The sequence below is a fragment of the Cupriavidus pampae genome (genome assembly GCF_914271485.1).
In the GTDB taxonomy this organism is placed as follows: Bacteria; Pseudomonadota; Gammaproteobacteria; order Burkholderiales; family Burkholderiaceae; genus Cupriavidus; species Cupriavidus pampae.
In genome coordinates, this window is record NZ_CAJZAG010000018.1 from 57672 (window position 1) to 106038 (window position 48367).

The 48367-nt window shown below is 63.5% G+C and carries 39 protein-coding genes and 2 pseudogenes (1 of these 41 running past the window's edge); 12 read left to right on the plus strand and 29 right to left on the minus strand.

Features of this window, described 5'->3' with window-relative positions; translation table 11 throughout:
• From LDO41_RS32325 to LDO41_RS32335, 3 genes are all read right to left on the minus strand, one after another.
• Nucleotides 1–159: the beginning of an amidase gene (locus LDO41_RS32325; protein WP_223995617.1), read on the minus strand. The gene continues 1320 nt to the left of window position 1, outside the view; only the first 159 of its 1479 coding nucleotides appear in the window; it begins with the start codon at nucleotides 157–159; its stop codon lies off the left edge, out of view.
• A 10-nt stretch (nucleotides 160–169) separates the two neighbouring features.
• On the minus strand, nucleotides 170–1498 hold the full coding sequence (locus tag LDO41_RS32330) for an MFS transporter (RefSeq protein ID WP_223995618.1): 1329 nt from the start codon (nucleotides 1496–1498) through the stop codon (nucleotides 170–172).
• 113 nt (nucleotides 1499–1611) lie between these two features.
• On the minus strand, nucleotides 1612–2880 hold the full coding sequence (locus tag LDO41_RS32335; protein WP_223995619.1) for a M20 family metallo-hydrolase: 1269 nt from the start codon (nucleotides 2878–2880) through the stop codon (nucleotides 1612–1614).
• Between the two features lie 194 nt (nucleotides 2881–3074).
• Here LDO41_RS32335 and LDO41_RS32340 point away from each other — a divergent pair, with 194 nt between their 5' ends.
• Nucleotides 3075–3662: a cupin domain-containing protein gene (locus LDO41_RS32340; protein WP_223995620.1), complete on the plus strand. Its 588-nt coding sequence runs from the start codon at nucleotides 3075–3077 to the stop codon at nucleotides 3660–3662.
• Between the two features lie 286 nt (nucleotides 3663–3948).
• A pseudogene (locus LDO41_RS32345) lies at nucleotides 3949–4186 on the plus strand (IS30 family transposase); the annotation flags it as partial.
• A 329-nt stretch (nucleotides 4187–4515) separates the two neighbouring features.
• Here the strand turns inward: LDO41_RS32345 and LDO41_RS32350 are convergent.
• The 6 genes and pseudogenes from LDO41_RS32350 to LDO41_RS32375 all read right to left on the minus strand — a co-directional run.
• Nucleotides 4516–4940, minus strand: a pseudogene (locus LDO41_RS32350) (transposase); the annotation flags it as partial.
• A 36-nt stretch (nucleotides 4941–4976) separates the two neighbouring features.
• Complete coding sequence (locus tag LDO41_RS32355) at nucleotides 4977–5834, minus strand: hypothetical protein (protein WP_223995621.1); 858 nt, start codon at nucleotides 5832–5834, stop codon at nucleotides 4977–4979.
• A complete protein-coding gene (locus tag LDO41_RS32360; protein ID WP_223995622.1) occupies nucleotides 5831–6298 on the minus strand; it encodes a GNAT family N-acetyltransferase in 468 nt (155 codons plus the stop codon). The genes LDO41_RS32355 and LDO41_RS32360 overlap by 4 nt, the downstream gene beginning before the upstream one ends.
• Before the next feature lie 53 nt (nucleotides 6299–6351).
• Nucleotides 6352–6873: a phage tail protein gene (locus LDO41_RS32365; protein ID WP_223995623.1), complete on the minus strand. Its 522-nt coding sequence runs from the start codon at nucleotides 6871–6873 to the stop codon at nucleotides 6352–6354.
• A gap of 18 nt (nucleotides 6874–6891) precedes the next feature.
• Nucleotides 6892–7434: a phage tail protein gene (locus LDO41_RS32370; RefSeq protein ID WP_223995624.1), complete on the minus strand. Its 543-nt coding sequence runs from the start codon at nucleotides 7432–7434 to the stop codon at nucleotides 6892–6894.
• A 10-nt stretch (nucleotides 7435–7444) separates the two neighbouring features.
• Nucleotides 7445–7996 (minus strand): phage tail protein, encoded by a 552-nt coding sequence (locus LDO41_RS32375; protein WP_223995656.1) that lies wholly within the window; start codon nucleotides 7994–7996, stop codon nucleotides 7445–7447.
• Nucleotides 7997–8382: 386 nt separating this feature from the next.
• Here LDO41_RS32375 and LDO41_RS32380 point away from each other — a divergent pair, with 386 nt between their 5' ends.
• Nucleotides 8383–13251 (plus strand): putative Ig domain-containing protein, encoded by a 4869-nt coding sequence (locus LDO41_RS32380; RefSeq protein ID WP_223995625.1) that lies wholly within the window; start codon nucleotides 8383–8385, stop codon nucleotides 13249–13251.
• A 34-nt stretch (nucleotides 13252–13285) separates the two neighbouring features.
• Here the strand turns inward: LDO41_RS32380 and LDO41_RS32385 are convergent, their stop codons facing one another.
• On the minus strand, nucleotides 13286–16138 hold the full coding sequence (locus LDO41_RS32385) for an eCIS core domain-containing protein (RefSeq protein WP_223995626.1): 2853 nt from the start codon (nucleotides 16136–16138) through the stop codon (nucleotides 13286–13288).
• A 264-nt stretch (nucleotides 16139–16402) separates the two neighbouring features.
• Here LDO41_RS32385 and LDO41_RS32390 point away from each other — a divergent pair, with 264 nt between their 5' ends.
• Together LDO41_RS32390 and LDO41_RS32395 are read left to right on the plus strand one after the other, a co-directional pair.
• A complete protein-coding gene (locus LDO41_RS32390; protein ID WP_223995627.1) occupies nucleotides 16403–17179 on the plus strand; it encodes a sensor histidine kinase in 777 nt (258 codons plus the stop codon).
• Entirely contained in the window at nucleotides 17176–17820 is a 645-nt protein-coding gene (locus tag LDO41_RS32395) for a response regulator (RefSeq protein ID WP_223995628.1), read from the plus strand. The genes LDO41_RS32390 and LDO41_RS32395 overlap by 4 nt, the downstream gene beginning before the upstream one ends.
• Nucleotides 17821–17831: 11 nt before the next feature.
• Here LDO41_RS32395 and LDO41_RS32400 read toward each other — a convergent pair whose 3' ends face one another.
• Genes LDO41_RS32400 through LDO41_RS32475 form a run of 16 tightly spaced genes read right to left on the minus strand, consistent with a single transcriptional unit; the run spans nucleotide 17832 to nucleotide 41013 of the window.
• Nucleotides 17832–20561 (minus strand): Ig domain-containing protein, encoded by a 2730-nt coding sequence (locus tag LDO41_RS32400; RefSeq protein WP_223995629.1) that lies wholly within the window; start codon nucleotides 20559–20561, stop codon nucleotides 17832–17834.
• On the minus strand, nucleotides 20558–21937 hold the full coding sequence (locus tag LDO41_RS32405; RefSeq protein ID WP_223995630.1) for an ATP-binding protein: 1380 nt from the start codon (nucleotides 21935–21937) through the stop codon (nucleotides 20558–20560). Before LDO41_RS32405 ends, LDO41_RS32400 begins: the two co-directional genes overlap by 4 nt.
• Complete coding sequence (locus LDO41_RS32410; RefSeq protein ID WP_223995631.1) at nucleotides 21921–25937, minus strand: contractile injection system tape measure protein; 4017 nt, start codon at nucleotides 25935–25937, stop codon at nucleotides 21921–21923. The genes LDO41_RS32405 and LDO41_RS32410 overlap by 17 nt, the downstream gene beginning before the upstream one ends.
• Complete coding sequence (locus LDO41_RS32415) at nucleotides 25934–28612, minus strand: hypothetical protein (protein ID WP_223995632.1); 2679 nt, start codon at nucleotides 28610–28612, stop codon at nucleotides 25934–25936. The genes LDO41_RS32410 and LDO41_RS32415 overlap by 4 nt, the downstream gene beginning before the upstream one ends.
• Complete coding sequence (locus LDO41_RS32420) at nucleotides 28609–29445, minus strand: hypothetical protein (RefSeq protein WP_223995633.1); 837 nt, start codon at nucleotides 29443–29445, stop codon at nucleotides 28609–28611. Before LDO41_RS32420 ends, LDO41_RS32415 begins: the two co-directional genes overlap by 4 nt.
• Nucleotides 29442–33662 carry a baseplate J/gp47 family protein gene (locus LDO41_RS32425; RefSeq protein ID WP_223995634.1) on the minus strand — a complete coding sequence of 1407 codons (4221 nt, stop codon included), beginning with the start codon at nucleotides 33660–33662 and terminating at the stop codon, nucleotides 29442–29444. The genes LDO41_RS32420 and LDO41_RS32425 overlap by 4 nt, the downstream gene beginning before the upstream one ends.
• A 15-nt stretch (nucleotides 33663–33677) precedes the next feature.
• A complete protein-coding gene (locus tag LDO41_RS32430; protein ID WP_223995635.1) occupies nucleotides 33678–34112 on the minus strand; it encodes a GPW/gp25 family protein in 435 nt (144 codons plus the stop codon).
• Between the two features lie 2 nt (nucleotides 34113–34114).
• Nucleotides 34115–34414, minus strand: coding sequence for a PAAR domain-containing protein (locus tag LDO41_RS32435; protein WP_223995636.1), 300 nt, complete (start codon nucleotides 34412–34414; stop codon nucleotides 34115–34117).
• A gap of 32 nt (nucleotides 34415–34446) precedes the next feature.
• Nucleotides 34447–36234 carry a type VI secretion system tip protein VgrG gene (gene vgrG / locus LDO41_RS32440; protein WP_223995637.1) on the minus strand — a complete coding sequence of 596 codons (1788 nt, stop codon included), beginning with the start codon at nucleotides 36232–36234 and terminating at the stop codon, nucleotides 34447–34449.
• A 2-nt stretch (nucleotides 36235–36236) separates the two neighbouring features.
• Nucleotides 36237–36935: a CIS tube protein gene (locus LDO41_RS32445; RefSeq protein ID WP_223995638.1), complete on the minus strand. Its 699-nt coding sequence runs from the start codon at nucleotides 36933–36935 to the stop codon at nucleotides 36237–36239.
• Nucleotides 36936–37136, minus strand: coding sequence for a DUF5908 family protein (locus LDO41_RS32450; protein ID WP_223995639.1), 201 nt, complete (start codon nucleotides 37134–37136; stop codon nucleotides 36936–36938).
• A gap of 3 nt (nucleotides 37137–37139) precedes the next feature.
• Nucleotides 37140–37610, minus strand: a complete 471-nt coding sequence (locus LDO41_RS32455; protein ID WP_223995640.1) for a phage tail protein — start codon at nucleotides 37608–37610, stop codon at nucleotides 37140–37142.
• Between the two features lie 14 nt (nucleotides 37611–37624).
• Nucleotides 37625–38083, minus strand: coding sequence for a phage tail protein (locus LDO41_RS32460; protein WP_223995641.1), 459 nt, complete (start codon nucleotides 38081–38083; stop codon nucleotides 37625–37627).
• 37 nt (nucleotides 38084–38120) lie between these two features.
• Nucleotides 38121–39677 (minus strand): phage tail sheath family protein, encoded by a 1557-nt coding sequence (locus LDO41_RS32465; RefSeq protein ID WP_223995642.1) that lies wholly within the window; start codon nucleotides 39675–39677, stop codon nucleotides 38121–38123.
• A gap of 23 nt (nucleotides 39678–39700) precedes the next feature.
• The gene (locus LDO41_RS32470) at nucleotides 39701–40429 is read right to left on the minus strand and encodes a hypothetical protein (protein WP_223995643.1); all 729 of its coding nucleotides are present in this window, start codon (nucleotides 40427–40429) and stop codon (nucleotides 39701–39703) included.
• Entirely contained in the window at nucleotides 40426–41013 is a 588-nt protein-coding gene (locus LDO41_RS32475; RefSeq protein ID WP_223995644.1) for a DUF4255 domain-containing protein, read from the minus strand. The genes LDO41_RS32470 and LDO41_RS32475 overlap by 4 nt, the downstream gene beginning before the upstream one ends.
• Before the next feature lie 881 nt (nucleotides 41014–41894).
• Between LDO41_RS32475 and LDO41_RS32480 the strand changes: the two genes are divergently transcribed.
• Both LDO41_RS32480 and LDO41_RS32485 read left to right on the plus strand, forming a co-directional pair.
• Entirely contained in the window at nucleotides 41895–43799 is a 1905-nt protein-coding gene (locus LDO41_RS32480) for a PAS domain-containing hybrid sensor histidine kinase/response regulator (RefSeq protein ID WP_223995645.1), read from the plus strand.
• A 321-nt stretch (nucleotides 43800–44120) separates the two neighbouring features.
• Nucleotides 44121–44285, plus strand: coding sequence for a hypothetical protein (locus LDO41_RS32485; protein WP_223995646.1), 165 nt, complete (start codon nucleotides 44121–44123; stop codon nucleotides 44283–44285).
• Between the two features lie 105 nt (nucleotides 44286–44390).
• On the opposite strand, the gene LDO41_RS32490 is transcribed toward LDO41_RS32485, so the two are convergent.
• Nucleotides 44391–44609, minus strand: a complete 219-nt coding sequence (locus tag LDO41_RS32490; protein WP_223995647.1) for a DUF2188 domain-containing protein — start codon at nucleotides 44607–44609, stop codon at nucleotides 44391–44393.
• Between the two features lie 78 nt (nucleotides 44610–44687).
• A complete protein-coding gene (locus LDO41_RS32495) occupies nucleotides 44688–45206 on the minus strand; it encodes a hypothetical protein (RefSeq protein WP_223995648.1) in 519 nt (172 codons plus the stop codon).
• Between the two features lie 265 nt (nucleotides 45207–45471).
• Here LDO41_RS32495 and phaP point away from each other — a divergent pair, with 265 nt between their 5' ends.
• Both phaP and LDO41_RS32505 read left to right on the plus strand, forming a co-directional pair.
• Nucleotides 45472–45906 (plus strand): TIGR01841 family phasin, encoded by a 435-nt coding sequence (gene phaP, locus LDO41_RS32500; protein WP_223995649.1) that lies wholly within the window; start codon nucleotides 45472–45474, stop codon nucleotides 45904–45906.
• Between the two features lie 88 nt (nucleotides 45907–45994).
• Nucleotides 45995–46246 (plus strand): DUF1488 family protein, encoded by a 252-nt coding sequence (locus LDO41_RS32505; protein WP_223995650.1) that lies wholly within the window; start codon nucleotides 45995–45997, stop codon nucleotides 46244–46246.
• 35 nt (nucleotides 46247–46281) lie between these two features.
• On the opposite strand, the gene LDO41_RS32510 is transcribed toward LDO41_RS32505, so the two are convergent.
• On the minus strand, nucleotides 46282–46986 hold the full coding sequence (locus LDO41_RS32510; RefSeq protein ID WP_223995651.1) for a Crp/Fnr family transcriptional regulator: 705 nt from the start codon (nucleotides 46984–46986) through the stop codon (nucleotides 46282–46284).
• Between the two features lie 276 nt (nucleotides 46987–47262).
• On the opposite strand from LDO41_RS32510, the gene LDO41_RS32515 reads away from it, so the two are divergent.
• Genes LDO41_RS32515 through LDO41_RS34435 form a run of 3 tightly spaced genes read left to right on the plus strand, consistent with a single transcriptional unit; the run spans nucleotide 47263 to nucleotide 48360 of the window.
• The gene (locus tag LDO41_RS32515) at nucleotides 47263–47688 is read left to right on the plus strand and encodes a CopG family transcriptional regulator (protein ID WP_223995652.1); all 426 of its coding nucleotides are present in this window, start codon (nucleotides 47263–47265) and stop codon (nucleotides 47686–47688) included.
• A 49-nt stretch (nucleotides 47689–47737) separates the two neighbouring features.
• Nucleotides 47738–47953, plus strand: coding sequence for a hypothetical protein (locus LDO41_RS34430; RefSeq protein ID WP_223995653.1), 216 nt, complete (start codon nucleotides 47738–47740; stop codon nucleotides 47951–47953).
• Nucleotides 47950–48360 carry an alpha/beta hydrolase family esterase gene (locus LDO41_RS34435; RefSeq protein WP_377745328.1) on the plus strand — a complete coding sequence of 137 codons (411 nt, stop codon included), beginning with the start codon at nucleotides 47950–47952 and terminating at the stop codon, nucleotides 48358–48360. The genes LDO41_RS34430 and LDO41_RS34435 overlap by 4 nt, the downstream gene beginning before the upstream one ends.
• Nucleotides 48361–48367: the final 7 nt, after the last annotated feature.

A 48367-nucleotide genomic window follows, 5' to 3' on the forward strand; every position in this document is an offset into this window, starting at 1 on the left:
TTCGTCGGGCCAGTCCTCGAGCACGGCATTGATGCGCGGATTGACGGCATCGATCGCGGCCAACGCGGCTTGCGCGACTTCGACGGCGGTCACTTCGCCGGCTGCAATCAGGGCATGCAGGCCCATGCCATCCAAAACGGTATATTCGGCGAGCTTCATAAGACGCGATCTATTTGGCCGCCCCGGTGCCCGCAGCCTGCGCTGGGCCGTGGCGCGGGGGCATTGGCGCGCCAGATTGCAGACGGATCAGCAGGAAGATGACGCCGCACAAGAGCAATGCCGCCGCCATCAGCATGAAGCCCGGATAGATGCTGCCGGTAGCAGTCTTCGACCAGCCGATGATGCTGGGGCCAAAGAAGCCGCCCGACAGGCCAATGGTATTGATTAGAGCGATAGCGCCGGCACGTGCATCACCTTTGATGTATTCGGCGGGCACGGCCCAAAACACGATGTTGGCCATCCACATCATGCCGGTGGCTATCGTGATGCTCACGAGCATCGGCACCAGATGGCCATCGGACAGATACCAGCCGACGAAACCCAGAAAGCCGATGAAAGCAGGCACCGCGATATGGTAGCGACGCTCACGGCGGCGGTCGGAACTGCGACCACCGAAGTAGATAGCGAGTGCGGCGGCGACCGACGGAATGGCCGCGTACCACCCGAGCATTTGCGTGCTGGTGACGCCGGCCGATTTGATGATAGTTGGCAACCAGAAGCTCAGTGCGTAGGCCGGCGCGATGATGCATAGGTACGCCACGGCCAGGATATAGACCTTGGGGTCGCGCAGGACCGTGAAAAACGATTCGTGCCGCGCGTCGCCGATGCCCGCGGTTTCCGCAGCCAGCAATCGCTTTTCGGCGTCGCTGAGCCATGCCGCGCGAGCGGGGCCGTCATCGAGCGCGAAAAAGACCACAATGCCAAGAAGCACGGTGGGCACGCCTTCGATCAGGAACATCCATTGCCACCCTGCGAGATGGCCGGTGCCGGAGAAGACCGTCATGATCCATGTGGACAGCGGCGCGCCGATGATACCGCTGACGGGACCGGCGAGCCAGACAAGCGAGATGGCACCGGCGATACGCGTGGGACCGTACCAGCGCGACAAATAAAACAGCACGCCCGGCGCGAAGCCCGCCTCGAATGCACCCAGCAGAAAGCGCAACGCATAGAAGGCCGGCACGCTATTGACGAACAGCATGCACATCGATGTGATGCCCCACAGCACCATGATGCGGCTGAAGGTCAGGCGCGCGCCGACCTTCGGCAGCAGCAGGTTGCTCGGCAGCTCGAATAACACGTATCCCACGAAAAAAATGCCGGCCCCCACACCGTATGCGGCATCGGAGAAGCCAAGATCGCTCTGCATCTGCAGCTTGGCGAAGCCCACGTTGACGCGGTCCAGATACGCGAACATGAAGCCGACGAAAAGCAGCGGCAACAGGCGCAGATTGACCTTGCGATACAGGGAGGCGATCGCAGTACCCCTTTCCGACATCTGTTCTCTCCGAGACACGACACTCTCCTTTGATGTCCTTAGCTGCTGTGGCGATGTTCTGCGACGTGATGAGACGTTGTGCGTCGCTATTCGAATGTTTTTTTGGTCGCCTGCTACGCAGACATGATGGCCAGCATGGCGTCACACAATACTTGCGCGCCTGCCGCGACATCGACGGGCCGTGCGCTCTCGGCCTCGTTGTGGCTGATGCCCTTCTCGCACGGCACAAAGACCATGCCGGTAGGCACATGTTGCGCGGTGTATTTGGCGTCATGGGTCGCTCCGGAGACGATGTCGCGGAACTTCATGCCGCGCGCATTCGCGGCATCGCGCACCGCCCCGACCACGCGCGCGTCAAACGACACCGGTGTCGAGCGCAGCAGTACCTTTGCTGAAATCGGGCAGCCTTCAATCTCGCCCTGGCAAAGTTGGAGAATCTTGTCGCCGGCACCGAGCAAATGCGCCGCATCGGGATGACGCAGGTCGATGTTGAACGTGACCTTGCCTGGCACGGTGTTGGGCGAGCCCGGATAGACCTCGAACCTGCCAACGGTGAAGCGCAGCACGTCCAGCGGATCGACGATTGCCGCGCGGATGCGTGCAATCAGCGCGGTGGCTGCGACCAGTGCATCCTTGCGATGCCGTAACGGCGTGGTGCCCGCATGCGCCTCCGCGCCGATCAGTTGGATCTCGTATGCGTGCAAGCCCTGAATACCGGTCACGATGCCCACATCGCAAGTCTCGTTCTCGAGCACCGGCCCTTGTTCGATATGGGCTTCGATGTAGGCGTGCGCGTCAATGCCGAGTTCGCGCTGACCCAGCGGAGGCAGCGCCACGATCTGGGCCTGCAATGCACTGGCGACGTCGGCCCCCTTGACGTCCCGAATCGCCAGCGCTTCCGCCAGGGGCAGCGCGCCAGCCGCGACTGCCGAGCCCATCGTGGGTGGCGGGAAGCGCGAGCCCTCCTCGTTCATCCACACCACGAGTTCCATCGGCCGTTCGGTCGTCACGCCGTAATCGTCGAGGGTTTCAAAAACCTCGAGCCCTGCCAACACGCCATAAACCCCATCGAACTTGCCGCCGGTGGGTTGCGAATCCAGATGCGAGCCGGTCATCACCGGGCTCAGGGCCGGGTTACGGCCCGCGCGACGGATGAACAGATTGCCAATCGGATCGATCGAGGCCTGATAGCCACGCGCGGTGGCCCACTCGAGCAACAGCATCCTGCCGCGCGTGTCTTCGTTGGTCAGGGCCTGACGGTTGACGCCGCCCTTGGCCGTTGCGCCGATCTCCGCCATCGCGCAGAGGCGCTCCCACAGGCGCTGGCCGCTGATGCGGGCGTCGACGGGAGCAAGATCGGAGGATTGGTTCGGTGCGTTCATCTTGGCTGTACCGGTGGTTGCAAGGCGAGCCAGTGTGACAAGTTGATTCCTCATAGTCAAGTTACTTGACTAAAAAGAATCAAACTGTCTTTAATCGTTCATTTTGTGCTTTATGGTTATCTTTTTAGGCGAGGCGCATGATTGGCGCTATACTCCGCGTTTTGGCTAGGCGGACCACAATCGCTGCGCAATTCATGGAAGAAGCCGGACAAAATCGCGAAATCATCATTGGCGGCCGGCTCAAGCACGCGAGGCTGAACCGCAGGCTGAGCCTGCGCCAGTTGGCCGAGAAAGTCGGCTGTACCGAGAGCTTCCTGTCCAAAGTCGAGAACAACAAGGTCAGGCCCTCGCTACCGATGATTCACAAGATTGCCGTGAATCTGGGCATTAGCGTCGCGAGCCTGTTCTCCGAGGAACCTGACTCCGCTGGTGCCGTGACCGTGATGACCGCGGGCAAGCGGCAGATCCTACGGACCGAGCACAGCCGTGCCGGCAGCGGCGTCGCGCTGGAGACGCTGGTACCGAATCATCTGTGCACGCTGCTGGAAGCGAATATCCACCACATTCCGGTAGGCACGTCATCGCAGGGCTTTCTCGAACATCAGGGCGAGGAGATGGGCTACGTGCTGGAAGGCGAGCTCGAGTTGAACGTCGACGGCCAATTGACCATCGTGAAGGCCGGCGACTCGTTCTTCTTCCTCTCTCATCTGGCGCACGGCTACAAAAACATTGGCACCGTGGAAGCCCGCGTGCTGTGGGTCAATACACCGCAGAGCTTTTAGCGTTCGCCCGCACTACAGGAGAGACGGAGCATGAAATAGACGCTCATGCTCGCTCTCCGGAATACATTGCATGCTTTTTCCGTCCAGCCTAGTCCGCTATCTTTCTCGCGCGCGGAAGCGTGTGCCTGGAGGCGACGTTGGCTGCCTCTCCAGGCGCGGCGACTAGCCACCGGACGCTGGCCCTAGCGGAGTGTTCGCCTCTGCGATCGGGCGAGTATGCGAGCCACACTGCAGTGGTGGCGCGACATCAGTCAATGTCCGGTCGTCACGCAATGTCCACAGCCGTGTCTCGACCGACATCAAGGTTTACTTCTGTGACCCACAGAATCCCTGGCAACGCGGCTCCAACGAGAACACCAATGGCCTCCTGAGGCAGTACCTTCCCAAAGGAATTGATCTCTCTGTCTATTCACAGGCAAAGCTCAATGGCATAGCACGCCGCCTCAACGAACGTCCGCGTTAAAACACTAAACTTTGATACACCCGCTGAACGATTCCATCAAACCGTTGCATCGACCCGTTGAATCCACAGTCGTTTTGCGACGGTCGCGACGGGCAACGCCGACGCCCGAGTTTCCGGGCCAGGATCTGGGGGTGGTCCGCTCGCCCTCAAAGGCGGTGCTGCGGAGTCAATCGGCGTGCGCCCCACCCTGCCCATAGACTTGGCCGCGGCCGACCAGCACACCGCCCCACAGAGCCTTCACAGCGAGCCTCAACCCCGCACAAACCGCACGACCGTGCCGACATCTGAATTTAACGCGCGCCCCGACATTTGAGATCGCCCTAGACAAGCGATTGTCAGGGCCAAGTTAGGATGTCCGCTTTGGGGGTGTAGATGTTTTCTTGGATAGTTTTAGGTTGCGATGCCAAGATGGCGTCGGTATTCGACCGGGCTCATAGCACGCAGCGACAACTTGATGCGCCGCTCGTTGTACCGCTGGGTGTAAGCATCCAGCTCGAGCATGAATCCTTCTACCGTGGTACCGGCCCAGTTGCGACAGTAGTACCTCATTCTTCAGGCGGCCAAAGAAGCTTTCGCAGGCAGCGTTGTCGGGTGTGCAGCCTTTCCGTGACCTAGAACGGACAAGACCCGCCGTCTCCATACGTTGTAGCCATCCCGGCTAACGATAGTGCGAACCCCTATCACTGTGTACTACGGGACTGTCGCCACCGGTGAGCGCGGTGATGGCACCATCGAGCATGCTATTGACGCAGTTGTGCGTCGGGCCTCGTGCCGATAGACCAGCTCACGACCTTGCCGTCAAAGCAGTCGATCATGGCGATAGAAGGCATGCGCCGGGAACTCGCGCACGATCACACGACTTCGTAGTTCAGATGGAAATGCGCGAGGATGGCTTGCACCCACTGCGGCGGGTTATTGCTGAATCTATAGATGACTTGCTTGCCAGACTGCGCGTAATCCGAGGCCTGCGATCTGAACTGCTCCTTGACCAGTTGTGGCGGGTTGTAGCTGGTTTGCATTGCCTTGGTTTCTACGTAGATATTTCCGTTGAGTTCAATATCAGCCCGACGATTGCTGCCACTGACGCCCTGATAAGGCATTTCCACGCCAACGATCCCGGGGCCGTTCGGGTTTCCGTGCTCGCTCGCGATTTCTCCCATCTGGAACTTATACCCCTGCAGAAATTGCCACGAGTCCGGCCTTCCATATCGAACGTCTGACACGTCCTGCTCGAAGCGGTCCATGCCTGGAATGTCACCATAGTCTTCTTGTGTCACCTCAGAATGGAACAATATTTCCGATTTCATCAACGATTGATCGACCATCTCCTGATAGCCGGTATGCGCCAAGACCGTATTTGCCGTCTGCTGTAGTCCATTACTGATGAGCCAACCACCGAGGTCGGTCGGATTGACGTTGTCACTCATCGTTTGGTTGAAACGCTGCCTGACCACACCGCCGATCGAAGCATTCGCCCAACCTAGTGCAGCATCCTTCTGTGCCCAGTTGAGTTGCATTCCCTGGTGCGTAAAATAGCCTTGAATCACACCGGGCCCGAGTGACTGCAGGCGCTGGCGCTGCGCGACCATGCGGGGGCTGTCGGCGATCCATGCCGTGGGGCCGGTCGAGTGCTCTTTCGGAGCGCCACCTGCTTGCGTGTTCGACGCAGGAGCATGCTGCGCCAGAGTTCGCGACTTGTATGTCTTCATGATCCCTCGCGTCGCATTTCCAGATAAAAGCCCTTCTGGGCTACCGCCTCGAAGCCGAGCCGCCGATACCACGTGAGCGCCCTGTTGCTCGCTTCGACATGCAACCCCACGCCTTTCCCGCTTGCCTTCCCCGCCGCGATGACCGCACGCATCAGCGCCGTGCCGACCCCTCCCTCGCGCGCGGCAGGCAGCAGGCTGATGTCGACCACGTGCAATCGATCCGCCAGCGTTTGCACATAGAGGCGTCCGATCGGTTCGCCGTCGCGGCGCACCATCAGGAACACGGCATCGGGATACGCTAGGTACGCGTGCTGCTGCGCGGCGAACTGTGATTGCAGGAAGATCGACTGCTGCGCGTCGTCCCATCCCGTCATGCGCATCTCCGCCTCGCGCGTTGAGGCGTACAGCCGCGCGAGGAACGGGCGATCAGCATCGCTGATCGCCCGCAGCGTGATGCCCGGCATCGTGACAGGTAAAACGAGAGATGACGCGGGCGCAGTCACGATAATCGTACCCATTAGCTCCGGGGCGGGAAGTTACCCGTTAGCGCGATGCAAAAGCGCAATGCGAGGTTCGGCTGCCGATTTTCGTGCGACTGCGTGCCACCGGTCGGCGCGATCATCTGCGGCGACAGCGTCGTCATCACCGGGGCTGGCGATGACGCCGTGGGCAGGTACGCCTGGTTGTTGCGCACCTGAAAGCGCGCCGGCAAACGCCCAGCAGGTTCCGGCGTGGAAGGTCGAACGTTATCCGTGTTGGCTGCGTGCGTGTGCACCGGAATCTCGTTGGCCAGCAGCGTCACAGTATCGGCACCGCGCGGGGCATTGAGCTCGTTAGCGACCGGCCCGGAGACCGCGCAGCCGCGCAGGTCCGGCAGCGCGAAGGTCGTGCGGCCGTCACCACCATACGTCGTCCCCAGCAGCGAGAACAGCACCGTGTTCTGCGCGATCGGCATCAATTGCCCATTGCATTCGGCCCAGCCCGCAGGCGGATACGTGCAGGAGAAGATGCGGATTTCCCCATAGTATTGATCGGACATGTCTGTGTCTCCAGCAGGTCAGCTTTGCGAGGGGAAGATCCCGACCGTAGCGATGATGTAGTTCAGCGACACGGTAGGCATTCGATTTTCATGAGGCAGCGATCCGCCCGCCCTGCCGATCGTCACCGGCGCCAGCGCGCCGATGCTCGCCTCCACGGGCTGGCCGTTGTCATAGAACGGAGCCGCCGATGGCGTGGTGGCGAGCATCTGTCCCGCCGCCGGCGTCGGCGACGCGGCAGTCTGCGTAGTCGCGTAGAGCGCGTGGGAGTGCACCGGCAATTGCTGCGGGGTGATTGTGACCGTATCGGTCCCGATCGGCTGCCCCATGATGCGATTGGTCAGCACGGGATTCTGGCCCTGCCCCTGCCCGATCGGCAGCCTGCCGCGCAGGTCCGGCAGCTTGAACGTGGTGATGCCATCGCCGCCATACGTCGTGCCGACTAGCATGAAAAGGGCTTCGTTCTGCGCAATGCTCATGACGCTGCCGTCACAGAGCGCCCAGCCCATGGGCGCGTAGTTGGCGGCGAACAAGCGCAGTTCACCCAGGAATGGTTCTGCCATGTCGTGCTCCTTAGCCGCGCGAGGGATAGATGCCGTTGAGGGCGATGATGTAATTCATCACCAGCGACGACTGCATGTTTTCGTGAGGTTGGCTACCGCCACTCTTCCCGCATGCTTGCTCGTGCAGCGCGAAGATGGTGTTGGCCGCCGTGTTCGCGTACAGCGGCTGGCCGGGGCTCGCACTGCCCGGGTTTGCGGCGTCATAGACGGTGCTCGCCGCCAGCAGCATGTTCTGGTCGGCACCGGCACTCTGCGTCGTAGCTGGGGTGGTCGAAACATTGAACGTATGCGTATGCGCGGGCATCTGCTCCACGGTCAGAGTGACGGACTCAACGCCGCCTTTCGAGCCCTGCACGTACGTTTGGCTGTAATGCACCGGTGTGCGGCCGCGCAGGTCCGGCAGCGCGAACGTCGTACGCCCGTCGCCGCCGTACTGCACGCCCAGCAGTGCGAACAGCGCCTGATTCTGGCTGATGGCTAGTATCGCCCCATTGCAAAACGCCCACCCTCTTGGTGGAAACGGGAAAGAGCAGAGCCTGATTTCCCCCAGGTATGGATCCACAGTCAACCTCCTTTGCTTGTTTCCGACAAAAAGCGCGTCCGCACCGACGGTTCGCGCGTCAACAGATTTTTTTATGATGCACATGAGTTGTATGCCGTTTTTGGCATTTACGGCAAATAGACTGTCGGCTAAACCCCACGGTTTGCATTCCTTTGCCATGCTTTGGTGGGGTAATACCGCGATCGGGCGTGCCTGTGCAGCGTTTTTCGTCTATGTTTGCGACTTGTATGCGGACACAAACAATGCCGCCGCTGCCGCCGAGCAGACGTTTTCAAAAAAATCAGATATGTAATTTTTTTAAATCTGCCCACGAGCAGATTGTCGGGAGAATCGGGTTGGTCACGTCAGTCGCATACGCGAACCGGACGCATAACGTCCGTCGCTTGATGATGGACGCGCTGTGGACGCGCGCAGGGTTCTGGTTCCAGCAGCGCATCGCGCTCGGCATGCTTGCAGTCGTGCTCGCGCTGTTCGCACCGCAAGCCTTCGCCAAGCCATGTACAGTCAATGTCAGCGCACAGGCGTCTCCCACCAAAACGATCTACGAATTCAATTCGTCCGATAACTCCACCTGCGACAACGGGCTCGGGTACGGCAACTACTGGGGGATCGCGGATAGCTCGGCGGGCTTTGCGAACGATGGCGGCGAAGACACCTTCGTCTCTACCGTGCAGGGTGGCCGCCTGTACATCTTCAGTGGCCTGATTCCGGGCAGTTCCAACCCAGGCATCTTGCAGTCAGGCTTCATCTACTACCCGCCTGCCGGCTTCACCGGCACCGATAGCGGCACGTTCTACACGCAAAATACCGCAGGCGGACCGTGGATCCCGAATGGCACCGTCAATTTCCTCGTGCCCGCTGGCGCGAACCAGCCCACGGTGACTGGCGTCTCGCCCAACAACGGCACCACCGGCGGCGGCACGCCGATCACCATCACCGGCACCAACTTCACCGGTGCCAGTGCCGTGACGGTTGGCGGCAACAACGCGAGCGCGGTCACGATTGTCAGCGGCACTACCATTACGGCGTTGACCCCGTCCGGAGTGGCCGGGAGTCAAGACGTGCGCGTCACGACATCGAACGGCACGAGCCCTGTCAACGCGGCCGCCAAGTTCACCTACATCGCGCCAAGTCCACCGATCGCAGCGCCGTCGAACGCCAACATTGCCTATGGCAGCGGCGCCACCGCTATTCCACTCGCGCTTTCCGGTGGCACGGCCACCCAAATCAATCTGATCAGTGCGGCGAGCCATGGAACGGTCATCGTCTCGGGCACGAGTGTCACGTATCAACCAAACACCGGCTACGCCGGCCCTGATTCATTCATCTACAGCGCGCAGAACAGTTCCGGCACGTCCAGCCCTGCCTCCGTGACGATCGATGTTGCCGCGCCGACTGTCGTGTATGTGCCAGGAAATCCGAGCATGGCCACGGCTGGCGTTGCGTACAGCGCCAGCGTCGCCAGCGCAACTGGCGGCACCGGGCCCTATACCTATACCGTTGCTTCGGGTGCAATGCCGCTGGGGCTGACGTTGAGCACCAACGGCACGATCTCCGGTACGCCGCGCGCGGTTGGCAGTTTCACGTTTTCGGTGCGCGTTGCAGATGCAAGCACCGGTTCCGGTCCGTTCTCGGCGATCAGCAGCCAGCTGACGCTCAACGTCGCCGCGCCGACGTTGTCGATGTCGCCAGCCCCCGGGCCACTTTCCGGGTCAGTCAGCGTCGCGTTCAGCCAGTCGTTCACGGCATCTGGGGGCACCTCGCCCTACGCGTACGGATTGAACGTAACCGGTGGCGCGCTGCCATCCGGCCTGACGTTCAATGCCGGGACTGGTGTGCTGTCCGGCACGCCCACATCGGCTGGCACAGTAGCCTTCAATGTATCGGCCACCGACAGCACGAACGGGGGCACTTTCTCGATTACCAACAGCTATTCGCTCACCGTCAGCGCACCGACGGTCACCCTCAATCCCGCGTCGCTGCCGAATCCGACCGCTGGCGCGCTCTACAGCCAGAGCGTCACCGCCAGCGGCGCCACGATGCCTTACACATATGCAGTGGTTGCCGGCTCGTTGCCGGCGGGCCTGTCGCTCAATCCCACGACCGGCCTCGTGTCGGGCACGCCAACCGCGGCTGGCGTCTTCAATCTGACCATCCAGGCGACGGACAACAATGGGTTTAGCGGATCGCGGCCCTACGCGCTGACCGTCGGTGCGCCGACGCTGACGCTGTCGCCAACGACGCTCGGCAACGCTGTAGCAGGCACCGCCTTCAACCAGACCTTCACCACGTCAGGCGGCACCGCGCCTTACACGTACGCGATTACCGGATCGCTGCCAACCGGCTTGACGATGAGCACCGCTGGCGTCTTGTCCGGCACGCCGACCGCTACCGGCTCGTTCCCGATCTCGATCATCTCGACCGATTCCACGAGCGGTATCGGCCCGTTCCAGACCACGCGCAACTACACGCTGATCGCCGTGGCCGGCGGCGTGGTCGTCGCCCCCGGCTCGCTGCCAGCGCCCGTACTGGGCACGGCGTACAGTCAGGCGGTGACGGCATCGGGAGGCATCTCGCCCTACACGTACTCGGTCTCGACGGGTAGCCTGCCCGCCGGCCTCGTGCTTGGCCCTACCGGTGTACTCTCCGGCACGCCGACCGTGGCAGGCACGTTCAACTTTACGGTCCGCGCGGCGGATAGCACGACGGGCAGCGGTCCGGCCATAGGCACGCAGGTCTATACCTTCACCATCGCAGCACCGGCGATCACGCTGACTCCAGCCACGCTGCCCGTGCCGACAATCGGTGCGCCTTACACCCAGTCGGTCTCGGCCAGCGGCGGTGTCGGGCCGTACACGTACTCGGTGTCGGCTGGCAACCTACCGATCGGGCTGGTGCTCAGCCCAGCAGGGATTCTGTCCGGGACCACCACGGCGGCCGGCACGTTCAACTTCACAGTGCGAGCGACAGACAGCAGCGGTGGACCGTACAGCGGCACGCAGGCCTATACCTTCACGATCGGCGCGCCGACGATCACGCTGAATCCGGCCAACCTGCCCGATCCGGCGGTGGGCATCGCCTATAGCCAGACAATGATCGCCACCGGCGGCATCGCACCCTACACGTACTCGATCTCGGCGGGCACGCTACCCGCTGGCCTGGCGCTCAATGCGACCAACGGCGTGCTCAGCGGCACGCCCACCGCCATGGGTGCGAGCAGCTTCACGATTGCCGCGACCGACAGCAGCACCGGCACGGGTGCGCCCTTCCGGGCAACGCGCACGTTCAACGTGAACACGACGCAGACCGTGCCGACTGCACCGCCGGTATCGGCTACGACAGGCTCCAACGCGCCCGTCACAATCAACGCGGCCGCCAATGCGACCAATGGTCCGTTCACGGGCCTGTCGGTCGTGACCCCACCCGCTTCGGGCACGGCGCGCGTCGAAGGCCTGAACATTATCTATACGCCCGCCGCGACGAGCGCGGGCGTGGTGACGTTCGCGTACGCACTGCAGAACTCGGCCGGCGCATCGGCCCCGGTGCAGGTGAGCATCACGGTCACGCCCGTACCAATTCCAGTTGCACAGAAGCAGGCCGTCACGGCCGCGGGCAAAGAAGTGGTAATCGACATCACCGACGGCGCTACCGGCGGCCCGTTTACGGGCGCGGCGATCATTTCGGTGTCGCCGTCCAACGCGGGTTCGGCCGTACTGGCGGCCGCCGCACCGAAACAGACTGCCTCTGCGCAGGGCTCGGCGAAGCAGTCAGCGGCTGGCCAGACCTACACCGTGACCTTTGCTCCCGCCGCGGCATTCGCGGGCACGGCCGTCATCACTTATACGATCAGCAATGCCTTGGCGACTTCCGCGCCGGCCGCGCTGCAGATCTCGGTCACTCCACGCCGCGATCCCTCGACCGATCCGGATGTATCGGGCCTGATCAACGCGCAGATCCAGGCGGCACGCCGTTTTGCCACCGCGCAGATCTCGAACTACAACCAGCGACTGGAGCGGCTACATGCGAACGGCCGAGCGGCTTTCTCGAACAACCTGACGGTAGTGATGCCTTCGGCCGCAGGAAGTCCGCAGCAATGCCAGGACATGCAGAGCCTGTCCGCGCGCGACATGTGCCAGCGCGGCGTGGCGACGCAGACCAGCCGCAACAGCCCGCGCGGCGGTGGCGGCTTCGGCGCCAACGGACCGGTCGCAAGTAACATGGGTAGCGCGACGGCGACCGGTGTCGGCAACGCGCAAGGCAACAATGCTTCCGGCAGCAATGCCGCGCCCGGAGGCGTGCTTGGCGAGCTGGCCGCCGGCACGCTGCTGGCCGCACTGCCCGGGTCGTCCGATGGGTTCGGTACCGGCATACCGGGGGCTCCGGACCTGCCCGGCGCTGATGCGGCAGGCGCCGATACCAGCGATTCGCGCCTCGCGTTCTGGACTGCAGGCAGTGTGGACTTCGGCTTTGCCAATGTCGGCACGCAACGCTCGGGCTTCAGATTCACCACCGGGGGCGTAACGGTGGGCGCTGATTACCGCGTGTCCGACCACTTAACGGTCGGGGCAGGCTTCGGTTACGGGCGCGATGGCACCGATATCGGTTCGTCGGGCACGCATAGCAGCGCCGATGCGTACAGCATCGCGCTGTACGGCAGCTACCGCCCAACCCCGTCATACTTCATCGATGGCGTGGCGGGCGCGGGCCTGCTGCGCTTCGACTCACGCCGCTGGGTGACCGACGAAGCCGCGTTTGCCAACGGCCAACGCGACGGACATCAATTGTTCGCCTCGCTGTCGGCGGGCTACGAGCATCGCAGCGACCGGTGGCTGTTTTCGCCGTACGCGCGCATGCTGGTCGCGGAAAGTAAGCTCAACCCGTTCTCGGAGTCCAGCACGGGCCTCGGCGCGCTAACCTACTTCGGCCAGACGGTGACCACGGTGTCCGGTGCGCTCGGGATGCGGACGGAGTTTGCCAAGGAGACTCGTTACGGCATGTTCATGCCGTTCGCGCGCGTCGAGTACCAGCACGACTTCGAAGGCCAGAGCGCCGCCAATCTCGCCTATGCAGACTTGGCGAGCGCCGGTCCTGCGTACACGGTATATGGCACGCCGTTCGGGCGCGACCGTATCCAAGTGGGTCTGGGCGCGAAGCTGCGCACCAAAACGCTGACCTTCGGCCTCGACTACAACGTGCTGTTCGGTATGAGTGGCCTGCAGCAAGGCGTGCGGCTAACATTCACCGCACCGTTCTGACTGACATCTTGCTGCATCTGCGGACTACTCGCCCCTAGCCGTGCGCGATAAACTGGCGCAGGGCATTGAACAGGTGCGAGTAGTCCGCAGCGGCGCCCTGCAGCGAGTCCAGATAGAAGATGCGGATCGCTCCAGTATGGTCGCGCTCGAGGCGCACCGTGATCCAGTGGTAGCCGTGCGCCAATAGTTGATGCGCGTCGGTGTTGACAATCATGTTTAGCGTCTGTCGCGTGCCGCTCAGGAATGCACTCATCGCAGCGATTTCCTGAAGCTGGGCGCCCTGCACGCCAAACGCCTGCATCACCTGCGCGGTGATCGGAACGCTGAAGAATTGCTGGAGGTGGTTTGCAGCGTTGTAGCGCTGCACGAATCCCCGGAGCTGGTTGATGTAGCTGATCACAGGGATGCCCTGCCGGCCGGCCGCCACGACCATCTCACGAATGCGGTCCTCGTCGATGTTCTGTTCGAAGTCACCATGCGCGCGTAGCGCGGCCTCATCGCCGATATGCTGGTTCAGGTTCTGGAATGGAGTGGCCTCCGCCTCGGAAATCTCGAGCGCGATGGCGTTATGCACAGCCATCTGCCCGCACTCCGACAAGTACTGCTCCAGCGCCGCGAGCCGCTGGCCGGTTGCGGCCATGACATTTCCACCTACGCCGGTCAGATTGCGACGCAGCGAAGGTTCGAGGTAATGGAACCAGTCGCCCAGCAGATCGTAGAGACGACCGATCTCGCCGCCAGTATGGACATTGGTGAGATCCAGCGACAGAGCGTAGGCGCGAAAGTTCTGGAGTGTGACGTGGTCCGCGGCGGTCGGGCCAGCGTGTGGCAAGGTGACAATCAGTTGATCCAGGTGGCGCACGAGTCCATCGACAGATATCTTAAGCTTCGGAATAGGGTGTTTGGGCGGCGGAACGCCGTGCACCGGCGTGGTCGTGATGGTTGATGAGACTTGCGTGCTCGGCGTGCTCGGCATGCCTGTAATGCTCGCCTGCAATGCGCGCAACGTCTGCTCATCTGCGCGCGATTCCCGCGTGCGAAACAGCGAATAGGTATCGCCCTTCGCGGCATCCTTGGCGGTCCGCTCCGAAACGGTCCACTCCGACCCCTTGTGCGGGACATTCGATCCATAGGCGGTGTCCACCGCGGTCTGCATCTCGTCCTCTTCCAGATATTGCGGGAAGTAGGCCGGTGTCTGCGGCACCTCCTCCGTCGCGGGAATATCGTCCTCATCGTCAGATGCATAGAACGTAGGTTCCGCATACGGCGCGGTGGTCTCCGCGCGCATGTACTCGCCGTAACTTACCTTCGGCTTACCGACTTTTGCCGCGTACGCTTCGCGCGCCTTGCGGTAGTCCACCTGGCCGTCGTTCCGCAACCGAACATTCACGTCCAGCGAATTGTCAGGCTTAAATAGCGTGGCCTCGGTAAAGGTCGGGATCGGATTACCCGAATACGTGGTATCCGGTGTCGCGTCGTAGAAGTTGTTCCAGACGTACGGCGTGGTTTCCGGCTCCAGCGCGGGGTTTTTCATCTGCTCCCCGACCGTACGGTTCTCGGGCACCATGATGCGCGGCTGCTGGTCCGAATTGAAGCCATGCTTATCCTTTGCCGTGCTCATGTTCTTCACGGCCTGGCTGTGGCCGATCGTGAAGGTCACCCCGGTACGGCTGTTCTTAAACGGATTGACAGACCCGACGCCAGCGTAGGTGCGCCTGCTGCGAAAGCCGCCGCGCGCATCGTCATATAAGGTCTTGCCGGCCGCACCGCTGCGGCTATATCCCGCACTCGATCTCGGATCCGTGCGCGTGGTGATGACGCGGCTGCCCTGCAGGTAGCCATAGTTCATCCGGTCCTTGTCCTTGGGATCGAGATACTCGAGCAGTTCTTCGTTGGGAATCGCCGGCTGCGTCTTGATGCGGAAGCGCTCGTAGCGATCCAAGCGTTCGTTGCGCCGCCAATAGTGACCCGGGTCCAGGCGATATAGCTGCTCCCTGGGAATCTTGTCGAACGCGTCGTGCGTAGCCAGCGTATCCTCGCGCACGGTCTTCCGATGGAACCGCAGCCGATTTCGCCAGCGCCGGGCATCCTCGAGCTGGGTTTGGGGGATAGCCGTCTGCACCGGCGCGTTGTTGGGGAAGCCGTGCAGGTGGCCGAGCAACTGTGCATCGGAGACAAAGGCGTAGGTGTTCTGGCGATCGTCGGCCATCACGCGCAATGCCTGCTGGCGCGCGGCATCGTTTAGCACCACGAGCCATACGTCCAGATTGGCGCCGATCAGTACCTGGTTGTTGATCGACACGACGCGTTGCGCGACTGAGGTGCCGATCGGTATGTCCGCAGGTTTGCGCTGCACTGTGCCGCCCGCGTCTGGCACATACCCCAACGCGCGCGAGCCCATGACGTCGGCCTCGTGTTCCAGCGCATGATCGATATTGACGGGGACGCCATTGACCTCGGTGTCGGGCCGCACGCGCCCGCGCGCCTGCTGGACGACGTGCCACGCCTCATGCGGCAAATGCCGCTCCTGCCCCGGCGCGAGGTGGATGTCGTGACCTTGCGTATAGGCGTGTGCCTGCAGTTGTGCCGGCCTTGGCGAACTTCGATGCACACGTACATGATCGAGCGACATACCGGAGAGCGACTCGATACCGGCTTTCAGCGCGTCCGGCAAGCCGGTTAGATTTGGGGCAGCGCGCCCCTCATCTTCATCGCCCCCACCACCGCGCAAGGCTTGCAGCCGTTGTCGCTGCGCCACCATGCGCGGGCTGTTCGCGAGCCGCGCTTGCGCGTCGTCGCCGGCGCGCGCAACGTCTCGGCGCCGAGCGTCGCTGTCGGTAGCGGCATCGCGTGATGTATCCGGACGTCTGGACCGTGGCGCTTTCATCGCACCTCTCCAAAACAGTGGCAATTTAGGATTTCTTAATTCTCGATTGAATAAAAAGAAACGCAAAACCCTAAATCACTAAATCATTAGAAATCACGAGAATGAAATCGGCATGTATAGTGGTGCGCGGCGGCAGATCACATGCGGAAAGCGTCGACCACAGACGCACCGGGCTTGCCACATAAGATTGCGGTTGTCCACGCCAGAGGCCATCAGGCGGCGTCGGGGTCGGCCGGTGCAGTGTTTTCTCGGGGCTATCAGATCATGAACGGGACCAGTTATGCGATGCCATCGCCGTCGGTGTGCGCTCGCGCATCCAGTGGCGTGCCACGCTGTCGCGCGCGCGACATGCAGGCGGTACAGGATGAATGCGCGGTGCTCGCGCAGGCGCTCCATGACGACCTCGCGCAATTGCTGTCGTTCGCGCTGATTCAGCTCGACATCGCGCAAGCCGCGTCGACAGAGCCTGGTGACTATCGAGACGCCGCGCTTCGCCATGGCCGCGATTTGATCAAGGACGCATTGCGCACCACCCGCGATGTCATCGGCAGCTTGCTCGATGCGGCGCAGCCCACCGCACCGACCTTCGACGCGCAGTGCTTGCTGCTGGCCGGCGAGATCGGCCGCATCACGCGGCAGACCATCGACGTCGATTGCGCCCCTATCACCGCCGCGCCGCCGCCGGCGGTCGCCACGGTCCTGCTGCGGGCGATCCGCGAACTGCTGGCCAACGCGGGCAAGCACGCGCCGGGCGCGCGCGTGCGGCTCTCGCTGCGGCAGGACACGCAGCACGCGGGCGGGATTGTGCTCGCCGTCAGCGACAATGGGCCGGGCTTCGATCCGCAATGCGCGCGGCCGACCGCGCGCGGCCACTGCGGGCTGCATCGCCTGCCGGCCGCGCTGCGCAAGGTCGGGGCTCAATTCACGCTCCATGCCAGGCCGGGACTCGGCGTGCGCGCGCATATCCGATGGTCGCCCCGTCTGGGTACGGCGTCCATCATGGCGTCCATGCCGGCGGTGATCAAGGCCACGTCATCATGACGATTCGCGTGGTAGTGGCCGACGATCACGCGATGATTCGCGAAGGCCTGATCTCTCTGCTCCAGCGCGAAGCCGACATCGAGGTCCTGGCGCAGGCCCGCGATGGCATTGAGCTCTACAACGTTGTGCATACGGTGCGGCCGGACATCGCTATTCTCGACATCGGCATGCCGACGCTCAACGGCATCGAGGTGATTCGACGTCTGCGCGCCGACGAAATACCCTGCAAGCTGCTGTGCCTGTCTGTGAACAACCAGCGAGAGGATGTGATTGCCGCGCTCGACGCTGGCGCATCGGGATACGTGCTCAAGGAGAACTCCTATGAGGAGCTCTCGCGCGCGATCCGGCGCGTGATGGTCGATCAGATTTACCTGAGCGGAGAACTGCTCGGCGGCGTGCTCGATGCGCGGCGCAAGGTGACACGCGCCGACGATGCTGCGCGGCTGCCGGTGCTGACGCAGCGCGAACGGCAGATTGCGCAACTGTTTGCCGAAGGGCATAGCACCAAGACCATCGCCCGCATGCTGTTCCTCAGCGACAAGACCATTGCCAGCCATCGCGAGAATACCTTCCGCAAGCTGGGCCTGCGCAATATTGCCGAACTGACGCGCTACGCGATTCGCGAAGGGCTTACGCCATAGCATATTACCGGTCATGGTTTTTGTACGCGCGGTTTGAGCAGCGGGATCAGCATCGTGATAATCACGGCCGCGAGGACGAGGAACAGCAATCGGTTGCTCAAGTCGGCTGAGGCGAGGTCGGGGTCGCAGCGCAGCAGCAGCCCGCCGATCACCAACGGCACGAGACCGGCCACGAGCAGATACAGCTGATACGGGCGGCCAAGGGCGCGCACCCGGCACGAGACCACATATAGCGCGAGCGAGATCGTCGCGATGGCGAGTAGCAACCAGAACGCCGCGCGCAAGACCCATCGGCCATCGCAAACCACGTTGCAGAGCGCGCCCTCTCGGGTCTCTCCCGCAAGCATGGTGCTGCGGACCGCGGATTCGACGAGCTGGCTCGTCGCCGCATCGGCGGCCGGTTGCGGCCACAGGGCGACGCCGCCGAAGTTGTCGTTGAAGTACGCCATGTCGTCGCGCATCTGGCGGGCGTCGGCACTGCCGATCGATACCAGCGGCAAGACGCGTCGCACGACAATCGCGCGATTGGTGCCGGCAAGGTCGGCGGTGTTCTCGACGGCATCGCGCAGCACCTTCTTGCTCTGCGTCGTGGGTTCGGGTAACGCCACCACGTAGCGCAGCGTCACGTTGGTGCGGCTGCGATACCCTTCGGCGCCCACCACGATGCGGCCATCCTGATACGGTGGGTCCTCGGCTTGCACGAGGTAGTCGAACAGACGGTTGAAGGTCCACACCGCGCTGCCGGGGTCGGAGTTGGCTGCGGCAGGTGCGGCAGGCGCGGAGGCCGGTGCTCCGCCCTTGCGCTGGGTGGCCGCGGCTGCGGATACGGGCAGCAGCCGCACACGTTCGTCGGGCTTGCGCAGCGTCGGCACGAGGTCGCTGGCCGGGAACATCAGGTTCAGCGTGTAATGCCGCTTGCTGCGACGCATCTCGGCGATCAGCGTCTGGATCAGACGGTGGCGAAAGTCGTCGAACGCGGCATAGCGTGGATCGCCGGGTCGTGGCGCTTGGTCGAGGAACAACGTAATGCCATCGCCAACGTGGCTGTCGCTTGCCACGGCGGGGAGACGGTCTTCCCATCGCGTCTCGTACTGACGCAGCGGCACGTCGATCATCCGCATGGCCTGGCGAGCGACCTGTTCGGCCACGCGGCGGCGCTGGTCTTCCGGCATGTGCAGCAGGAACTGCCAGTCCTTGCGATAGATCGTGACGTCGAGTTTGCTGCCGTAGCGATGGACGGCGCGCAGGAAGTCCAATTGGGCGGCGTCTGGCTGGAGCGGCGTGACGTTGCCGTCGTCGTCGAATGGCTGCGCGAAGCCCATGAGCCGCTCGTACAGGCTGAAATCGAGCTTGGGGCCCTGTTTGCTATCGCTCCAGTTCGGCACGAAACCGTAGACCGCGCCGCTGGTCGCGGCGATGAGGCAATTGCAACCCGTGCCAGACCATGGCGGTGGCGAGCCGATGGTGGCGTCGTGGGGTTGAATGGCCTGATCGACCAGCCAGGCGCGGACGCGGGGCGGCATCAGCGTGGCGGGCAGGTCTTGCCATTTGACAGGCGCTTCCGACAGTTGGGGTGGGGATTTCGGAGGCGGCCCTTGCCATGCGGTGGCGCAGCGCTGCTGCCATTGGTCCGCGGTGGGTGCGTTCTGGCTCGTTTCCAGCGCCACTCGGCTGGTCAGCGCGGCGGCGTAGGCGCAGACGCGGGTGTCGAGGGCGGCGGTGAACAATGCGCGCGTTGGGTAGTCGACGTTGAGCAATGGCTTGATCAACGTGACCAGTTGCGCGGCGCCGGCGTCGCTGAGCTCGTCGAGGCCGTCCCCATCGGTGGCGGAGGCCTGTGTGGAATCAGCGGAGGACACCGCCGTAGCGCCGGTGCCGGAAGTGGCGACGGCCACGGCTGTCGCACCCGCTACGGGCGCAGGTGCGGCGGCGGTGGTCTCGCCTCCCACCTCGGCTGCGGGCTCAGACGCGGCTTCGGGCGGTGGCGGCGGCACGATTTTCTCGAGCAGGGCGTCGGTGATGCGCCACGTGTCAATCTGCGTGCGGCTGCGCAGCGGCGTCTGCGTGGCCGCGATGGGCACGTTCTGGATGACCGGCACGATAGTGGGCGCGAGCTTGGGTGCCGAACGCGACGATCGCGGGCCAGTCACGTTGATCGCGAACTGCTGCCGCACGCCCTGCCCCCAGCGATCGCGCAGCTCTACCGTGAACGTCCGCCGCCCCGGCTGCGCCGCGATGCCGCGCACATTGCCGTTGGCGTCAAGCGTCAGGCCGTCGGGAAGACCGGTGCCGACTTCGCTGAACACGTACGGCGGCTCACCGCCGGTACCTAGGAAGCGATAGGTGTACGCGACGTCGACGCGGGCTGCCGGCAGGTTGGTGATGGCGGTCTTCTCGAACGCCAGGGGGTCGGGGTCGGGCAGGCAGAAGTTGGTGACGTGGTCCGGTGATACCGGGCAAGCGCCGCTCGCGGTCGCTGGCGCTGGCATCGGCGTCGTGCCCGCTGATGCGGCCGAGGGCACGGTCACGGACGGAGGCGTGGCGGTTGTCGCATTGCCTGCCGACACACCCGCTGGAGCAGGGCCCGCCTGCGCGGCCGAGGCTGCGGCGGTTGTCACGGTCGGTGCGGCGCCCGACGCCCCACTGGGCGTGGCCACCGGTGCGGCGCCCGTGGCTGGCCATAGCAGCCCTAGCCCCGTCAGCATTATCGCCGCCGCCATGCCACGCTGTGCGCGCCTCATGCGGTTCTCCCTTCCTTGCGCAGCTCGCGCGCCATGCCATGTCGGAGATGATCCGCAGTGAAATGCGGCAACCCTTCGCGGCTGGCTTGCAGCGCGGCAAAGCGCAACACATTCACCATGGCACCGCCGGACAATTCGTGCTGCGCGGCCAGTGCGGGCAGGTCTACGTCGGGGCCTGCGCGTTCCGGCTGGCGAATCAGGCTGCGCCAGAGCCGCAGACGTTCGGTCGCATCGGGTATCGGGAAATAGATCATCGATTGAAAGCGGCGCGAGAACGCCTCATCGATATTGCTGCGCAGATTGCTGGCCAGGATCACCGTCCCCGGGAAATCCTCCACGCGCTGCAGCAGGTAAGCCACCTCCTGGTTGGCGTGACGATCGTTGCTGCTCTGCGTGGCCGAGCGCTTGCCGAACAGCGCATCCGCTTCATCGAAGAACAGAATCCACTGGCGGCTCTGCGCCTGGTCGAACACGCGCGCGAGGTTCTTCTCGGTCTCGCCGATGTACTTCGATACGATCATCGAGAGGTCGATCCGGTAGACATCCACCCCTGCGCTCTGCCCAAGCAGTGTGGCGGTGAGGGTCTTGCCCGTGCCCGGCGGGCCATAAAAGAGGCAGCGATAGCCGGGCTTGACCGACTTTCCGAGCCCCCATGCGTCCATCAGCGCGGGCCCTTCGCGCAGCCATGTCTGCACGACTGCGATCTGCTCCATCACGTCGGGGGCGAGGATCAGGTCGTCCCATCCGAGCGCGGTGGTGATGCGGCGCGCAGGGAATTGTGCGTTGTAGTCGGGCTTGTGCGAAACACCCGTCTGCGCCCACTGGAGTATCTCGGCGCCCGGCAGCAGCGCGCCGCTCAATTGCGGTTCGGCGCCGACGTCGTCGTGCAGGCGGACAATGCCGGCGCGCGTCATGGGATGCTCGGGATCGAACAGGGCCGCCGTGGCAATTCTCGCGGCAATGTCGTCGCCGGCAATCAGGAATGCCGCCGTTTCGCCTGTCGGCAGGAAGCCGGAATGGTGCTGGGCACGGTAACCGCCGAATTCGGTGAAACCACGGTCGAGGTTGCGGTTCTTGACGAAGAACAGGTCGAGCGCGCCGGGGCGCAGATGGGGGGCCAGAGCGAGGGCCAGTACAAGACGTTCCCTCGCGTCGAGATTGTGGCGCTGAACGATATCGCGCAATGCGCTGCCTGGCGGCAGCACGGGGGCGTCCGGCGCCGATGGCATGACATCCGCTGCGTCGGCGGGTGCGGCGCTGCCGCTGTTGCCGAAATGCTGTTGGAAGCGTTGGTCGAGAACGGCTTCCAGCCAGTCCAATTCCCGGCGGAGGGCTTCCGCGTGCAGTGCGATGGGAGATTCAACGCCAGTCGACATGCAGCACCTCTTTCATCCATGGGAGCTTGATCGTCGAGAACGACCATGGGAGCCGGTCCAGCAGCATGTCGAACTGGCCGGGGCGTACCACGAGGCGCCAGCGCGTGCCGGCCTCTCCGGTTTCGTGCGTGAGACGGCCTTCGCGTTGCAGGAAGGTTTGGCGCAAGCCTTGCGCGCTGGTATTGCCGATGGCTTTCCAATTCGCGATCACTGCGCCCAGCAGGCTGTCGAGCAACTGGTGCGTGTCGTCGTCGAGGGTCGGATCGCCCGAGAGCGGCGTGCGCAGCGGCATGCCGCAGAGCAGTTTGGCGAGCAGGCATTCGGGTTCGCTGACGTCCTGGCCGTGGGTGAGCCACGTCAGGCAGCGGACGGCGCGGGAGATGGCTTCCGGGTCGCGGAATTCGCCGGTTTCCAGCAGGGTCAGGCGGTCGAACAGGCGTTGGGTGTAGACAGCCAGCAGCACCATGCCGGCATCGCCGACGTAGAACGTTTCGCCGTTGTCGAGGTGGTCGAGGTTGGAGGGATCGGGCAATTCGATGTCGTTGACGGTTGCGGTGTCCGGTGCGGGCCGGGTGTGGCTCGCGCGGTGGATGTCAGGCTTGGTGGCCATGGCGCGCTCGACTGGGGTCGGTTGGCGATCGAGTCTACGCAGGATGGATTGCAGCCAGTTGGCTGGGCGTTGTCGGGAGGTGTTGGATGGTGCTGGCGATTCTAAGCCGGCGGCCGCGGGCAGCGATGGTGCAATCGGGTCCACGGATTGGTGGCTTGCGTTTCTGCCTGGGCGGTGGCTGTCGGTTAGACCGCCGCTCTTGCGCGCGATGACGCGGGTGGCGGTGGCAAGCCAGCGGTTCAGCATCGGGCCCTGATGGCCTTGATCGGCGCCTATGCGCAGGATTTGTTCGCGGACCAGGCTTGCGGTTGTTGGGGGCTTGCTGGCAGTGATGATGCGTTCGATGAAGAATCGCCAGTGCGCGGCTTCACGTGCCGACGGCGACTGCATCGGGGTGAGGGCTGCGCGGGTGGCGTATAGCGCGGTACTGGTGCGGCGTAGCGCGGTGACTTGGCGCGGGAACAGGGTCGCGAGCAGTGCCCAGCGCTGCGATGGACGCGTGGCGGCGAGCCAGTCGGCGCATAGGGATGGCGCTGCTAGCCAGTGGGCGATATGCCGCCGGGTGAGCCAGTCGCGTGTGGGGGCTGCGCGCGATGGCAACGCGAGAATATGAACCAACCGCTCGGCGCGCGATTCCACGCGGTGGAGCGCGTGCCAACGTGATGGGATTGCTGTGGGTGTCGGGCGGCGCTTGTGGATGTTCGTCGCGTCGGCAAGGTGCCGATTGGGGGCTGCTGGCGCGGCATTGCGGGTTGGGTCGCCTGCAGCTTGACTGACCGTATCGCGCATAGGGTGGGCTGGCGCGGGCTTCGAAGCCGCGCGCCGGCGTGGGTGTAAGCGTAGGCGCTGAATCAAGGCGTTGCCGACGCCGACGCGGCTCGTTGCTGTGCCCATCCCTGCGCCATTGTCTGCACCATTGCTCTCGCGCTTGGCATGACCCGTACCTTCGCCGATGCCCGTGCTCGCCGCACTGTCGGCGCGTTCCCTGATACTCGCGCCCGCAGCATCGCCCGCGCGCTTGGCATGGCCCGTACCTTCGCCGATGCCCGTGCTCGCCGCGCTGTCGGCGCGTGCCCTGATGCTCCCGCCCGCAGCGTCGCCCGCGCGCTTGACATGGCCCGCACCTTCGCCGATGCCCGTGCTCGCTGCATTGTCCGCGCGTGTGCTGATGCCCGCATCCGGCGCAACGCCCGCGCCTGCACCGATGGCCACGCTTGCAGCCCTGCCTGCGTCGGCGCCGATGTCGGCGCTCGGGTTGCCGCCGACGTCGGCACTCGCGCCAGGGGCGATGCCTCTGCCCTCATTCGACGCTGTCTCCATGCCCGCGCCGTTTGCTGCGTCCATGCTCGCGCTTGCGCCTGGGCTTACGCCTGCGGCCGTTGTGCTCAGCGCCGGCGCTATTCTTTCCAGTGAGGCGCGCCGTGGCGCGACCATGCGTTGCGTGCACAAAGCGCGCGTCGGCACCCCGCCCTGCTGCCAGTGCAGCAGCGCCTGTTGCCACAACCGATGCCATCCTTGCTGGCTTTGCGGGGGGCGCTCTCCTGACGCGAGCTGATGCAAGCTGAAGTCTGCAAGCCATGCCTGCAGCGCGGACACGCTGCCGCCTCGGGTCTTCGGTGCACCGCCTGCGCCGCGCGACAGCGCCGCGAGTGAGAACTGGCGCAGTGACTCCACCCAATGCGCGTCGTGGCGAACTGCGGGGGCTCCGGAGCGTGGTGGCGTGATGGCTTGCAGTACGTGCGTGGTCACCGTGCCGCCGTGATCTGTCAGCCAGTGGCCCGCTTGCCCGTGCTGGAGCACGTGGGCGCGCAGATGCGTGCGCAGCGCACCGGGCGCGCGCCGTTGCAGGTCCTGCAATAGCAGTTCCAGTGGAGTTGCATCGAGCGGCGCGCCGCGATCGAGCGCGGTTGTGAGGCGGCGCAGCGCGGCGTCAAGCGGGCTTCGGCCGGCCGCCACTGCATCGAGTGGGCGGGTGCCAGCGGTCTCGGTGCCAAAGGGTCTGCCGGCGGGCGCCGCTTCGGGCAGGCGTCTGTCTGCCGTCGCGGCGTCACGCGGGCCTCTGCCGGCAGGCATAACGTCAAGTGGGCGTCTGCCGGTCTCGAGCGGCACTCCGCGAGCGGGTGCGCCCTTTGGCGGCAGGCCGGTACGCGGGTGGGCTTCCGGTGCGGCCCCGGGTGTCTCGGTCGCGTCGTCCGTCTGCAGGCGCGCAGTCTCTGAGGCGCGCGCGACATCCAGCTCTGTCGGCCACACGACGGCGATCACGCCGGTTAGCAAGTGCGACGTCAGGCTCGAATCGTGGTCGTCGCCGCGGGCGCTATCGGAAGATTGTGGGCGCGCCTCGTGCTCTGGCCGGCCACGTCTGGGACGCCATGCCCGGCCGGCGCCCCGTCCTAGCTGCCGGGCCAATGCATTGCCCAACTCCCGTTGCAAGCGCTGGACATCGTCCGCGCTCAAATGCGCCCCGTGCTGGTCCCATAGCGTGCGGAATGCCGCCACGCGCCATGCCTGCTGGATCTGCTGCACCTGATACGCACTGAGGCGGCCGCCCGCCTGAGAGGGGACCAGCAACTGAGCATCGAGCGCGTCGAGGCTGTTTGCCAGACTGCGGTGGCGTACGCCGATCAGCGCCTGCAAGCCCTGATATGGCGTGATCTGGCTCAACCTTGCGAGCACGTAGCTTGCGGGACGCAGATCGCGCAGCAGCGACCACAGGCGCGGGCCGGTGCGGCGCGCAAGTGTGGCGAGCCATGACGAGAGTTTGCGTCCGGCGATGGTGCTGCGTGACCATGGCAGGTGGCCGCGTTGCAGGTAGAACAGGAAATGCTCCAGGCTCTGATAGTCGGAGGGCCTGCGGTTGTCGCGAGAGGTGTCTCGACCTGACTCTAGAGGCGGCTCATGAGCCGGCGCGCTTGAGAAGCGCCGGGCCGATTCCGGCGACGTGTCCTTAACCCAATGCCGAGGCGTGTCGCGAGCCGAATCCCGCGGGTGGCTTCGGGCGCCTTCCTCGGCCCTGCGCTCGGGCGCGGCGTGGCCCTCGTTCCGTGGCTCGCGTGCGAGTTGTCGCGTGTCGCCCCAGTGCGGGTGTCGGGCGCGCAGCAGTGCGTCCACCAGTTGGCCTTCGAGGATGTCGGCCCATTGCAGGAAGCTGTCGTCGGGCCGCAGTGGCCCGGTGTCCAGTTCGAGGCGGTCGAGTCGCCAGACCTCGCCCGGGACCGACATCTGCGAGAACACGCGCGAGACGGTGACGAGCCCTGGGCCGTTCAGGAATGCGCTAAGCCGCGCCTGGTGGGCATAGGCGGCGTCGCGGTCATCGCGGATCACGGACTCCCATGTCAGCGTTTCGATGGCATGCGCGTCGCCGCGCCTTGCTGCGTGTCGCGTGTTGCTCATCGCGCCGCTCCCGGTGACGCCAATGCCTGCAAACGGCGCCGCAGTGCCGCCGCGCAGGTATCGACGCGCGCCGCGACGGCTGCATTGCCGTCCACGCTTGCCGCGTTCTCGTTCCCTGCCTCGCGGGCCAGTGCCACCCGCGCGTCGAGCCACGCTTCGAACTCCTGCTCGAAGGCAGTCAGTGCCGCGTGATCGAGCCAATGAACATTGGGTTGGATATGCGCGGGGCAGGCCTGTGCGATGATCCCCGTGGCGAGGTCGCGGAAGCTTTGGTCAGCGCCGCGCGCGGTCCATCCTGGCAGGAACAGGCTCACGCGGTTTGCATAGAACGTCTCGGATATGTCCCCGTCGGCATTGCCGAGCGGCCGTAGCAATACGTGCTCCACGAGGTGCAGCCCCTCGGCTTCGCGCTGCACGCGGCATGCGAGTTCGTGGAGGTACAACGCGGGCGCTACCACGCCGGTTTGCCCTGCTCGGACGGCCAGTCGCCACCACTGGCCGTTTTCGTCCGGCCCCAGCCAAAGCTCCGACCCTGTCGTTGCCTCGGCGCGATGATAGCGCCCGGCATGCGCCGCGCATCGCAGCAATGCTGCCGGCATCGCGCGCGAATCGAGGTCTGAGAAGTGGAATGACAACCGCTCATGCACGGCTCGCAGCGCGACGTCCTCATCGAAATGCGCGACGATGCGTGACCGTAATGGCGGCCACATCATCAATGGTTCCGCGTGTTTAGGCGCTGCGTGAGCAGGACCCTGACGCGCTTCCTGGGGGAGCCCCTGTTCCGCGCTACGATGCGCACGCTCGTCGATCGCCATGCCATGCATGGCCAGCGTGCCTGTCAATCGACGGCTATGTGCCTGAGAGAACCCTAGCAACAACCCGATTCTCTCCTGCAACGGCGCAGTATTGCCCCGCCGGCCCAGCGACGGCCGGCTATAGTCGAACGCGCCCGCACGATCGCGTGTGTGTCGGACGATTCGTCGTAGAAACTGTCGCTTGCACGCGTAAAGATGCTGCTGCCACACAGCCTGGTCGTAATACACGCCGAATCGCTGGATCGCATGCTGGTCGCAGCTTTCCCCATGAAGCGACAGCAACAGATCGAGCACGCGCCCGCGTCGATCGATCGCGTCATCGTCCGCCGCCAGCAACGCACGCGTGGCATCGGCCGTGCGCGCATTGACGCCAGCCAGCCCCGGAATATCGCTGCCATCGAGCGGCGCCCACCAATAACTCTCTCGCGGTTCCGCCTTGATGCTGTACATCTGCCGCACTTGCTGCATCTGCGCATTGCCATGCGCCTGCCATTGCTCGATTAGCGCCAGATACGCGCCAAACTGCGCCTGCCGCTCGGCATCCGCGCGCGGGGCGAGGTGATATTCGCGATAGAGCGGCGGCAGATGATGCCAGATCGACAGATACGGGGCATCCGGCAAATACCGGCCACTCGGACGCGCGAACAACCTGCCGGTAAACGGCGCGGTCCGCGGCGAACTACTGGCCACGCGCTGGGCCTGGCGTGCATCGGCGAACTTCGCCAGCAACGCGCGCGTATCGAGATGAACCCGGCTGCCACGCTGCGATACTTGCCAGTTGTCGAGCATCGCCGGCACATCGGGCCAACGCAGCTGGAGCGCCCAGTCTTCGCCATGCCACGGCAAACTGGTGCCGGCAGGATCGTCCTCGGCGTCCGATACTTCCGAAACGTCCGATGCTTCCGCCACACTCGAACCGCCAGCCATCGTAGCCAAGGGCACCAGCCTCAGCGCGCTGATCGCGGTCACCCCATCGATTTCCCGCAACGCCCGCGCCAGATCGCTGAAATGCAGCCGATTCGCGGAATCGTCGCGCAGGGCCTCGTCCGCGATCCAGCCGCACCGCAGCACCGGCCCATCGAACAACTCGGCCGTCCCCGCCGGCTGGCCTAGCGCATCGCGTTGCCCGAGACGCGCCTGCAACGGCTGCCGTGGCGGCGCCGCACTGACGATATCGGCGCATCGGCGCACGAGTTCGACCAGCACGTCGCCCGGATCGCGCGGCCCCTCCACGCTCAGGCTGATCTCGAGCGCGCACCAGCGCTGCTTCAGCACCTTTGGCGTGTCGCGCAGATCCTCGCACAGGTTGCGCGCGGCATGATAGGCACGCGTGAGGTGCCGCGCAGCCGCTGCGCCATCCTCGTCACTGACGCGCAATGCCATTTGCCAGAGCCCATCCGCGTCCATTTGCAGCCGCAACTGCCGCACGGCCGGCACGCGGTCGAGCAGGTAGCGCAGCAGATCAAGCTCGGTAGTCGGCCGGCACGGCAGCGCATCCTCCGCGCCATGCAGCGCATGCTGCCGGTAATGAATGCGCCCATCGGCAGCCGTCAGCAGATCGGCGATATCGGCCTGCGCGCCAAATACCCCTTCGGTCAGCGCGTAACACAGCGACTCCAGCAGCGTGACCCCGGGATCGTGCAGGTTGTAGTCGGTCCACAACTGACCGCTTGCCGCCTGCGTCAGCGCGATGCCACGCGCGCGCAGGTCCCCATAACTGAATGACGCATCGCCGTGCAGCCGCGCGATGGCTGCGATGTCATGCTGCATCGGCGTCGACGGCGCAGGCACGGCGGCCGCATCGGAAGCCGGCGTGCCGGAGACGCGCAGCGGCGCATCACGCTTGAGGATCGCACTCATGACTGGCCCCCGCTCATATGCGCATCCGACCAAAGCTGAGTCAGTTGCGCCTGCAGCACGGCATCCGGGCCGAAGTCGCAGCCGGTGCGGATCTGTAGCCGGTACCGCGCATTGCGGCCGCTGGTCCCGAACCAGCGCAGCTCAAGCCGATCGCAGCCGCGGCTGTAATACCCGTGGGTACAGCGGATGCCGCGCTTGCGATTGAGAAAGTTGAACAGCCCCAGCGTCGGGTTGTAGGTGTTGACGGCAATCGCATGCACCAGGCCGAATCTTCCCTTGCCGCGCAGGCCCGCGCCGGCCACCACCTCGAACGCCTGACAGCCTTCGAGATCGTCGGTCAGGTCCTGCCACGTGCCATCGGCGCGCAGCACGACCGGATGCTCGCGCGTATACGCGCCTTCACGCCCGCTGCTGCGTACGGTGCCGGCCACGTCGAGCCGGGTCTGCGGCCGCTCCGTGCCGATGCCCACACGCTGGTCTTGATCGAGGCACAGCAGCGCGGGCGCCTGCCCGCCGCCATTGCCGTTGCCATTGCCGTTCGGCGCGGTGTCCGCATCCTCGGGCACGTCGCGCCCATGCACGAGCAGCGCGTCGCGCGCACCGCCGAGTTCGATGCGCCACGCGGGCCGTTCCGGGTCCTGATCGCGGAAGAAACTGAGGAGCGCGTCGTGACCGAGCGGCGAGTAAACCTCGAAGCCGTGCTCGACAGTCTTGCGGAAGCCCTCGTCGCTCATATTGAGCATCGAGTCGATCAGATCGGCAAAATGATCCTCGTCGGGCAGCGCGCCTTCACGGAAGTAGCGCTTGAGCGATTCGCGATTGCGGCTCGTCATGGCGCCGACCCCTCTCCGTCAGCCCCTGCCGCGCGGCCCGAAGCTGTCGCCTGAGCTGAACGCCCTACGATGAAGGTGCCACCGACCGCCAGCCGCCGAATGCCCGTCGGCTGTGGCACCAGCGGCCCGAGCTGGTCGCGCAGCTCGATTAAATGCGTGCGCGTAGGCAGCAACAGGCTCCACGGCTGCGCGGGCCGCAGCGTGCGAGCCTCGCCGTGGATCACGTGCGTGGCCGTGTCATGCAGCGCGTTGAACTGCCGATCGTTCCGCACGATATGCAGCATAGACACGCGTCCAACCTCCTCCACGCCGGGCTGCGCGCGCAGTAACGCCTCCATATCTTCGGCCCGCACACTCCAGTCGAACTCGGCACCTAGCCCATTGGCATGCCACGGCGACAGATGCTCGATGATGGCTTGATTCAACTGCCGCAGCGCGGCGCCGGGATGCCGATCGCGCGCAAGCCGCACGCTGCAGCGCACCTGGGCACGCTCGTAAGCGGCATTGCGCACGCAGATCGTGGCACCGGGCGGCGCGCAGGCGCGCAGATGACGCTCCATCGCATCGAGCGTGGCGGCATCGAGCCGCGACGCTTCCGTACTGCTGAACAGATCGCCTGGATGCGGATAGGGCACGACCACGACGAGCACATGTCCCGGCCGGTTGGCCAGATGCCGATGGCGCGGCCCCGCTGCGGTATCGCGTGCATCGAGCGAGGCCGGCTCATGGTGCGGAAAACATTTCGCCTTCCAGACCACTGGAAATGCATCGAGCAACAGCCGCTCGTAATCCCACCGCGTCACCGCGCGCGCCTTGTGCCGCAACCGCTCGGCCGCACGCATGCGCAGCGCTTCCGGCGGATCCGCGGCACGCCAGCCGTCGGAGGCGCCCACCTGCAGCACGGTACCGAGTCCGGCAAGACTGCGCGCCGCCCGATCGATGCTGCCGGGCGGCAATTCCACCTGTTCCAATACCCCGTCGGCGCCATCGGGCGCCACGCGCGTGGCGCGCACCGCATGACAATGCACGCCGTATAGCCCGGCCATGCGCAGAAATCCCCAATCCGCGCTGAGGCGCAGCCAGTACTGCGGAGTCGCGCCCGGCATGCATAGCGGCGCCATGCCGCCCGGCAGGTTCAACCGTACGATGCCGGAGCGCAGCATGCCCTGCGTGCCATCGCTGACCACCGCATGAGCAGGCAACGGCTGCCAGCCCCCTTCGTGCCACGTCGCCCAGTCGAAGACTGGCGTCTCGTCGGACCAGCGCCCGCTTGCGACTTCCTTGCGCAAATGGAAGAACAGGTTTAGCCCGCCCTGCGGATCGCTGCCGTCCAGGCCGATGTAGAGATTGCCGTCGCTGGGATAGCGCGGCAGCAGACTCGGCGCCTTGTCCCTCGCCTGCGTGCCCGATCGCAGGATCGGCGAGATGCCAAACGGCAGCACGTGGTACGCGCCCTGCAGCAACCCGGGCGCCACCTCCGACGACGCGCTCGTCAGCGCAATCTCCTGACTCGACTGATAGCCAAGCGAGATCGACTCCAGCACCGGCGTATAGGGTCCACGCGGCACCGGGCCGCCGTGCTTGCGGCGCGCATTCTGCGTGAGCGCGTCCGCGAGCAACGTGGGATAGAGCGCATGGCCGAACGCACCCGGCGGCTCGGCGAGCTCGAGTCGGAAGAAGCCGCTGCGCGTACCGAGGCCGTAGGCAAACGGCTCTGCGGCCGGACGCGGCGCGGCCGCGCGATGCAGGCGACGTAATGTCGCCGCGGGAAACACGAGCCGATGGGCCGATGCCAGTCGCTCGCGCCCATTTATCGTCGTGAACAGCGGCATCGACGCCTCGTCGCCATGGCGCCAGTTGCCATCGGCCAGCACGCGTGCCGCGCAACGGAAACCGCTCGCCGGCCAGTCACCGGGATAGCGCTCGTAGTGTTCGGGAAAGCCGCCCGTCAACAACGGCAGCCCGCTCCATGTGAGGTCTAGATGCAGCGCCTGCAACGGCTTGCACGCGAGCTCGGGGCTGCTGAATGCCAGATAGCTACCGACGGCAGGCGTTGGGCCGAATGGCAAAAACGGCTTCGACGGATCGAGCCGGCCCAGCTGGTTGTACAGCACTACGCTGCGCAGCGCATGCACGCTGACGCTCAGGCGAATATCCTGCAGCGTGTATTGCTGCAGCATGCCGTACGCATACATGCGGCTGTGCGTGCGCAGCACGAACTGGATCGCGGCTTGCTCGGGCCACTGTTCCCCATGGATCGCGGGCTGGCACGGCACGATCGGCGGCGTGTCGGGGCCGAGTTGCAGCACGAGTTCGACGGCCCCGCCCATCGGCATGCCGCCGTTCTGCGCCACATCGTCCGCGCGTGGACGCCGGCGCGTGAATACCCCGTGGAACGTGAGCCAGCCCGTAGGCACGCTCAGCTCGGCCTGCCAGATGCCGGCGAAGACCCGTTCGAAGATCAGCGTTCGGTCGGGAAGCTCCGTGACCTCCGCCGTATGACCACCGTGACGTGGCGGGTGGATCAGGATCAGCGGATCGTCGATCTCGACACGGCGATCCTTGCGCTCGGGAGCGAGTTTGGCGGCATGGGCGCGCAGCGCCATGAGGTCGACGGTACGCAGGTCTTCATCGCCGGCCACGAGCCACGCAGCGAACAGCCGACCCAGCCGTTCGGCGAATCGATCGGCATCGTCACAGGCGAGGCACACCGCGAGTAGGAAGCTCAGATGCGCGTCGCCGTGCTCGAAGCAATTGCTTCGGGCCCACGCATCGCGCGCCAGCGCGGCCGCATCGAGCGTCTTGAGCGGCGCGGGCGGACGCGGACGTCCCGGGAAATGCTGCGCTTCGAATTCGGCATAGGCTTGATAGACGGCGGTCAGCCAATCTGCATCGCGCTTGTCGCGTGGCACGCGCAAAGCGCGTAGCAACGCTGCGTTGTCGGCGGCCGGATGCGACAGTTGCAGCCGCACGCGCAGTTCGCGTTGCCCCTCTTGCAACCGCAGCAGTGGCGACGCAAGCGCAAAGCCGAGACGCGCGTCCTGTGCTTGCGAAGCGGTATTGCGCACCGCGCCGCCCAGCAGTGGCCACCACCGGGCGCGCTCGCCATAGGCATTGGCCGGGGCTAGCAACGGCAGGTACTCCATCTTGATGCGCGTCGGATAATCGAACTCGCGCTGCGGCGAGATCGTCGAATCGCGCTCCATCCGCAGGCTGCACAGCGTGGCCACGCGCGTGTCGGTGATCGACATGGCTGCGTCCGCCGCGAACTCGAGCGCCCTGCCCTGGCTATCCTTGCCGCCAGCGAAGCGCATGCCGGCGGGGATCTCGACCGTGCCCGCATAGCGCGCCGCACGCGCCAGCAGCAGATGCACCGACTCGGGCACGGCCGGCCGCGGTGTCAGGCGCAGCACGTCGCCGTAATAGAAGTCGATCAGCCGGTCCGGAAAGCGGTTGAGTGGCGCGCGCGTGTACTGGAACAGCTGCAATGCCGTGAGCAGCAGCCCCATCGACGGTTCGTGCCGGCCAGTGGCGAGACTCTGCTCGAATTGCGCGCGCGCGAGCGGCCGCAGCTTGGCGATGGAGAGCTGTAAGGCAAGCCAGCTGCGGCGCAGCCACTGCCGACGTCCGGTGCGATCGTCGGCTGGCAGCACGGCGGCCAGCGGCGTGCCCGCTTCGGCTGCATGATCGACCCATGCCGGATGCAGCCTGCCGCCGCCATGGCCGAACATGGCGATGCCGCTGCCGAGCATCTCACCGAGGCCTTGCTCGAGTTGCGCCAGTAAGGCTTCGCCGAGCGCGTCATCGATCCGCTCGGTCTCGGTGGTGTCGGTGCCGCCGGTATGGCGCAGAGCCGAGCCGATCCGCGCCACGCTCATCTGCTGCCCGCCAAGCCGCCAGCACCAACCGTCATAGCTGCGCACCACCCCCCACAGACGGGCCCACAAGGCGGCCTCGCTTTCCCGTTCGAGCGCTGCGACGAAGCCGGCCTCGAGCCGTTCGAGCGGAAAGCTCGCGAGCTCGGCCAGCAGCACGGTATCGTCGCGGCGCAGTGCGGCATCCCAGAAGCCACCATCGGGTCGCGCGCCAAAGCGCAGGTCACCGGCCTGCGCGAGACTCAGGCGGATGCGATCGGCCAGCCCAAACTCGTCGGGCAGCACGCCGCCGGACCGCAGCGTGTCCGCGAGCCTATCGTTCTGCCGGGTACCGTTTCCCATGCCTGTTCCGCCTCGTCAGTAGCTTTTCACGGGTTCGGTAGCCTGATCCAGGTATAGCGGATAGACGAGGTTGTGCCGCGTGTTGGTGGTGCGCACGACGTACTCGAGCTTCAGATCGACGCGGCCCGCCATCGGTTCCGCTTCGGTCTCGATGTGTTCGAGCAGGATGCGCGGCTCGAAGAACAGGATGGCGCGCCGGATCAGCTCGCGCAGTTCGGTCAGCGTGCTTTCGTTGATCGACTCGAACACCGCGCGCCGCACGCTGCAGCCGTACGTGGGCTGCATCACGCGCTCCCCGGGCCACGTGCCGAACAGGATGCGCAGACTTTCCTCGATATCCTCGACGCCCGCCACCATGCCCACTGCCTGATTGCGGGGATCGAAGCCGAGTGGGAACTGCCACCCGCGCCCGAGAAACGGACTGAGATGCCGACCGTCGTGGCTGCTCATGGTCAGCCTCCGATCAGCACGGTGGGCAGGCCCAGCACCACCACGCCGCCATGCGCGGTGGTATCGCCCACGCGCACCGCGGGACGCCCGCCGACCATGACCGTGGTGGAGCCCTGCACGATTACGTCGGGCGGCCCCACGCACACGGCGTTGTCTCCCACCACCGACTGCGGCAGCCCGCCCGTGAGCACGGTGGGCACGCCTGGCCCGATCACCGGACCGCCCACATGCGGAATCGGCGGCAGGCCGGGCGTCTGCATCGGGCAGGTATGCAAGTCGGTGATACGGGCGGCGGGTGGCATGGCGTGCGGGTTCCTGAAACGGTTCGGTGAATTCAATTGATCATCACGAGCGCGCCCTTGACCGTGGTCTGGCCCGAGGCGGATAACTCGGCAGTGGCCGCGCCCTTGCCGGTAAAGCCGACCTGGGCCTCGCACTGGACGTTGAGGCCCGAGGCCTTGAAGTCGGCCTGCGCGGTCATCTCGATCGCCATGCTCGCGGTCATCTTGATATTGCCCTTGGCGTCGAGCGTGATGTCGTACGGACTCTCGCAGGCGATGCCCGACTGCGACATCTTGATGCTGTTGTTGTGCTGGTCCTGAATCAGGATCGACTGATCGGTGTCGTCGAACACGATCTTATTCTTGCCCGGCGTGGTCACCGTGATGATCTTGTTCTCTTCGTCGAACGAGACCACATGCTTCGCGCGCGTGACGATGGCCTTGGTGTTGTTGGGCGCTTCCAGCGTATAGGGCGGCACGTGCTTGCCGCTGTAGACCGAGCCGAGCACCACCGGATGACTGGGATCGTCATTCAGGTAGCCGACGATGACCTCGTCGCCGGGCTCGGGCAAAAAGAACATGCCGAAGCCGTTCGACGCGTAGCCCTGCAACAGCCGCGCCCACACGCCCTCGGTTTCCGCCTGCATCACTGGCAGCGAGATCTGGATGCGTTGTGCGCCGGCAGGATCGCTGTCGAGCTTCTGTACGACCCCGATCTGCAGACCGCTCACCGCGGGCATCAATCCCGCCGCGGCAGGGCCTTCCACGTCCTGATGCGGCGCCTTCCAGTCCTGCGCGAAGCCGAACTCGACATCGGTGAACCAGCTCCCGCCCACGAGGGCATGCTCGACGGCGGTGACGTAAACGGCACCAGAGAAACGCTTGCCCACGCCGCTTACCTGCACCTGCACGCCCGGTTTCGCCAGCGCGGTGCCGGTGCAGCGCAGATGGCCGCGCAGGCGTCCCAGCGCCGCGCGCGTCTGCACCGCCTTGGCCCAGCCAGTCAGCGTGGTCTGCTCCTGCGTGGTCGCGGTTTGCAGTTGCCACGTCTGCAAGCCGATCACCTTTGCCAGCGTCGAGCCGTCGATATCGCCCTGCGCGTTGAGCGGAGACGGCTTGGCGGCCTCGCCCTGCACGATCGCCTGCTGGGCCGGATCCCACGCGGTGGCCCGCACCGATTCGTATTGCAGCCGCGCGTCCATTTCGGCGTCGAACTCATACAGGTCGGTCCCCCACGTCAGGCCGAAGACCGGCTTGACGCTGGCGTCGGGCGCCAGCACATTGACGGTGCCATTCTCGACGTCAACGAGCATGCCGTTGAATTCGGCGCGCGCGATCAGGTAGTCCCAGTCGGAACTGTAGAACTGCACGAGTTCGCCGAAGCTGCCGGTGGTCGAGGTAACGTTGGCTGTGAGCCCATGCGCGCCGATCAACCCGGTGAGCACGTCGCTATCGGTCTGGTCGACGTAGTTCGCGTTGCGCCGACCGATGGTCATCTTGACGGCTAGGTCACGGCACTCCACCACCAGCCGCGAATCGTTATCGCCGTCGATCTTGATGCCATGGCGTATCACCACGCCACTGAAGATCTGTGTCTCGTCGTCGCCATAGCCGGCGTTGATGGTGACGGTCGCGCCCGGCGCAAACATGTCCGCGTCGCTGTATTCGAAGTCCCCGGTCGGCATGTCGCCATCCCGGATCACAAGCTCAGCCCACGGAATGCGGTTGAAGGCTCGGCGCACGGATACCGCCATCAGTGCGAGATTGGGCAACGGCTTGCCGTTGCTCGCCACGGTGATGCGCAGCACGCCATCCTGATCGATAGACGGATACGTGGGCATGACTACTCCAGCGGAGGGAAATGCAAGGACATGCCCGGGGTCAGGGAACGGAACTGGCGCAGTCCATTAAAGCGCGCCACGGCCATGTAGTAGCGGCTGTCGCCGTAGATGCGTTCGCACAGCAACGGCAGCGTGTCGCCATCGACCACACGCACGAGGTGGCTCAGGTCGGGCGAGCTGGCGTCCGCCTCGAGCCGCGCCTGCTTGCTGCTCGTGTACGAGTCGAACGCCAATGCCGCGGTGGCGCGCAGCGGCACGCCGCTCGGCCGGAACAGCGTGTAGTCGGTGGTGAACGTGGTCAGGCGTCCGGTGAACAGCAGCTGTCCCCACAACACCTGCACGATGCCGGGCTGATGCTGCGCGCCCTTGTACTCGTAGATCACGCGGCTCAGCGCGCGCAGTTGGTCTTCCACCTCGGTCGGGATAGTCGAGCCCGGTGGGCGTGGAATCACGCCGGTGCCGTCAAAGATCGCCGAGAACGACAGCTTGCCAGGCTGCATATGGCTGAACGGGCGGCCCGATCCGGTATCGCCCATCGGCTTTTCCTTCGCGAAGCACGTGTTGCGCTCGTGATGGAGCTGCGACGGGTTGATCAGCAGCGCAACCGACTTGCCGGCGCCAGATTGGGGCGTGACCACGCCGTCATTGTCCTGGCACGCCGTGATCCTGAGCGGCGTGAGTTCGGCGGAAGGCACTGGCATTTAGCGCTCTCCGAGCCGGGCGAGCTGCGCGCGCAACTGTCGCAGCTGAGCGCGCTGCTCGCGATGGCGATTGCTCGCGGCCTCGTCCTCGCCGCAGCAGTTCTCGGGGTCCTTCGGCTCGCCGGACTGGGCCGGCGCCTGGCGACGCTGGTCGCCGGCCAGCTCCGAGCGGATGACCATCTGGCGGACTTCGATCGTCATGATTCAGAGTTCCCGGATGCAGTTGAGGTAAGCGAGTTCCATCGTCTCGATCACCATGCTGTTCTTCGTGGAGTTGAACTCGTCCACACCCCATTGAATCGGATACGCTGCGCTGAACGTCCAGCCGCGGATCTTGTCGCCCACCTCGTCGAGCAGATAGACGCTGACGTCCATCGGCGTGATCGGCTGGGCCAGACCGCCGCCCAGCGTGGACTTGCACCAGCGCATCAGCGGCGAACGCATGTCCGCGGTGCCCCGCTTGAGCACGAGCTTGCCCTGACGGATGCCCTTGGGCAGCTTGTAGACGAAGCGGTTCTCGCCGCCGGACTGGACGTCCTCGACGTCCATGGTCTGCTCGATGCCCGACACCTCCTGAAACGAGCAGTCCACGCCGGACGCGATATTATTGAAGCCCACCGAGAACGAGAACGACACCGGCATGAAGTCGGTGCCGAAGCGTGCCGATTTCTGCATGGACACGCCCCGCGTCAGCTATTGGCGATGGTCAGGCCCTCGTGCGCGATCTCGATGGTCTCCACCGCGACTTCGTTGCCCTGCGCCTTGAGGTCAGTACCCGTGATCTTGGCGGGCCACGCGTTGTTCAGCGTCCAGACCATGGTGGGCTTGCCGGCTTCATCGAGCAGGCTGATGATCACCGGCACGCGCTTGATGGTGTTCATCTTGATCTGGTTGAACCAGTCCCAGAACTTGTTGTCGGCCTTGAACACGCCCTTCTTCATGGTCACGTTGCCGTACTTCTTGAGTCCGGGCATCTTGACCGTCGAGAACACCGGGCTATCGCCCTGGCGGTACTCGATCTGCTGTGCTTCCACATCGAGCCCCGAGACTTCCTCGAAGGACATCACCGTGGAGTCCCACTTCACCTGGAAGTAGAACTTCGGAATGGGCCATACATTGGTCGATTGTGCCGAGCCGTCGTCTGCCATGACAGTTCTCCGTAGATAGGGTTGCCGTTATGCCGGGTCAGGATTTCTGCATCTGCTGCTGGAACGTGATCTCGATGAACTCCGCCGGACGCACCATCGCCACCAGCACGGTCACGCGCAGGATGCCTTCGAGGATGTCGTCGGGCGTCATGGTCTCGCCGAGGCCCACGTGCACGCTGAACGCGTCGTCCGGGGTGGCGCCGGCGAGCCCGCCGCGCTTCCAGATGCTGGTCAGGAAGTTCTGGATCATGCTGCGGATGGTCACCCACGTATTGGCGACGTTGGGCTCGAAAACCAGCGCCTTGGCCGCCAGCCGGCACGATTCCTCGAGCATGATCATCGTGCGTCGCACGTTGATATAGCGCCAGTCGAGGCTGTTGCCGTCGAGCGTGCGCGCGCCCCACACCAGCACGCCTTCGCCGATGAAGCTGCGGATCGCATTGATCGACTTGCCCTGCGTGGTGACGTTGAGCTCTTCCTGATCGACCGACGAGATCGACACCGACGGCGAGATCACGCCGGCCAGGCTCACGTTAGCGGGTGCCTTCCATACGCCGCGCGTGTTGTCGACCATCGTGTAGATGCCCGCCATGGCCGCGCTCGGCGGCATCAGGTTAAGCTGGTGCTTCACTTCGTCGAGCACAGTATTGAACAGGCTACTGACCGACGTCAGCGTCTTGTTAAGCAGCGCTTTGTTGGCGAGGATCGCTTCCGCGCTGAGCGGCGGCGTGACGGCGGTCCAGTCCTTGGAGATATCACTGATCGCGCCGGCCAGCTCGCGCGTCTTGGGCGGCGCGTCATCGGGTACCGTATCGGGCAAGCCGAGGTCCGAGCGCAGCAGTTGCTGCAGAATGTCAGGGTTGGCGATGTTCTCGTAGCTGATGTCCTTGTCGCCGATCACCGTGGTGTTGAGCCATGGATAGTAGGCCGAGGCGAAATCGAGGAAGTTGATGCCCAGCGCGTTGCGAAACTGCGCCACGGGATCGCCATTCGGATCGGTGCGCGGCTTGTCGCCGCCCCAAATATCGAGAATGGCCACTCGGTTGCGCATCTTGTCGCCGCAATGCGCGAGCATGCTCTGCTGCAAATCGATGCAGTCGGCCTGCTTGAAGCGCACCGCTTCCGGAATCACGACCATCGTCGGCTCCTGCTCCTTGAGCAGCTCGTCGATGCCGGCCTTGAACTTGTCGAGGTCGAGGTCCTGCGTGTAGTCGCCCACGGACACGATATAGCAGGGGCCGCCGCCGTTCTGGAAGAAGTGCCGCAGCGCGCGGTACAGCATGTACCCGCCGCTGTCCTTGCCTTCCGGCATCTGCAGCACGTAGTCCTTGCCGGCAACGCGGAACGCCGCGATTGCCGAGGCATCGGTCATCTCCGCGATATTGAAGCGCGGGAACGGTGCGTAGCCGAAGTACTGGTGGTACTCGGCCATCGAACTGATTCGCCATGGCTTCATGCTCAGCGGCTTGTTGCGGTTATCGGCGATCTGCGTATGGCCGATGAATGCGGGAACCGCCGTCGCCACCTCCACCACGGAGTTTGGAAAGGCGTTCTTTTCGACGATATAGACGCCAGGCGTCTTCATTGCACCCATTTCACACTCTCCCGGTAAAACAGTTAGCGATTGACAAAGATTTCGGACACGTCGCACAGAGCGCCATTGACGAACTCCCTGCGCAGCGCGGCCGGGCTCGCCAATGGCAGGCGCGGCACCAATACGCGCCGGTCTCCCGACGGCCCCTTCATGAGCTGGAATCGATAATTCGGCCGCTCCTCCAGCGCGAGCGCTACCGCTGAACGCACCACGGTGACCACGGTGCCATCCGGCAACGTCTCGGCGACTGCGGGACCGAACCCGACGACCTCCGCGGCATCGGCAACAGTCAGCGGCTGGTCCCAGTTGCCCACCATAAGGTATTTCCAGATCGTCCGGCGCACGGGCAGCTCCAGCGCGGCGTCAACAGGCGCGGCGGCGAGCCAGTCCGCCAGACTCGCGCAGTCGCGCGGCGCCAGCGCGAACGCGAGCCGAAACGTGCCGTTGCTGACCATCGCGCGTACGTCGGTGTAGTAGGCCCAGAGCGGGTCGAGCGAGTGGGCGGCAAACGAGAGGCCTGCCTCCGGCCATTCTCTGCGCATGCTCCACAACCCACTGAGGGCGTGTTCGTCGGCCATGACCACATAGCCGCGCGCATCGCCGCGTAGCAGCAGGTCGAAGCGCCGCATCAGCGCGGCAGTATCCGCGTCGGCCTGCAGGCGCAGTCCTACCGGGCAGCCGCTGGCAAAATAGGGATGGCGGACTCGCAGTCCGCTGATCGCCCGGTAGCCTGGCATCGCACCGGCCGTCATGGACGCACCCCGGGGCGCACGGCCACATCGGGCTGGCCGACCAACGGCTCGCGACCCTGCGTGGCACCCGCGTCAAGGCAGACGAGCCGCGCGCGATACATCACTGACGGCAGGTATCGCCCGCCGTGGATGCTCCACAGGCTGTGCATCTCGGACGCCGACAGATTTTCGATATGGACCATGATCCGGTCGATCCGCGCATCGAGGTCCGGCGCATTCTGATGATTAAAGACGGGATTGGCCTGAAAAAACGCCATAGCATCCGACAGGAATTTAAGCGCCTCCGGATAGTTCTGGCCGCCGAATGTGGCCGCGCAGAGGATCAGCAGATTGAGATAGAGCGGTTCCGGGCCGACGACCTGGCTGCGGTGCTCCCCGGTAGCGCTGGGGCGCAGCCGGTGGGCAGAGGTATCGCGCTCGATGCCGGCCACGAACAGGACCAGCTTGTTGGCGACGAGGGGTACGGCGCTGCCGTCGAGCTCCTGCAGATTGGACACCACGACCAGATCCTCCGCTAGCACCACGTGGCGGCGGAACATCTGGTTCAACTGCAGGGCGAGGATACCTAGCGCGCTTTCGATCATGATGGGAAGCTCGGTGACGCATGGATCATGCGACGCCATCTGCGTCTTCCGCCATCGGCGCATTGCTGAGATTGAACTCGGATACTCCGGGGCTCAGACTCCGATCTCGGCATCTTTCCTAGGTATCTTTCTGAGAAGCCAGCGCCGGCGCGCATAGGCAGATCGCAGGATGGTCGATCATGCACGTACGCAAGACAAAGCGCTTCGTCCGCCCCTCCCTGGTGCGAGCTTGTGCCGATCGACGTTAGCGACCATGCTTGTTCGAGAACTGCACGCGCTGGGAGCAACGTTGATCGATTAAGGCCAGCTAGGCACGGCAACACAGAAAGTCGTCCCTGTTGCACATTTAGTTTGAGCTCGCCGTGGTGGTACACGCGCCGTTCGGCTGGCTCGAGGACCGAATGTTGACAGCGCGACAGCTGAGACTCACAGAAAAAAGAGCCCGTACACGAGGTGTGTGCGGGCTCGAGGGATATCGTTGTAGGGGTCAAAGCTACAACCGGCCCGATTGTGCGGCCCTTCGATTCCGCCCGCAACCTGCTGACCGCAAGCATCAGACGGATATGGGGGCGGCTCCATGATCGTGAAGGGCTATTGTCGGGGACGGCACCGGGATAGGTTGCCACCGATCTGATCGGTAACGTGGCCACGGTGGTCGTGGCCAAGTGGACCGGTGAATTCAGCGCGCCTTCCCCATGAAGCGGTCATTGTCGAGAATCAACGCCGACCCGGGCACCGAGGCATCCCCCACCGCCGACAACGTTGCCTCGAGCACGATGAAGTCACTGCCGGTTACCCAGCAGCGGTAGATGTAGGAGAGCGTCGGACATCGGCCTCGATGCGCATGCCTCAGACTCAGGCAAGGCCTTCCTAGGTATGTCATGGCTCTTCTTGCTTCAACAGGTGATCTTCCCCTCCCCCCGCACAACGACAACGACATTTTTCGCAATCTCGTTGACAGTATCTCCGACTACGCCATTTTTACTCTCGACAGAGGTGGTCACATCACGAGTTGGAACAAGGGTGCGGAAGCTATCAAAGGGTACACCGCAGACGAAGTAATTGGCCGGCACCTATCCACTTTCTACACGGCGGAGGCTGTCGCCCGACAATGGCCGCAGCGTGAGCTTGAGATCGCCGCGCGCAACGGCCGCCTCGAGGATGAAGGATGGCGGGTACGCAAAGATGGATCCCAGTTCTGGGCCAATGTCATCATCACGGCCTTGCATGACACTGATGGAAACGTCATCGGATTCGGCAAAGTTACGCGTGACATGACCGAGAAGAAACTGCATCTCGAGCAGTTGCGCGAAAGTGAGCGGATGTTCCGCCTACTCGTTCAGAGTGTTTCGGATTACGCCATATTCATGCTGGACGCGGGAGGGCATGTCATCAGTTGGAACACCGGCGCGGCGAAGATCAAGGGATACAGCAATGAGGAAATTCTGGGTCGGCACTTCTCTCAGTTCTATCCGCCCGAAGCGCTCGCGGACGATAAGCCCGGCACGGAGTTGCGAGAAGCTAAGCTAAACGGCAGTGTCCAGGACTGTGGGTGGCGGGTACGCAAAGATGGATCACTCTTTTGGGCGCATGTAACGATCACTGCGGTCTATGACGAGCAGGGGAAGCTACGGGGATACGCCAAGGTTACGCGAGACATGAGCGATCAGAGGCGGCTGGAGGATATCGAAGCAAGTGCCAGACGCATGAACGAGTTCCTGGCTATTCTGGGTCACGAATTGCGCAATCCGCTCTCCCCGATTAGCACCGCGACTTCCGCAATGGAGCTACTGCCGGAGGACAGTGGGCTCGTAAAGAAAAACCTCTCGATCGTGCGCCGACAGCTCACGCACGTAACGAGACTTGTGGACGATCTGCTTGACGTTGGCAGACTGTCGGCGGGGAAGCTAGAGCTAAGACGCGCCTCCGTTCCCGTTCACCGTTTTCTCTATGACGGGATCGATGCCGCGTTACCCACGATTCATGCCAAATCTCAGCATCTGACGGTCGGCGAGCTTGCCGAGCCCATGATTGTCAATGTGGATGTAACCCGCCTCGCTCAGGTCCTTCAGAACGTCCTGCTGAACGCTTCCAAGTTTTCCCCAGTTGGAAGCACCATCGAACTCTACACACGAGCTCCGTCGGGCTTCCTTGAAGTTGAGGTGCGCGATCAGGGGCGTGGCATCGCGCCTGGTTTGCTGGAAGACATCTTCAATCTCTTCGTGCAGGAAGGTCGCCCCGGATCGACCGCCAGTGCCGGGCTCGGCATCGGCCTCTCGTTGGCGAGGGCAATCGTGGAAATGCACGGCGGCTCGATCTCAGCCATGAGCGCCGGCGCAGGCAAAGGCAGCCAGTTCACCTTCCGAATTCCGCGCGGCACGCCTGCCGACCAAGACAAAGATAACTTGCCGCTTCCTGCAGCCGTGGAAACTGCCCTCCATATACTAGTGGTCGATGATAATCAGGATGCGGCGGATAGCATGGGCGCGCTGCTCCAGATGCTTGGGCATGAGGTCAGCATTGCATACAATGGGGCGATGGCAATCTTGATGGCAACCAAGTGCCCACCCAACGTGGCACTGATCGACCTGGCAATGCCGGATATGGACGGATTTGAGTTACTCGGCGCGTTAAAGAAGATTGCCGCCTTGTCTGCGACCCGCTTCCTAGCGCTCACCGGTTTCGGCCACTCGAGCGCAAGAGCAGAGACTTCGCTTGCAGGTTTCCATGCGCACCTCGTAAAGCCCGTTGACATTCATGTGCTTTTGAAGAGTATTGCCACATAGTCCACGTTTCCCGGCCGGCGGGGATTGCACCCGCTGGAGACTGGATTAAGGGCCGCGGCAAGACCTGTCTCGAGTGGACCAGCTCTCACCAGCAAATGACGGCACCTTCTGTGGGGGCATGTAATTGCTGCCGAATGGTGCAGTTCTGCCGATCGCGATCGACACGCAGAGCGCAGTCCGAACAAGTCCCCTCCCCTATGTAGGAGAATGGCCGATCATGGCCCACGTGGCTTGTTTCGTGCGTGTCTTTCTGGTCCGACGTGCAATGGCAACCGTATCGATGTACACGGCCATAGCAGTCGCCTAATCCACGGAGATGCAATGATGACTCAGACCCCCCAACCTCGCGAAGAAAAGAACATTCCCGAGCTGCCGCCAGCGGAGAAGCGTACCGATAAAGATCAGCAAGATGCGCCGATGTATGACGAAGGGTTAGGTACGCCGCCGCGCCAGCCCGGGCAAATCGACATCAAACAGCCGCGTTAGGAATCTGCGTCGAAACTCCGCGCCGACCTGGCCGGCAAGACGACCGATTGTCATGGGAGCGCATGGGAGTCGAATGAGTATGCCGGTCGAGGTATCCGGCACTTCTTAGATCTTTTGATTACGCAGGTCGTGCCCGAAAGTGTTGCGCGTTTGAATATGCCCGTCCAGGCCATGCACAAGAAGCTCGACACGCTCGCGCTGTGCGCGTTCTGTGCCGGCGACAATGGCTTCGTCTTGCGTCGCGAAGACGGTGCGGAGGCCTCCTCCCTCAACTTGGACGGCCCACATATCCCCGGCCGGTGTGATATGGATGTTGGCATTCATGTTCGACCTCCTATCCGGGATCATAGTTGTGTGAAGCGGCGGCCAACACTAGTGCAGCGGTGCCGCCGGTGAACCGGCCTATACCCAACGGAAGTTCGGCATAAGATCTTTATGCTCGTCAATGCTTACGCCGCCGAGATCGTGGATGATTCGTTTAGTGACTTCTTTGGATGCGGAGTCGCAGCTGGTAATCATGAGTATTTCGTTCGGCGGCACGTCGGTTTGCTTCCTGGACAAGCTGAGTCGAGCGATTCGTCCACCCAGTAAACCGCCGAGCCACCAGAAGATCATTGCACCGAAGGTACTGGCGCCCAGGTACGACATGAAACTGTTGACCGAGTCCGCTGATGCGCCGAACCGATAGACTGTCACCGCGCCGATGACCGAGCCGACGAGGATCCCCGAAACCGCGAGTTCCTCTCGATAGGACGTATGGGCTTTGTCCACCGTGGGAAGTCCCTCCACGGGCTGGTCGCCGTTTTGTGAAAACCAGGGGCCACCGATCAGGTTGGATGTCCCGGAGATGTCTTGGAGTGAAGCTTTTGCCTGTCGCGCCATCGCGACATCTCTGATACGAAAATAAAGTAGCGTGCGCATGATGTGCCCCAATTGATAAGGGTGACTTCCACAGGGATAACTTGGAAGGGGCGGCGATAGAAGATTTGAGACTCGCGACCTACCGAAACGTTATCTTTATTACGCCTGCGAGTCTGTCCGGTGTCGTACGCGAAAGATATTCTCCGCGAAAAACGGCCCCTAATTGTCCGCCACCGTACGGAAATTTCGTCGCCAACATGGCAGCATGGATTTGCGTCTGAAAGAAACTCATTTCTTTCTTGCTTTTTCAATTATGAGGTGCCCCATGGATACATCACCCAACTCGCTTACCGATTTCACTATGCTACTGGAGCAGTACAAGCTCCCGGGCGTCGACATGGCGCTCATCATCGATGCGCGCAGAAAGGATATCGAGGCCCTTACTCAGGCAAACAGGATTGCTTATGAAGGAATGCAGAAGCTGGTTCAGAAGCAATTGGAGATCTTCAGCAAGACTATTCAACAGATCCAGGTCGACGCCCCCAACGCTTTAGCAGGCACCGATGGCGCGCGGACGGTGACGCAGCAAAGTGAAATCGTGCAGCAACGTCTGCATACCGCGTTCAAGAACATGCGAGAGATGGCCGAGATGGCGCAAAAATCGCAGTCCGAAGCGTTGACTGTCATGACGAGGCGCGCAGATCAGAACATCGACGCCGCGAAAAATCTCATGAAAGGAGCGGGCAAGCTGGGCAGATGAGTCGCCGCCTCACTTGGCGGCAGGTATGCGACCATCACGGCAAGCTGTGATGGGCATGCCCGGCACGGCAAGCTTGTGAGGAGACAATATGGCATTGAACTTTCCGAACCCCAGCAGAAGCTACGATGCTTCGCGTCATTGTGTTCGCTTTTGGGGATACGACGAGTCGCGCGAGGTGTCCTTCCGAGTTTCTGGCGTGTTCCTGGCGCAGTTAGCCCGCGATCATGCCCTCGATGAAGAACATCAGTTGGCACTTTTCGATCAATACCGAGAGCAGATATACGTGCTTGCGCATGATATCTATACCGATGATCCGCGCCATACTTACGTCATCGAGTAAATCGTTTTCAGATAGCGAGGAACGTCGGACGTGTCTTAGCTTGCGGGCAGGAGCCGTTCGAATTCCCGCTTCACCACGGCGTAGCATTCGCAGACGCGCTCTTCCAGTCCCGCACGGTCAAGGATGACAATATGGCCATGACTGTAGCGGATCAAGCCCGAGGCCTGTAGCTTCAACGCTGCCTCAGTCACTCCCGATCGGCGCACGCCCAGCATGTTCGCGATGAGCTCCTGCGTCATCGTGAGATCGTTTGTCGGCAATCGGTCCACGCTCAAAAGCAGCCATCGGCAGAGTTGCTGGTCGATGGAGTGATGGCGGTTGCAAACCGCCGTCTGCGCCATCTGCGTGATGAGTGCCTGCGTGTACCGCAGCAGCAGTTGCTGCATAGGGCCACCCCGCTGGAACTCTTGCCTCAACACGGCGGGGTTCATGCGATATGCATGTCCCGCACTCTGCACGACCGCGCGACTTGGCGTCGTTTCTCCGCCCATGAAGATTGCAATCCCAACGATCCCTTCGTTGCCAACGATTGCGATTTCGGCAGACGCCCCATCCTCCATTACGTACAACAGCGAAATGATGGAATCGACCGGAAAGTACACCGATCGCAGCTGGTCCCCCGATTCATATACGACGTGACCCAATGGGAGCTCCACCAACTCCAGATGTGGGCAAAGGCGTCCCCTATCAGCCGGCGGGATCATGGCGAGCAAGCGATTGGATGTCGGCGTGATCGCCATAGGTGTCTCTTCGAGGGAGGAATCGGGTCGACGCGACCCTTCAGAGGAAGAATCTTTGAAACCACCATTCAACTATAGGCGGTTGTCTCCTCGCGACAAGTGCCCACAAAGCTACCACAACCAGTGCTTGACTAAGAGATGAACGGCTTCTATAACATCCATATGGATGGTTGGTGGATGCTTATCGGATGGTTAGTGGATGGTTTGATGGATGTGCGTGACTATATGTGGATTAAACGCTACCTAATTCGAATCCGAAAGTCAGGTAAATTATAAATGACCAATAAAGCACATTTATCTGTGGTCAAGCCTAAAGGTGGCGACACAGAGAAAATCACTATCAACCTTGGTCCGGTGGACTTAGGGAAGATCGATCTACTGGTGGCCGAGGGCTTCTACTCCAACAGAACCGACCTTATCCGTACCGCCATTCGTAATCAGTTGGTCGTCCACGCGCAGGCCATACAGGAAACGGTGGTACGGCGCGAGCTGGTTCTGGGGCTGCATCATTTCTCGAAACAAGATCTCGAGGCGATCTTGAAAGCTAAGGAGCAACTCGCTATCCAGGTGCTTGGCTTGGCCAGCATTGCATCGGACGTGAGTCCTGACCTGGCGGCTGCAACTGTCGCTTCGGTCGAAGTGTTGGGCGTCTTTCACGCCTCACCGGCGGTTAAAGCGGCGCTGGCGGGACGCATACGGTAGTGCGCGGCAATTACGCCGCACCTGGTTCGCCAGTTCGGAGAGCATCACAATGAAAATGGACGACGGCTTCCTCGCCTCAATGCGTGAGGCTATGCACCTGCTACAAACGGCAGGCCCGATGGAGGCGACGACGGCGATCCAGCGCGCGCTCGGTCACCACTCAACGGATGTCGGCCTAGGCAGGCAAAGCGCACCGATGCCTGCGCAAATCGTGGAGTCGCTGTTGACTGACGAGAGGCCGCAGTTGTCAAGGCAGAACCCGTGACGACCGTCGTTGAACCGAGCGTCCCTCCACACGCGGTCGCTACTGGGCATTTTTCCCAACACACCTTTGCCAACCAGGCCGGGCAGCGCTCATACAAGGTGTACGTGCCGGCGGCCGACGCTCGGGCGGAGCCAATGCCGCTCGTCGTTATGCTCCATGGATGTACACAGGACGCCAACGACTTTGCCGCCGGTACCCGTATGAACAACCTTGCGGACGATCTTGGCTTTGTGGTGGTGTATCCGATTCAATCTCCCGCCGCCAATACCTCGAAATGCTGGAACTGGTTTCGCCCAGGTGATCAATGCGTATTTCGGCCGAACGTGACCGGCCGTTTCGGGATCGTGACCGGTGATTTCGGCAACGTGACCGAGCGAACCGGAAGGCAGGATTGGCGTTGCGCATGACATCAAC

Bases quoted from the DNA above. Each gene is read 5' to 3' on its own strand.
- LDO41_RS32330 (WP_223995618.1), bottom strand. From the start codon at position 1,498: ATGTCGGAAAGGGGTACTGCGATCGCCTCCCTGTATCGCAAGGTCAAT.
- LDO41_RS32490 (WP_223995647.1), bottom strand. From the start codon at position 44,609: ATGAATGCCAACATCCATATCACACCGGCCGGGGATATGTGGGCCGTC.
- LDO41_RS32365 (WP_223995623.1), bottom strand. From the start codon at position 6,873: ATGTCCGATCAATACTATGGGGAAATCCGCATCTTCTCCTGCACGTAT.
- LDO41_RS32390 (WP_223995627.1), top strand. From the start codon at position 16,403: ATGAACGGGACCAGTTATGCGATGCCATCGCCGTCGGTGTGCGCTCGC.
- LDO41_RS32420 (WP_223995633.1), bottom strand. From the start codon at position 29,445: ATGACGAGCCGCAATCGCGAATCGCTCAAGCGCTACTTCCGTGAAGGC.
- LDO41_RS32430 (WP_223995635.1), bottom strand. From the start codon at position 34,112: ATGAGCAGCCACGACGGTCGGCATCTCAGTCCGTTTCTCGGGCGCGGG.
- LDO41_RS32360 (WP_223995622.1), bottom strand. From the start codon at position 6,298: ATGCCGGGCATCACGCTGCGGGCGATCAGCGATGCTGATCGCCCGTTC.
- LDO41_RS32475 (WP_223995644.1), bottom strand. From the start codon at position 41,013: ATGATCGAAAGCGCGCTAGGTATCCTCGCCCTGCAGTTGAACCAGATG.
- LDO41_RS32395 (WP_223995628.1), top strand. From the start codon at position 17,176: ATGACGATTCGCGTGGTAGTGGCCGACGATCACGCGATGATTCGCGAA.
- vgrG (WP_223995637.1), bottom strand. From the start codon at position 36,234: ATGCCCACGTATCCGTCTATCGATCAGGATGGCGTGCTGCGCATCACC.
- LDO41_RS32460 (WP_223995641.1), bottom strand. From the start codon at position 38,083: ATGGCAGACGACGGCTCGGCACAATCGACCAATGTATGGCCCATTCCG.
- LDO41_RS32370 (WP_223995624.1), bottom strand. From the start codon at position 7,434: ATGGCAGAACCATTCCTGGGTGAACTGCGCTTGTTCGCCGCCAACTAC.
- LDO41_RS32405 (WP_223995630.1), bottom strand. From the start codon at position 21,937: ATGTCGACTGGCGTTGAATCTCCCATCGCACTGCACGCGGAAGCCCTC.
- LDO41_RS32505 (WP_223995650.1), top strand. From the start codon at position 45,995: ATGGCATTGAACTTTCCGAACCCCAGCAGAAGCTACGATGCTTCGCGT.
- LDO41_RS32470 (WP_223995643.1), bottom strand. From the start codon at position 40,429: ATGACGGCCGGTGCGATGCCAGGCTACCGGGCGATCAGCGGACTGCGA.
- LDO41_RS32515 (WP_223995652.1), top strand. From the start codon at position 47,263: ATGACCAATAAAGCACATTTATCTGTGGTCAAGCCTAAAGGTGGCGAC.
- LDO41_RS32455 (WP_223995640.1), bottom strand. From the start codon at position 37,610: ATGCAGAAATCGGCACGCTTCGGCACCGACTTCATGCCGGTGTCGTTC.
- LDO41_RS32340 (WP_223995620.1), top strand. From the start codon at position 3,075: ATGGAAGAAGCCGGACAAAATCGCGAAATCATCATTGGCGGCCGGCTC.
- LDO41_RS32435 (WP_223995636.1), bottom strand. From the start codon at position 34,414: ATGCCACCCGCCGCCCGTATCACCGACTTGCATACCTGCCCGATGCAG.
- LDO41_RS32450 (WP_223995639.1), bottom strand. From the start codon at position 37,136: ATGACGATCGAAGTCCGCCAGATGGTCATCCGCTCGGAGCTGGCCGGC.
- LDO41_RS32380 (WP_223995625.1), top strand. From the start codon at position 8,383: ATGATGGACGCGCTGTGGACGCGCGCAGGGTTCTGGTTCCAGCAGCGC.
- LDO41_RS32485 (WP_223995646.1), top strand. From the start codon at position 44,121: ATGATGACTCAGACCCCCCAACCTCGCGAAGAAAAGAACATTCCCGAG.
- LDO41_RS32465 (WP_223995642.1), bottom strand. From the start codon at position 39,677: ATGGGTGCAATGAAGACGCCTGGCGTCTATATCGTCGAAAAGAACGCC.
- LDO41_RS32410 (WP_223995631.1), bottom strand. From the start codon at position 25,937: ATGAGCAACACGCGACACGCAGCAAGGCGCGGCGACGCGCATGCCATC.
- phaP (WP_223995649.1), top strand. From the start codon at position 45,472: ATGGATACATCACCCAACTCGCTTACCGATTTCACTATGCTACTGGAG.
- LDO41_RS32415 (WP_223995632.1), bottom strand. From the start codon at position 28,612: ATGAGTGCGATCCTCAAGCGTGATGCGCCGCTGCGCGTCTCCGGCACG.
- LDO41_RS32355 (WP_223995621.1), bottom strand. From the start codon at position 5,834: ATGAAGACATACAAGTCGCGAACTCTGGCGCAGCATGCTCCTGCGTCG.
- LDO41_RS32425 (WP_223995634.1), bottom strand. From the start codon at position 33,662: ATGGGAAACGGTACCCGGCAGAACGATAGGCTCGCGGACACGCTGCGG.
- LDO41_RS32335 (WP_223995619.1), bottom strand. From the start codon at position 2,880: ATGAACGCACCGAACCAATCCTCCGATCTTGCTCCCGTCGACGCCCGC.
- LDO41_RS32400 (WP_223995629.1), bottom strand. From the start codon at position 20,561: ATGAGGCGCGCACAGCGTGGCATGGCGGCGGCGATAATGCTGACGGGG.
- LDO41_RS32480 (WP_223995645.1), top strand. From the start codon at position 41,895: ATGGCTCTTCTTGCTTCAACAGGTGATCTTCCCCTCCCCCCGCACAAC.
- LDO41_RS34430 (WP_223995653.1), top strand. From the start codon at position 47,738: ATGAAAATGGACGACGGCTTCCTCGCCTCAATGCGTGAGGCTATGCAC.
- LDO41_RS32495 (WP_223995648.1), bottom strand. From the start codon at position 45,206: ATGCGCACGCTACTTTATTTTCGTATCAGAGATGTCGCGATGGCGCGA.
- LDO41_RS32445 (WP_223995638.1), bottom strand. From the start codon at position 36,935: ATGCCAGTGCCTTCCGCCGAACTCACGCCGCTCAGGATCACGGCGTGC.
- LDO41_RS32385 (WP_223995626.1), bottom strand. From the start codon at position 16,138: ATGAAAGCGCCACGGTCCAGACGTCCGGATACATCACGCGATGCCGCT.
- LDO41_RS32510 (WP_223995651.1), bottom strand. From the start codon at position 46,986: ATGGCGATCACGCCGACATCCAATCGCTTGCTCGCCATGATCCCGCCG.